Below are 57671 nucleotides of genomic sequence, written 5' to 3' on the forward strand. Positions count from 1 at the left end.
GCTTATGATTGGCTGTATCTAGATATAAACGGGCAAGTGCTAGAACAGCTTGATTTGGATAGTTTTAAGGTGTCAGATCAAATAGAGAGGCTTGTATGGCCTGCTAAAGAAATGGTTATACCTCATCAGAAGGTCGCTTCAGTAAAGTACTATACCGGTAGTGATGAACTATATCTTGTCAATATAGAAGACAAAGGAGGTGATAACATGTATGGGGTATGGGATAAAAACGCTCAACTATGGAGTATAGCACCCGAGTACACTTCTATACTTGCTTTGGATATTGCTAAAGGTATCTATGCCTTGCAGAAAGAGAAGGATGAGAATTATACACTTTACAATCAGATAAAGAAGGAGAATATAGGTGTGAAGGCTTATAAATACATCTATTCAGACGGTTTAGTTCAAGTAAAACTTGAAGGTGAAACAGTAAGTTATTATATAGATATTTATACGGGTAGAGCGTATTTAGAAGAATGAAGAAAATAGTCAGTTGGTTAGTGTCACTAACCAACTGAAATGAATGTTGCAGATGGTAAAAAGTATAAAACAGATATGTTTGCTTATCAAGGAATAATTGATTCAGATAAAACTTTTCCAGGGACTAAAGCTAATCGTTTTATATACATAAGACCTCTTTATCACGAATAAAGAGGTCTTGTTACTTAATACACATAGTAGTAAAATAAGAAAACCACTATTATCAGTGAGATTATTATAGGGTAAGAAGTATTACTTTTAACCAGTGAATATGTTTAAAAATGCAGTAATGAAATACCTTATGATTTTAGCATCTATATTTAGCTTATTTGGTTGTCAGACTAAGGCTCAAACATTGCAAGTCTCAACGATATATACTGCACCTAAACAAGTGACAAGAGAAGTGCCTGAAACAGGTAAACAACATACTTATACCACTTATCAGGAGGTTACAGAGAGATTTGTACCTGCTGTTTCTTTAGTCTCTAAAGAAGATAAAGTGTTGCGATTTAGGATACAAGGGAATATTAACTCTAGAGGATTACAGATTCGCAAAGTTTCTAAGATACGCTTTGAACAAGGAGAGCAGTTTGGCAATGGTATAACGCTTAAGTACTATGTAAATATTAAGCATATAGCTGGTAAAGAAGGAGCTTCTATAGCTGGGTATAACTACAGTCAAGAAAAGGAGTATAGGATACCTACTCATGTGAAAGTAGTCTATATAGAAGTATATGAAGAACATCCAAATCAAGAACCTAAGTTAATAGCAGAGAAAAAGTTTGACTTCTTTGCTAAAATATAAGCTTAAAAAACAATAAATGAACTTAGAACAATTAAAAGAGAAAGCTCAGACTTTGATTAGAGAATCACACCTTTTTGTAAAAGCAATACCAGGAGATGAGCAAGTCGCTTATGTCAATGAAGAAGAAAGTATCAGCTTTATAATCAAATACCTAAATCAATGGATGGCTTTAATAGAGAAGGATGAAATATTCTCGTTTGAACCCATTGATATCCAATCAATCGATTTAAAGAGATACACAGCTCTAACAACTAAAACTCAACAAGTATACCCAAACTTCGAGCATTTGATGCATTTTGGTGATGTTGAAGTTCAACAGTGGGTTAAAGATAATGACTGTAATAGTGATGATCTATCTGATTTACAATCTATTTATAATGATGATTATATAGACTTATGGATGCAGAGCCATCCGATGTATCATAATGAGGGAATATATGGATATGCAGGAGGCTGGGCTATGATTTGGCCAGAAGAAGATATTCCGATGCAATGGGATGAAAGCTTAGAGTTTAAATATCAAATAGGATTACAATATGAGCCTTTTACAGATATTTATTTCAATAAGAAACAGAATAAATATCTTTGTATTGAGCGTAATACCTAATATCTTGTATTTTTTGAAGAAATCTTTATATACCTTATCGCATTTAAAGTTGGGCATGAAGAGAGTTTCTCTTTTGACACTTGTGTTATTGGCTACTGCCATAGAGCCTGTGCTTGCTCAATCTTTAGAAAGTTGGGAACAAAAGTATAAAGCAGAAGTAAGTACTGGTACTGTTCAGAATACTGTGGTAGTGTCTTATATATCTGCTCTTTATGCGAATAAACAATATGATAAAGCTGAGCAGGTATTCACCCAGAACCTCAATACCGCCTTAAAAAAAGGAGATTATAATAGTGTAAGTATATTATATTGTATAGAGGCAGTCAATAGGCGTATTAGAGAGAATAATTCGGGTGCAATAAAAAGCCTTGAATTAGCCAAACAGTATAGCCTAAAGCTAAACGATACCGAGACTAAGGGGTATGTAGCTTATTGTGAGGGGTGGTTATACAGTAGAGATGGTAAGCAGGATAAGGCTGTACACAGCATTATATCTGCTATTAAGCTTTATGAAGCTGCCAGTAGTTCGCCTACATTGAATAAGAGAAAGGCATTTGCTAATAGTGAGTTAGGTGTTATTTATGGTCAGTTAGGAGAGAAGGAGCTACATGAAAAGTATACTAAAACGGCACTCAAATATGCCTTATCACAGTCAGATCCGCAAGTAAAGTTTACCACCTTTATGCAAATGGGGAATCTGTATAATCGTCTATATGAGAGTCATTCTTCAGATATTAATTATAGAGATTTAGCGGAGCGATATTTTGTGCAATCGATAGACATCTTTAATCAGAATAAGGACGTAATGTATAACTTATCCGATTTATCTTTTGCCAATAATAATTTAGCGAGTTTATACCTATATTCTTTCCCAGATAGTTATCGTACGAAAGCTTTAGAATATGCTAAAAAAGCTAATCAGATTGCTCTGAAAATAGACCAAGCAGATCACATAGCTTCCTCGTATGGTATTATTTCTACCATTCATTTAGCTAATGGTGATAGTGATGCGGCTATATTATACTTATTAGAAGCACAACAGGCTATCCAAAAGTCAAGTATTGTTGATCACAATATAGAATTGAATATTTACGAATCCTTAGTTGAGATTTATGTAGAACAAGGGAATTATAGAGAAGCTTTTTACTATCAACAAGAGTATTTGGCTTTGTTCAAAAAGCTTTACAACCAAGATAAACTACAAATTGTAAAGAAATTAGAAGCTGAGTTTGATAAAGAACGACAACAACAGAAGCTAATCAAACTTCAGTTTCAATCGGATCAAAATACACAAAAGATTCAACTGATGAGTGCTTTAGCTCAGCAAAGAGAACAACTGTTGAGTAATCTAAAATTGACAGAAGAGAATCAACGTAGCAGATTAAAGTTCTCCGAGCTTGAAGCACAGAAGAATGCACAGCAACTACGTCTATCACAGTTAGAAACAGAACAGAAGAATAAGGACTTATTGACTTATAAGAGTATTGTAGCTTATAAGGATAAGCTCAACACCTTCTACGTTGCTTCTATGATATTTTTCATCTTAGTCGTGTTTCTATTGTTATATGCCTATAGACAACGTCTAAAGACGATGAAGCAGAGAGATACGCTACATAATTTAGCTATCGAACAAGAAAAACAAAATTCTAAAATATCAACTTTAACAGCTCTATTAGAAGGACAAGAGCAGGAGAGAGGGCGTTTGGCTCGTGATTTACATGATGGTTTAGGTGGTCTGTTATCAGGTACCAAATTACACCTTACGCAGTTAAATGATAAAGTAGAAGGTCAGGCTAAGCAGGGATTAGATAAATCCATTAATCAGATAGATGCGGCAGTCACAGAACTTCGTAAGGTAGCACATAATTTAATGCCTGATTTATTGGTTAACTATGGTTTAAAAGAAGCTTTAGACGAGTTTGGAATTCGTATGTCTAATGATACTTTAGATATTCATATCGAATTTTTGAGCTATACGAATTCTCTATCTCAAGATCAACAATTGTTAGTCTATCGCATTATACAGGAGTTAGTAAACAACGCTATAAAGCACGCTGCTGCCTTTCAGATTATTATTCAGTTGGTAGAAGAAGAACACGAGATTATTGTCACAGTAGAAGATGATGGAAGAGGTTTTGATATTAATAAATTAGACTTAAAGAAGTCAGCAGGTTTTCACAACATACAATCGCGTATACAGTTTATGAAAGGTACATTAGCTGTACACTCAGAAGAAAATATAGGAACAAGTGTGGAATTTAAATTTCCTAAAAAGTAATTATGATAAAAGTTGCCATTACAGACGATCATCCTTTGTTATTAGAAGGATTAAAAAATATATTAGGGTATCAATCAGAAATAGAAGTAGTCGCTTGTTTTTCGGATAAAGAAAGCATGATGCAAGGGCTCTTAACTACAGACACGGATATTATACTATTAGATATCAATTTAGCAGATATCAATACATTGGAGTTAATTAAACCACTTAAACAGAAATTTCCTCAGTTAGAGATTATCATGTTGAGTGTACACAATGAATATGCTGTTATCAATAGTAGCTTAGCAGAAGGAGCGAAGGGATATATTCAGAAGAATGCTTCGGTAGAAGAAATTATCTCAGGAATTAAAACTGTATTTGCAGGAGAAAAATACCTTTGTTCACAGTCTAAAATAGTCTTAGACAAAAAAGAAGAAGTAGGCTTAAAGCAAATCCCTAAGTTGACACGTCGTGAGAAAGAAATCTTAATAGAAGCCGCGTCAGGTCTAACCACAAACCAGATAGCAGAGAAGTTGTTTATCAGCCATCATACAGTAGAGAGTCACCGCAAAAACTTAATCGAGAAGTTCCAAACTTCTAATCTGAGTACTGCTATTAAAATGGCAATAGAGTATAATCTGATACAGAAATAGAGATTAATATATTCTAATCGATGTATGATTAATACAATTCCGCTCAGTAGTTAAGTTTGTTTTTGTTTAGTTATATTTATGCTGCATAGCTTATTCTTTACATACCTATTTATAATCGAGTTGTTTGTGATTCTTTTATATAAATCGTTAGAATATGCTTGGGGAGTGCTAGAGGTATGCTTGCACCTTTCTTCGACAAAACGGCCTTCTAGGCTAGAAAACTCGAAGAAAACCCCTAGCAAACTCCTAGAAACAGCAAGCGGAGCATGGAGTCAATATGAATTTATTATCAAGAGTGGGATACATTGAATAAATAAAGTATATTGTATTGGTTTACAAAGCAATGTATTATACTGTATTCATATCGCTATTTTTGGGAGTTATTTATTACTCTGTTATTCTTTAGTTAAGTATAAAAGGGGGGATTCACAGAAATAAAATGTTTTAATTTTTAGTTATGAGATTAACAATTCTTTCTTTTTTCTTCATTTTTTCTACGATGGCCTTTGGTCAGAATAAGATTGCTGAGTCCGTTCACAGAGAGTATGATGCAGGGCATTTTAATGGTTCTATACTCTATATTGATGAAAATGATTCTATTAAGATAAATAAAGGGTACGCGAATTTTCAGTTTCAGGTAAAAATAAATAATGATACACGATTTCCTATAGCTTCAATGACGAAGTTGTTTACTACTGTATGTATATTACAATTACAGGAAAAAGGATTAATTCATTTAGAAGATAAAGTAGGAAAGTATATACAAGAACTTCCTGTGGACTGTAAGGATATCTCAATTAAAGAATTGCTTCTTCACCAATCAGGTTTGGAAAATGAACCTATAAAAGCAGTAGTAAATCCTTATACGTTAGATGGATATATAAGTAACTTTGTAAAAATAGCAGATAAGGATAGGAGCGAATTTAATTATAATAATGTAGATTATGTACTCTTGTCTAAAGTTATCGAAAACAGTACAAAGAAACCTTTTTCAGTAGCTATAGAAGATTTGATTTTAAAACCCTTAAGTTTAGTAAATTCTGGATTTGTAAAAGAAGAAGAAGTGATATTAGACCTTGCTTATGGTTATCATAATTACTCATTTGGAGAAGGGAAGAAAGAAATGCCTTTGTACAATGATAGGAGATTTATCTCCAACTACTATGGTGCAGGAGGTATGTATTCTACTATAGATGATTTGTATAAGTTTGTTATTGCATTAAGAGATAATAAACTCATTAATCAAGCATCTACATCAAAGTATTTACTCACTGCTCAAACGAATAAAAATATTGATTGGCTTCTAGGTAAACCTACCTATGGTTTCTTCTTTAATGAAGCCAAAGGGTTTTACAGAAGAGGAGGAAGTATTGATGGTTTTAACACAGAAATGATTATTGATAAAAACTTTAATAAGATCATGATCATTCTATGTAATACTGATACTGCAGATCTACCTCTATTAGCTACTAAGCTTTATCTTTTAACTACTAATAATGATAAGTAACATGAGGCATCTATTTAATAAAAGCTACAGTACAATTATTAGAATAGCAGTCCTAATAATTGTACTTTTTAATACGGTATTTATTTACGGTAAACAGATAAATGATGGAGATGGACCAAAATCAAAGTTAACTGTGACAAGTAAGATAGTTGTAGTAAATAAGGGAACTATTCGTTCAATACATAAAGGAACACATAGTTTAAGTGAAGTATGTATTAAAGAAAATCAAAGCTTAGAAATAGGTGATGACATAGCAACAGTGATGGTTCTAAAATATGGTAGTGAAGAGGAGCGTGCTGTTTATTTAAATGAAAACAGACGTTTGTTGTTACTGCTTGAAGATCAATTAGAAGCATTTAAAAATACTAATAGCTCATCTAATGAAGCTCAGATGAAACATATACATCAGAGCTTGGACTCCCTAAAAAATAAATATGAGAAACTACAAGAATATCTAATAAAACATAGAGGAAAGCCTGCAATAGTAACGAATATTCTTATGAAAAAGGGAGATAGAATTAAGCAAGGAGATATTATAGCTGAGATAATAGATATTGGAGTTATATTGCCTAAAGGAACTATAGATGAAGAGTATTATAGAAATAAGTTAGATGACTATGATGTGATAGCTTCAATCAGGGGAAATAATATAGTTGAACAAGAAATTAGTATTTCTGATTTATTGTACAAAAGAGATACTTCTAATGTATGGGCTTCTCATGGTAAGCCTTCAGTAGGGGAGTTTGTCATTAATTTAGATAAGGTAGATATTTCATTCTTAGATCAAATAGTAGAAATACAGCTATTGTTAAAAAAGAAATAGTTGTATTCTTTTATAAAGGACAAGATAGAAATCTGTATAAAAAATAAAGCCGAGAACTATGTCTCGGCTTTACTGTTTATGATAATACTATTTTGTATTCGGTTTCTCTAGGTAATCAAAGAAATACTGTGCTATCTTGTCATTTAAGTGAACTCTATCTACTCCCATAACATTGTGTTCATGAGAAGGGTATAAGAAGTAATCTACTTGTTTCTTTGCTTTAATAGCCGCTTCTATAAACTCCATAGAATGCTGCTGAACCACTACAGGGTCTTGAGCTCCATGAATAATTAAAAGCTTGTTGTTTATTTTATCTGCTTTGTTAAGTAAGCTTGTTTTTTTGTATCCATCAGGGTTTTCGCTAGGCATATCCATATAGCGTTCTCCATACATGATTTCGTACATTTTCCAATCCATTACAGGGCCACCTGCTACACCTACTTTAAATACTTCTGGGTGGTTAACAGATAAAGTTGTAGTCATAAAACCTCCAAAACTCCATCCATATACACCTATCTTATCTTGGTTTACATAAGGAAGTGATTTTAAGTAATCTACCCCTTTCATTTGATCTGCCATCTCCGCTTGACCTAATTGTCTGTGGATTACTTGTTCGAAGTCACGTCCTCTATTAAAACTACCTCTACTATCTACCGTAAATACGATGTATCCATGCTGTGCCATATAGTTAAAGAATAGGTTCGCTCCACCTAACCATGTGTTGGTTACTAACTGTGCATGAGGTCCTCCATATACGTATACCATCACAGGGTATTGTTTGTTCGCATCAAAGTTAGTAGGGTAGATGATACGTGCATTTAAAGGAGTTTTTCCATCTGCAGCTGTAATCGTCTTAATCTCTGTCTTAGGCATTGTCACAACCCCTTCAAAAGGATTTTTAGACTCTAATACTTGTTGCTCTTTTTTAGAATCAGCATTGACAATAGTAACTTTGTTAGGGGTCTCTAAGTTGTTAAACTGATCTAAGAACAATGACTTACTCTTGTTTAAGACAACACTATGTGTTCCTGATAACGTAGTGATCTGTTCTGTTTTACCTTTTTTAAGGTTTGTTTTGAATAACTGTCTATCTAATCCTTGATTGGTAACTCCTATATAGTAAAGATTTTTAGCGTCTTCGTCGAAACCTAAGAACTCTTTTACTATCACGTTTTCATGCCCTAATTTCTTGATTAGCTTGCCATTTGTGTCGTATAAGAATAGTTGTCTATATCCATCTACTTCAGAGAAGTATAAGAATTGATCAGGTGCACCAGGTACAAATACTAGACTATTAGAAGGCTCTGTATACGTTTTAGATTTCTCTTCGAATAACGTTTTTTCAAAGGCACCTGTAGCAGCGTTGTATTGATTTACTTTTAAATGATTTTGTTCTCTATTAAGAACTCCTACATAAACATAGTTTCCTGAAGGATCCCAAGTAACCATGGTTAGGAATTGGTCTGCTTCACCAGTTTGTAGAGTTACCTTTTTACCAGTATATACGTCATAGATTACTAATGATACTTGCTCATTAGCCATACCAGCCATTGGGTATTTGATGTTTTTTACTTCTGCCACGCGCTCACTCCATTGAATGATAGGGTATGAAGTCACCATACTTTGGTCTTTTCTATAGTATAGAAGTTGGTCTTGTTTTGGACTCCACCACATTCCTTTTTTTATACCAAACTCATTGCGGTGAGTATCACTACTTCCGTTGATGATATCTAGAGCAGGATCATCAGTTACTTTAATATCACCACCTTTATTAGTAGTCACTACGATATTATTATCTTGTAACCAAGCGATGTGATCTCCATTGCGAGAGATGATTTGTTGGTCACCATTAAGATCAAATTTAAATGAGTTAACTACCTTTTTATCAGTAAGGTTAACCTTAAAGTAATATTTTGATTTAAAAGTAGAATCAGGAGTATAAAACTCGATTTCATTGTCATTTAACCAAGTTAGGTTAGTCGGGATGATTCTAAGGTTAAATGTAGTCCCTTTAACTGTATTATTGATTACTTCTTCTAATTGTTTAGCAGTAAGAGCTGTTTGTGACTCCCATTTGTTAGCTTGACTTTTTATTAAAAGACTATCTCTATTTTTAGTTACAAAACTCAGGGTATTGTCATTCTTCCAAGATGGTTGAAGGATTCTTTCTGTAGCAAACTGTCTACCTTGTCCTAGTGTAGCCTCTGTCATATCAAAGTTGCGTTGTGCAAACATGATGTTTCCAGCTAGCAAAAAGAATAATACTGATTTGTTCTTCATAATTACTATAGTTGTTTTTATCGTCGCTAATTTAAATCCAAATATGTCACTAGCCAAATTAGAGTATAAAAAAAAACAATGTATGAGCCTTTATGGCAAGAGAGAATAGTTCTTTTTTTATATCTTTATTCTTTAAATAATCCATAAAGAATAGTATATGCAAAAAGTAGTGTACATCACAGGAGGTACTAAAGGTATAGGAAAGGGAATTGCTCAAGCTCTTTTAGAACAAGGATATAAAGTAGCAATATCAGGTAGGAATATAGATACAGTTAACGAAGCTATAGCTGAATTAGGATATACAGATAATATATTAGCAATTCAATCTGATGTAAGGAAGTATGAAGACGAAGAAAAGGCAGTGGAACTAATCGTAGAGAAATTCGGAAAATTAGATATTGTGATTGCCAATGCGGGAGTTGGTATCTTCTCATCTATAGAAGATATGAGTCTTGAGGATTGGAATACGATGATAGATACGAATCTAACTGGGGTATTTCACACTTTAAAGGCGTCTGTAAAGCAATTAAAGCAGCACAAAGGGTATTATATCAGTATTGCCAGTCTAGCAGGGATAAACTTTTTCGCTAATGGAAGTGGTTATAACGCTAGTAAGTTTGGTGTAGTAGGTTTTACTCAAGCAGCTATGTTAGACCTTAGAAATGCAGATGTAAAGGTGACAACAATATTGCCTGGTTCTGTGACTTCTAATTTTAATAACCACCAGCCGTCTGATGCAGATCACTGGAAAATACAGCCAGAAGATATGGGACAGTTGGTAGTAGATATCTTAGCGATGAATCCTCGTGTGCTTCCTAGTAAAATAGAAATAAGACCAACTAAAACTAGCTAATATATCTCAAAGTCACAAGACTTTAAGGAGAATTAAGAAAGATCAATTAACACAAGGTATTATTTCGGTTTTTTGTATTACAAAATGTCAAAATCACGAAATAACAGAATTACAAAAAAACAGTAGTATATGAATGCAGATTTTGGAAAATTCCTATTGAGATTAGGTGTTGGAGGACTAATGATCTTCCACGGGATCCATAAATTAATACATGGACATGATTTTATTATTAACCAGTTGAAAGCACATAATCTACCAGAGCTGCTTTGGATAGGAGTGCCTATCGGTGAGATAGTAGCACCTATATTTTTACTAGTGGGGTTTGCTACACGTATTTCTGCTTCTATTATAGCATTTACGATGTTTATGTCTCTATTCTTAGTTAAGGGAATGGGAAGCTTTGGCTTAGATCCTAATACTGGAGGGGTAAATGCTGAGCTGAACTTATTATATCTATTAGCTGCCTTAGCTATAGCCTTTATAGGCCCTGGAACTATTCGTTTTTATAAAGGGAAAAAAGGGATGTGGGTCTAGTTATGTTTATGTGATGTTGTTTTCTTGTAAAACAAAATATCTCCTTAAAAGAGTAAAATCACAAAACAATATCACGACATCACAGCATCACAAAAAAACAATAAAACAATAAAATGAGAGTATCATTTGATTTTGATGGAACATTGACAGAAGCAGAAGTAGCTCAATATGCAAAAGAGTTAACTAATAAAGGAATAGACGTTTTTATCGTAACGGGGAGGTATAATGAATTGCTTTGTGCTATGAATGGAGGGGGAAGCAATGATGATTTATTCTTACTAGCAGATAAAATAGGTATCACGCATAAGCATATTATATTTACCAATAGAGCAGATAAAAGCTACACTATAGGTGGTAGTGGTCTTATTTGGCATTTAGACGACGATTTAAACGCTCTAAATGATATTAACAGATATTCTGATGTGAAAGGGATTTGGATAGGAGAGGACAACTGGAAAGAGCAATGTGATAAATTAATAAAAGAGGCTAGTATCTAATACATAGCCTCTTATTTTTTTCGTAAGACAACTAATCTCTCGGTAAGCGTCTCGATTTGATAATCAAAATGCTCTGCTATATATTCAATAGTTTTGAAGGTATAAATAAAAACATGGGTTTGATCTTTTCTATAATACCAGTTTTTGAAATCTACTTGATTTGTGTATAAATGTGTTTTAATAATCAGTAAACCATCTTGTTTTAGTATTCCAGATAATTTCTCTAATTCTTGTTTAGGATTGTAAAAATGCTCAAATACTTCACAGCTAAAGATATAATCATATACTCTATCTAGATAAGCAAGGTCTGGAAGAAAGAAAGGATCATAAAGATCTACAGTATAGCCTTGTTCTACCAGTTGTTTTGTAATTACAGGGCCTTTACCACATCCATAATCTAGACCAAGCATAGCTGGTGTACAGTGTGCTAATACAGTATTCGTTACAGGAGCTGTAAAATGTTGATAACCGATATCATTCACATCATTATTATGACATTCATAGTGGCTTTTTTCTTTGTCTTGATCAAAGTAAAGCATCTCATCTTTTAGGTATGCATTACACTTAGAGCAGATATAATACTCGTCATCTACCTTAGTGCTTAAAGATGTATTACACAGTGTACAGTTCATGTTTAGATTTTAATAAGACTACAAAAGTAAGTATTTTAAGTCCAATGCATCTCTAAATGAGTAAATGGATATTGAGACATCGTTTTTTGTAGTTTCATTCTATAAAACAGTAAGCTGGTGTATTGATTATGTTGCTTGGTGTCTTCTGATATTGATAAACCCAAAGAGAATACTCGTTTTTTATACATTTACTCCTTACTAATTATACTCTTAAATAAAGGAGTTATATAAATAATTATGGTTAAACCCAGAATCCGCATTCGCCCGATACTACGAATAAATTCTACTTTACATCTCTTTCATTTCTTCTAAAACCATACTATAGTATGCTTTTTTCATAAATTCAGAGCTGTTTTGTATAATTCATTCTCGTTAATAGGTCTATCGCGTATTCCGGGTTAAAAATAACAACACACAATGGATTCCTTATCCAACAGTATTAGAAGGTACAACGGTAGATCTTATTCCTTTAGAAAAAGAACATTTGGAAGAATTATATCAAGCTAGTGCAGATAAAGAACTTTGGCGATTAGTACCTACAGATTGTTCTGATAGAGATACTTTTTATGACAACTATCAAAATGCGTTAATAGCTAGAGAAAAAGGATTACAGTATCCCTTTGTTATTATTGATAAAAGAACACAGAAGATCATTGGTTCTACGCGATTCTTTGAGATGTATGAAGCAGATAAGAAGTTAGAAATAGGATGGACGTGGATTACGCAAGAGTATTGGGGAAGTGTAGTAAATCTAGAATGTAAATTACTACTCTTGACTTATTGTTTTGAAGTACTGAAAATAAATCGAGTACAACTGAAAACGAAAGACACTAATATTCGTTCAAGGAAAGCTATTGAGAAGATAGGAGGAGTCTTTGAAGGTATTCTGAGAAAGGATAAAATACAGAATGATGGTACTACTCGTAATGCGGCTTATTATAGTATATTAGATGATGAATGGGGAATTTCTAAAGAAAAGATACAAGGGTTGATTAAAAATATAATTTAGGTTATCGTGGCACTGTTAAGTTTGGTTTATTTTTAACATATAATTAATTTGTATGAGTTAATTATATGACAATAGTCATATACTATTGATTATTCTCCTTTTGAACTGTTTTATTAACAATTTAATCTCTTGTTTTGGCATATAATGTGCTATCTTTAATATTGACCAATAATTTATCATTATGATGAATATGAGATTGTTAAAAAAATATGGAGCTGAGAAAGTTGTTTATGAAAAAGATGATTTCATTTTTGAAGAAGGCATGTGGCCAGAGTATTTTTACTATATCGTAAGTGGAGAAGTTAAATTAAACATTTATGATGAGGATGATAGTAGAGAGTTTATATTTAGCTTCTATTCTAGAGGACATAACTTCGGAGAAGGAACTATATTTTTAGAGACAACCTATATCTGTAATGCCATTGCTGTTGAACAAACAGAAGTATTAAAATTAGACAAAGCAAGTTTTCTAATCCTGATCAAGGAGAATCATGATTTCTCTTTACTGATAAACTATAACCTATCTAAAAAATTGTATTTTCAAGGTGTAATGGCACCTAAAATTTCTGCTCAGGATGCAGAATTGCGCGTACTAACGTTATTAAATTATTTAAAGACTAATTGGCAACATCCTTTGATTCAACAGGATTTGTATATTGTGGATTTAACTCGACAAGAAATAGCTGACATGACGGGGCTAAGAGTAGAAACGGTGATCAGGAGTATTAAAAGATTGAGAGAAGACAATAAGTTAAGAATTATAAAAGGAAGAATTGTATTATAGAAAAGCCTCTATTTTTTAGAGGCTTTTTATTTTAGTTCTTGTTCTAATCTTTTTGCTAGCATATTTAAATGTTCTTTCCATTCTTCAAAACAGTTTGAGTCTCTCCATAACTCAACAGATTCTCTTTCTCCATCTTCATCAGGTACTTCATTTATCATATCTTGCATATATCGCAGTAAGAATCCTAGGGCTAATTTATCTCCTTTAAATTCGGTTAGACGTAGCTTAAGCCCTTCTTGAATCTCATTACCATTACCGTAATGAAGATATCTATCATCTTTAAAAATAAAGAATAGCTCTACTAAAGCCATAGCCGTATTATCATAGTAAAAATCAATATCGTCAAAGCTCTTACCTAGAGCTCCTATGTCTTGTAGTCTTTGAATTAACTTCCCTAAATCTAATTGAAACTTATCAGATGAAGAATAATTATCATCTATATAGTCTTCGATATAATTAATTGTGTCAAATCCATCATCGCTTTCTAATGCTTTATATCCCCATGCTCCCATAGTTGTTTAAGTTCGAAGTATTTTTTCCATTGTTTTTCCTTTTGCTAGCTCATCAATAAGTTTATCTAGATAACGTATTTTCTGCATAAGTGGATGTTTAATATCCTCTACGCGGTAACCACAGATAACTCCTTTTATAAGCTTAACATTAGGATTAATGAGAGGGGCATTAGCAAAGAAATCTTCAAAGTTTACTTTCGTTTCTATTATTTGTCTCAAATCATCCTGATTATACCCTGTAAGCCATCTGATGATAGTATCTACTTCTTCTTTTGTTCTACCTTTTTTCTCTGCTTTAGCAATATAATGTGGGTATACACTCGCAAATGAGGTACTGTATATTCTATGATTCTCCATGTCTTTACTTACCATATTTCAATTTCTTTCGTAAATGTCTGGTCACCGTCTACTTCTATAATAACCTTAGATGGGATAAAACTATTGCCTTTATACTCCGGAAAAGCTTTGTATTGTACTTTATAGCCTTGTTGAAGTAAATCTACGATATAATTATCTATCTCTCTTTTTTGGAGAGCAGCTTCAGGTGAAACATATAAAATATTAAAAGGAGAGTCATCTCCACCAAAAGCTAAACCAATAAGATGTAGCTTATCTAGATGTCCTGCATCATAATATTGTTCTGCGGTGTCATTACTACAGATATCCGCGTAGCTACAGGGTCTAGTAGGATCTATGGAGCTGCGCTTGCTCTTAAAAAAATTGAATAATTTCATAATGATAATTGTTTGGGTTAGTTAATGGTAGTGTAAATATAATTAAGCTTGATACAATTACAACAGTTTATGCTACTCAATTTCTTGTTATTCAAGTTAATATTGATTTATCATTCAGGGAATTAAAAGGATGAGGTTTTTTAGAATTGATAATATAGATAGCCTTGGACCTTAAAAAGGCAAGAGCTATTATAGAAAACCTATGCCTCACAATGAATTATAGTTTTTTTAATTTTAAGGAATATCCCATTTTATTCAAAAGTGAAGCTAAAAAGAGACATAAAAAATAGAAGCTTAAATGCATATTGTTCGGGAATTTATTGGGCAGTCTTTGGATGTTCTTCGGAAAACTACCCCTCAGTCCGAACAAATACTGAACTCTTCCGAAGAGCTTCCGAAGAAATAGGTATGTTTAAAAATAATAATTGCTGATATTCAGTGGTTTAAGGTTTTATAAATGGAAATAAATAGACTTTTTTGGAAATATTTGGAAGTATTCGGAAAAGAATGGAAAAAAGTGGAAAAAAGTGGAAGTAAGTAGGATTTGTACTTTTAAGTCTTTATAAATTTGTAATCTATGAAAGTAGGAGTAATGATTATATTAAAATAGCTCTTTAGGCTTAAAAGTTACATCTTTTAATTCTAGAGAGCTATAGGTTAGAATTAGTTATAGTAAACTAATAAAGTGGGGACTATAGTTTTCCTTTTTTAGATAGAAAGACAATACCTAGTGCTAAGAAACTCCACAACAGCATTTGGGTTAGAGAACCTAGCCATCCATTGATACTCCAGCTAATCAACCCAAAGAAAGTTCCTATACCAGCTCCTATGAAATAAGCTGTCATATAGACTGTGTTTAATCTACTGTGTGCTTCTTCACTAAGAGCGTAGATACGAGTAAAATTAGTGATTTGTGTTGCTTGAACTCCAATGTCTAATAAGAATATAGCAATAATCAAGATTATAATAGAGTTGGGGAAAATAAGCATTCCTACAAGACTAATAATTACTAACGAAATCGTAAGAAACAAGTTTTGAAAGACTTGTCCTTTATCTGCTAATTTGCCAAAATATGGGGCTACTAAGGCTCCTCCGATAGCGACTATCGCAAACATACCTATCATAGAAGGGGTATAGTTAAAGGGAGCTCCACTTAAGTGAAAAGTAAGTGTAGTCCAAAAAGAACAGAATATTCCGAAGGTTAAAGAGCCTAATAAGGCGGCTTGTCGCAGTGTTTTGTGTTCTTTGACTAAGCGTAGTGTAGATTGCAATAACTGAATATAACTACCCTTAAATTTAATAGGCGCATTAGGTAGAAATTGCCACATCAATATAATACTAATGCAGATCATAATTGCAGAAAAAATAAAGACGCTCTGCCATCCCCATAAATCTGTTAACCATCCACTAACTAGACGTGAGCCAAGAATACCACATAATATTCCACTAAAGACAATACCTACGCTTTTTCCTCTATTCTCTTTGTTTAGTAGAGCTGCCATAGGTAAGATAATTTGGGCTGGAGTAGAGCATACCCCAGCTAAAAAATTCAAGATTAGCAAGAAGTTTAAATGAGTGGTATTAGCAATACACATTAATACAAATATTTGTATAATAGATATCATAATGATTAATCGCTTTCTATTAATTTTATCTCCTAAAGGGAGTAGAAAGAACATACCTATACCATAACCTATCTGAGCTAGCATAGATACTTTGCCTACTGCAGCTTCAGGTTCTCCTAGTGTTTCAGCAATGTTTTTTAGAATGGGTTGGCTATAGTAGACATTAGCTACAATAGTCCCCGCAGTAAATGCCATAATAGGGATAGCATATTTTTCTTTGTTTTTGATTGACATATTGTTTAGTTCGTTAAGTTGGCAAATGTAGTAGAGTTATCAAATACACTTTTGTATATTCTGTTATATTAATAGTATATTTCGCTATGTTTGTAAGATGAAGTTAGTACAGTTCGAACCTTTGTTTTTAAGGCATTTTCGCACAGAAGAGTGGCCATTTACTTACCATAATCACAATCATTATGAATTAATGCTGATCAGTGAGGGGAGTGGTATACACGATTTAAATAAAGAACAATCTATCTATCGAGGAGATACTGTTTTCTTTCTCTCTCCAGAAGATAGTCATCATTTCTATATAGAAGAAAAAACAAGGTTTAGAGTCATTAAGTTTTTGCCTAGTGCAGTTAAAGATGGAGTTAATTCTAGTATAACAGATTATTGGGATAACCTACTGATTAACTTAGGTAGGAAATGGGAAGTAAGCAAACAAAATAGTATTGATATAGAGTTGGTTAATAAGATTATTTCAATTGTTGATTTAATGATTATAGAGTGGGAGGTTAATAATAAACAAGTGTCAGAATTACATACTAATTTATTAAGAAGCGTATTGTTATTAATGGATAAATATACGGCTGATAATATACATATAATAAATCAGTATGACACTTCTAAGATAGAACGAATACAGAATTATATTCATGCTTATATTCATTTGCCAGATCGTTTAGGAGTAAAGCATTTAAGTCATGAATTTGGTCTTTCAGAGTCAGGATTTAGAAACTATTTTTCAACCAATATGGGGATGAGTCTGACACAATATGTAAATGGCTTAAAAATAGAAATGATCAAAAAGAGAATTAAGCATAGTGATCATAATTTATCAGCAATAGCATTAGAGTATGGTTTTACTGATGCTAGTCATTTTACGAAGTATTTTATGAAGCACACTGCCCTAACTCCATTACAGTTTAAAAGAGATAATAAAGTATAAAAAAGGGACACTCCATCTTTAGAATAAAGTGTCCCTAAAAAAAAATATATGAAAAAATCTACTTCTTATTTCTGTAAGCCCAGTAGAATACTTGTGGTAAGATAGTAAAGGATAAAATCATACAGATGATTAACCCTCCTACGATCATAATTGCTAATGGTTTCTGTATTTCAGATCCCATTCCATTTGATAGAGCTGCAGGAAGTAATCCCATAGACCCCATCAATGCAATCATTACTACCGGTCTTATTCGGCTTTTTACTCCTTCTTTTATCGCTTCTTTTAATGGCATACGATGTTGTAAATTTTCTCTCATTACTCCAATAAGTACAATTCCATCAATAGTAGCTACTCCAAAAAGAATAATAAATCCTATCCCTGCTGATATTCCAAATATCGTGCCAGTTGCCCAAAGTGATACAAAACCACCGATAAAAGCGAAAGGAATAGTTAAGGCTGCAATAGCAGTATCTTTTACATTACCAAAGTTGAAGTACAACAACACAAGAATTAGAATTAAAGAAACAGGAACAACAAGCATTAATTGATTTGCAGCACGTTCTTTACTTTCAAACTCTCCTGCCCATTCCATTTTATTGATTGCAGGCAGTTTTACTTCTTTCTCTACTTTAGCTCTTGCTTCAGCGATAGTACTTCCTAAATCTCTTCCTTCAATACTAAACCCTATACCGATATATCTACTACCACCTTCTCTATAGATAAAGGCAGGTCCTGTGTGATAATCTATCGTAGCAATTTCTTTTAGTGGGACTTGTTTACCATCTAATGAAGGAATTAAAATATCTCCGATTTTATCAGCAGAATCTCTATATTCTTTGTTGAAACGAAGTACAACATCAAACATTCTTTCATTCTCATATAGTGTAGTAGCTGCCTGTCCACCAATAGTCATAGCTATAACAGCCTGAGCATCTGCTGTAGTTACAGCATATTTAGCCATTTTGTGATCATGCAGCTTAATTCTCAATTCTGGTTGCCCAATATTCTTAAATACATTTAAGTCTGTAATACCTTCAACATCTTTGATACTTTTTGCTACTTGATTTGCATACTTTTCTAACTCAAATAAATCATCTCCAAATATCTTAATTACAAGAGAACTCTTTACTCCAGCTACATATTCTTCTACGTTATCTTGTATGGGTTGACTGAATCCAAAATTAACACCAGGGTAGTTCTCTAATTTCAGACGAATCTCTTCTAGAAGTTTGTCTTTTGTTATTTTACGCGTCCATTCACTTTCTGGCTTTAGTTCAGTGTGAAATTCAATATTAAAGAATCCTGTAGGGTCAGTACCATCATTAGGACGACCAGTTTGAGTCAAGACAAATTTTACTTCATCGAATTCTCTAATTTTAGCTTTCATTTCTTTAGCTAATCTTACTGATTCATCTAGATTAATACTACTAGGTAGTGTAGCTCTAATGTATAAAGCTCCTTCATTTAACTTAGGCAAGAATTCTGAACCATAATAATGAAATCTAACTCCACAGATAACAAGCAATCCAATAAACATAGAAAGAGTTAACTTCTTATGAGTAAAACTCCAGTTAAACATTTTATAGATATTGTTCTTAAAGAATCGAGAGATAACATTCTCACGTTCTTTGATATCTTTAGTCAGTAAAAGTTTACACATGGCTGGTACATAAGTCAAACTCAATATTAGGGATCCTAATAAAGCATAACCTAATGTAAAGGCTAGGGGAGAGAACATCTTTCCTTCTACTTTTTGGAAAGAGAAAATAGGCATTAAGGCTACGATTAGAATTAATAGTGCAAAGAAAATATAGCTCGCTACACTACTTGCACTTTTCTTAATAGTACCTAGTTTAGACATTCTATTAAACCTTGCCATTCCCACTTGTTCAGCTCGTTTCTCTAGACCTACAAAGACATGTTCTACAATAACTAAAGTTCCTTCTAGTAGCAATCCAAAGTCTAATGCTCCCATTGAAATTAGGTTGGCAGGTAACCCTTGTATCTTCAGCATGATGATAGCAAATAAGAAAGCCAGTGGAATAACAGAAGCAACGATAAATGTAGTACGCCAATTATATAAGAAAATAAATACAATAATGGATACTAAAATAACTCCTTCTACTAAGTTCTTAGATACGGTGTGTACTGTTGTATTTACAAGGTTCGTTCTATCTACGACTGTTTCTATTTGAACATTTTTAGGTAAAATACGCTCGTTTAAGTCTGTTATTTTATCTTTTAGCCCTTCGATAACAGCACTTGGGTTTTCACCTCTAAGCATTACTACGATTCCTTGTACGACATCATCGTCATCTTGAAAAGCAACTTGTCCTAAGCGTGGTTTGGCTGATACCACGACATTAGCTACGTGTTTTACTAGAATGGGAGTACTTCCTTTTACCTCGATAAGGATATTCTCGATATCTTCAACATTGTCTAATAATCCTACACCTCTTACTACATAAGCTTGATCTCCACGTTGGATAACATCACCACCTACATTAATATTGCTCTTTTCTACAGCTTCGTATACATCTAAAGGAGATAAATCGTAATTAATTAATTCAGTAGGATTTATCTGTATTTCAAATATCTTTTCTTCACCACCGAAGCTTACTACATCAGCCACTCCAGGTACAGATAGTAATTCTCGTTCTATTACCCAGTCTTGAATAGCAGTAACTTCTTTGATAGGAAGATCGCTCTTAATGATATATCTAAAGATTTCTCCTGTTGCTCCAGAAGGCGGCTCTATTTCAAAATCAGCTCCTTCAGGCAGATTTACATTTCCCATTCTGTTAGAAGCATATTGTTGAGCGAAGAAGTCATCTACTTCATCATTAAACAATACTGTTACAACAGATAGCCCAAATAGAGAGATAGATCTTACCTCTGCTTTATTAGGAATGGTGTTAACCTCCTTTGAAATAGGAAGGGTAATAAACTTTTCTACTTCTTCTGCACTACGACCAGGCCACTGTGTGATAATACGTGCACGAGTATTAGTCACATCAGGGAAAGCTTCAATAGGCGTGTGTATATAACTATAAATCCCTCCAAACAATAATAACAATACACCGAAGATGACGATGAATGTGTTTTTAAGTGAAAAGGATACTATGTTTTTGACGAATTTTTGCATAAATAAAGGCTTTTACGAATTACAATTTATTAGTTAGCTGCTCATAAATAAGTAATTCATTAGTAGTTACAACCATCTCATTCTCTTTTACGCCATCTGCTATATAGGTATAAATATTGTTTTTAGAGACAGGGGTGATCTTTCTAACTTCTTGTTCACAATCATTTTTATAGACTACCACATAATTTTGGTTGTTATCAAATATGATAGCGGTATTAGGGATGGCAAGAGATTTACCCTCGTTTGTTTCTAACTGAATAATAATATCAGCAGACATTCCCGGCTTTAATTTCATCTCTTTATTTTCCATTGAAATACGAGCTTTTAAGACTCTTTCTTCTGTATCGAATACTTGAGATACTTTAGTTACTTTTCCTGCAAAGTATTCATCAGGATAAGCTAGGGTAGATACTTTTACCTCTTGATTTGGTTGTACATGACGCATATTAGCGGCATATACATTAGCCATAATCCATACATCAGATAAATCAGCTACTGTAAATAGGGGTTCATCACCTGCATTTACAGTCATTCCTGTACTTACATTTTTTGTAACGATATAACCAGACTGAGGAGCTACTACATTTACTACTCCAGATTCGCCACGACTATTGAATATCGCTAGACTACTTCTTACTGCAGCTACTTTACTATTAAGTGTTTTGACTTCTTCTTGAGCTTCGATTAACTCTTTTTGAGAAGCAATCCCATCTTTATACATTGATTCTACTGATTCTAACTCGCGCTTAGCTACTTTTAATTCAGCTTCACTACTTTTTAACTCACTGTATATCTCATTGGTATCTGTACTTTTTATTTCAGCTAATAATTGTCCCTTATTTACATAGTCTCCTAACGAAAAGTAAGTATTCGTAACTAGTCCATCTACTAGACTATTATAAGGAACTGTCTTATCTTGGTTATAGTCAATATATCCATTTAGAGTTAGGCTTCGTTCTATAGGTCGAAGGGTTACCTTCTCCATATTGAGTGTACTTTTCATTGCCTCAGATAAGCATTCTTGTTCTTTAGCTATCTCTTCATTATTTTGGTCTCCCTTATTACAGCTCATCAGAACCATATTTAGTAAGGCTAGTGTTAGTATAGAATATTTTGTCATTGTCTAATTAGTTTAGTTTTTATAAATCTTGTCCTACTGCATATTGTAGTTTTTCAAAGTGATCATTTAGATCTTTCTTAGTTTCTAATAGAATTGTTTTGTTCTCTATATAAGCTTCTACAAAGTCTAAATATTCTATAAGGCTTACATTTTTCTTTTTAAAATTCTTGTGATATGCATCTAGTAATTGATCTAGTTGGCTTTCGTATTCGCTATCTATATCTTTGTATAACTGTTCAGCATGATAATAATTTCTAAAAGCTTCCACTATATCATTAGCAATCTCATTTAGTTTGCTTTGTGTATCAAGTTTAGCTAATTCTATATCTATTTTAGCTTCTTTAATACCTCCTTTATTTCTATCAAAAATGGGTAAGTCAAACGAAATCCCAAAACCAACAAAATCACGCATAATATTACCACCTCTGTCATAATCTACTCCTAGTGTAATATCTGGAACTCGCTGTGCTTTCTCAATCTCTAATCGCTTTTCTGATTGCTTTTCTAGAGTTTTGCTTTTTAAGGCATCTGGACGTTGTTCCTGAGCAGTGATAATCCAATTTTCTAATTCTAATTCAGACACCTCTTTCTCAGGAGCTACTAGTTTATCAGTAATAACGACCAGGGTGCTATTCCCAATATTGATAAAGTTTTTAAAGTCTTTTATAGCTTCTTCAAGTTCTTTATTGATATTAACCAATTCTTTTTTAAACTGAAGTTCAGCTGCTTTTAAGCGGATGTATTGTGCTTGACTTATATTCCCTTGATCTAATTGGTTCTTGTATGCACTAATTAGGGACTTAGTACTTTCTATTTGTTTTTCGTATATCTTTTGTTGCTCTTGAAGTATTTGTAAGTTAGATAGATTACCTCTTAGTTCTAACTTAAGCTCACGAATAATACTTTCGAACTCCTGTTGTTTCTCTTCTATAGTTAATTTCTGAAGGTCAATTGTCTTTCTACGTTTACCGCCTGTTTGAATCAATTGTTCTACTCTAAAAGCATATTGTTGTGCTTCACCCCAGTTACCTATAAGTTTAGGTTGTTCTTCTATATCTGTAGTCTTCCAGAAGTTGATTTCAGAAACTTCGAAAGTAGGGTTAGGCCATAATTTTGCTTGTAACAATTGTGCTTCTGCTTGTGAGATTTCTAAATTCTTTGCAATAAGTTCTAAGTTCTGCTCTAAGAAAAGTGCTTCAGCTTCTTCTTTAGATAATGTCAGTGCTTTAACTGAGCTATCTTGTGCATAAGTACTTAGTACAAAGGTGCATAGAATGGTTAATAAAGTGTTTTTAAACATTGTTTTTTATTTTAAGGTCAAAATTATTGTTTAGGACTTATAGAGAACTTTGAGTTCCATTAGAGAGAGATTAAAACAACATTAGAAAATGATTAGAAAGCTAATTACTACTCCTCTTTATAGTCGCAATTTTCAATCTATTTAACTTGATTTTGTTTTCTACTTTTTCGTTGAGTTGTCATTATTCTATTTAATCTAAAAGTTTAACAAGAACTCTCTTTAATCCAAACCCCTTATTCTTTATAGAATGACTATTACAAAAAAGAAGCCAAAAAGGGTTTTGATCCTAAAAAATATACAATTGTTCAGTATTATTTTTTAAATGGCTTTACGTTTTGTGATGTTTAAATGTGTCAATCAGCTTTGTAATCAATGCTTTATTGTGAATAGTTGACAAAATGTAGTCTCTTAAAAATTAAGAAATGTTGGCAATATTATTGTAAAAGGTCTTTATAGGTACATTATTGCGAATTATTACACATCTAATACTTTGTATTGTTTGAATATTATGATTTATTAGTATTTATATTTTGTAATTTGTACTATATAAGTAGTAATAAACTAAAGATTTAATTCTTTGTTTAAAAATCAATAATAGCCTTAGGTAAGCCTTATAACGAGGTTTTGGAGTAGATAAATAATAGGGCAGTTTATGCTACTATACTAGAATTAGTGTACAAATAGCCACTCATTAAAATATTTGATTATTATCATTTATGGCTTATAAAGTGCCTTAATCACATGAGAAAAGTAAAAAAAATTAAAACAAACACTAAAAAATTAAAGCTATGCAAAATGCAACAGGAGTAATTAAGAAACTAAAGAGAATGCTAGGGATTAAAACAGATTTACAGTTAGCAGATATTCTTGATGTTAAACCTAATACTATCTCTTCATGGAAAAAGAGAGATAGCTTACAGTATGAAGGCTTAATAGCGTTGTGTAAAGAACACAAAATTGATTTAAATGAATTATTCTTCTCAGATTCTACAGCTGTATACAACAGTAGTTATCACAAGAGAAAAGTAAAAATGATTTCTATTGATCACCACTTTGAATATTTTTTGGATCCAGAGAAGACATTAGCTACAGCTCCAAGTTATGTTTTTCCAACGGTAGAGGAAGTAGATACAGCTTTTCAAGTATCTGTAGATAATATGTATCCAACTATTAAAATGACTTCTTATGTGATTACTAAGCATATTAGTGTAGAGGACTTACAGTTATGGCATGTTTATCTATTTGTACTTAAAGGAAAAGGGATTGTTATTTACAGATTTAAAAGAAAAGTAGATGATAATACACTGTTATTGATCAGTGATAATCCTGCATTTGAAAATATCCAGGTAAAAATAGACGATATAAAAGAACTCTTCTGTATTCGAGGCGCTTTTTTACCACAGATGAAAGGTATATCTGAGATATAATCAATGAGAGATACTAAAAGAAAAGAGTAGACAAATAATAGTGATTAGCTACTCTTTTCTTTTAGTATTTCACTCTAAATCTTGTTTAATATTTTAGTTGAAAGCTTATATTTGAAGAAAAAAAGAATGAAACTAAAAGCAAAAGGTTGGAATAAGCATTTAGCAACTGAAATGGCATCTCCATATTTTAAAACACTACTAGAGAATATTAATTGTTTATATGAAACTACTATGGTCTATCCTCCTAAAGAGGAGGTTTATAAAGCATTTGAGCTAGTAGATTTTGACGATGTGAAGGTAGTCATCATTGGTCAAGACCCTTATCATGGGGCATTTCAGGCAAATGGTCTTTCTTTTAGCGTAAGTAAAGGTGTAAAGTTACCTCCGAGTTTACAAAATATCTATAAAGAACTAGAAGATGATTTAGACATTAAGAATATAAATGGAGATCTGACCAAATGGGCAGAACAAGGCGTATTCTTATTAAATGCAACATTAACTGTACAGGAGAAAAAAGCAGGTTCTCATCAGAAGTTAGGTTGGGAGAAGTTTACTGATGCAGTAATAGAACAATTAAGTGAGCACAGAGAGAATATTGTATTTATTCTATGGGGGAGTTATGCTCAAAAGAAAGGAAAGAATATTAATCGTTCCAAACATTTCGTGATAGAGACAGTACATCCATCTCCTTTATCTGTTTATAGAGGATTTTATGGGAGTAAGCCTTTTTCTCAAACAAATGCGTACTTGGAGTCTAAAGGAATTAAAACAATTGACTGGAAGATTTAATTAAGAATTAGGAATTAGGAATTAGGAATTAGGAATTTTTTAACCTATAGCACTCTTCTCTTATGTGGGACTGTATATAAGATAATATTGTTTAGTAACACGAAGTCGGGAGACCTCGCGTGGCAGTATATTCCATCTTTTAAGTAAAGAATGTAATTAACTTAGTTATTTTGATATGTTTAAAATAAAAGACCAAGAATTTGACGTAAAGTATGCTTACTTAGATGCTTTTATGGATAGTTCAATAAAACAGTTAGTCTTCGGATTACAAATAAAGGCTGAAGACACTAAGGGTAGATTAAATAGAAGGGGTCTGTATTTTAATTCAGAGCTATTATTATTTATCAATCCTAATGAACTGAACCAATGGCAAGATATTGCAGGATATGATATAGAATGGGAAGATTATCAAGAAGAGGAGGGGAAGCCTATAGCTCTTTTTTATGTTTATGAACATACAGGAGTGTATAATGCAAAAGTCAACTTAAGAAAAGTTAATGACAAAATAATAGTGAAGGTGTCTGCTACTATTGACATTTATGCAGATGAAGATTTTGATGAACAATTATCCCTTGAAATAGAAACAGAGGTTCAATTTTTTGGTATACTCTGCGGAAAGAGAAGTGCAGAAGAATGCGCTGAATTAATTGGCAATTATTTAAATATTGACCATTTAAAGTATGTCCAGAACCAATACAACGTTTCACTACTAGTTCCTAAAGATACAGATATGGAAACAAACTTATTAGTACTAGGTGATTATTAAAAGAAAAACATAAACACTAAATAATTAAATATGAAAAAATTACTACTTACTACATTAGCTTTTATGGCTATATCTACAGCTGCGGTAGCTCAGCATCATGAAGAAGGAAAGACCAAAGTAAGCTTTGGGGTTAAAGCAGGATTTAATCAAACTATAGTTACAAAAATAGACGATATAGTAGGCAAATCAGGTTTTCATATTGGAGGTGTAGTAGAAGCTAAGTTTTCTAAGCGATTTGCATTGCAAGGAGAGCTTTTATATACCACAATGGGAGGTAAGTTAGAGAGCCTTGATATTCCTTGGATATCTACAGCTTCATATGATGGAAAGATAAAGCTAAACTATATCGCTGTGCCGATAATGGCTAAAGTTTTTGTAACCGAAGGTTTCAATATTCAAGTAGGGCCACAATTTAACTTTGCTGTTAAAACAGAAGGAGAAATAAATGGAAAGACTGGTGATATAGGAGAGTTAGTAAATAAGTTTGACTTAGGACTTAATGCTGGATTAGGTTATGATTTTAGAAATAATCTGTTTATTGATATGAGAACTAGTTTTGGAGTAATTGATGTCTTTAAGGATGTTCCTAGTAGCAATAAAAACTTTGCATTTATGGTAGGTGTAGGGTATAAGTTCTAGTGTAATAAAAGTATAAAAAAAACGGAAGCTATATAGCTTCCGTTTTTTTTATGATGAATTACCTTAGACAGGTAATTGTATTTCTAAATCCGTAATTAATTACAGTTTTCTTCTTTTCAGTTCGGTTTCGATAAGATCTAACTCTCTATTTGTTTGACCAGCAACAGAAGTATTTTCTTCTGCACGTCTGATTAAGTAAGGAATTACATCACGTACAGGTCCGAATGGTAAGTATTTAGCTACATTAAACTTCTCTTTCGCTAAGTTAAAGCTAATATTATCACTCATTCCGTACAGCTGTCCGAAGTATAATCTACGGTCTGTATGAGAGATATTGTGTTTCTCCATTAAGTCCATGATTAAGTAAGAACTTTTCTCGTTATGAGTACCAGCGAAGATAGCCATAGAGTCTATGTTCTCTAACATATAAGTAACTCCAGCATCGTAGTTTACATCAGTAGCAGCTTTGTCTACACAGATAGGAGATTTATATCCTCTCTCTGTAGCTCTTTCGCGCTCTACCTCCATATAAGCACCACGTACTACCTTCATACCTACATGGAATCCTTCTGCCTTAGCGATAGCGTGTAGATCTTTTAAATACTGTAATCTATCCCAACGATACATCTGAGCAGTATTATAGATCAATGCTTTCTCTTTGTTATACTTTCTCATCATGTCTAATACGATATCATCAGCAGCATCTTGCATCCAGCTGTGCTCAGCATCGATTAATAAAAGTACATCATTGTCATAAGCAAACTTACAAGCCATGTTAAAACGGTAAACGATGCGTTCCCATTCTTTTTCTTCTTCAGCAGTGAAAGCTACTTTCTCGCCTTTTTTCACAAACATATCAAATCTACCAAATCCAGTAGGTTTAAATACAGCAAAAGGAATAGAGTCTGGACGTTGTTTAGCATACTCGATTGTCTTAATCGTCATGTTTAGAGCAGCGTCGAATTGCTTTTCAGTTTCTTTACCTTCTACAGAATAATCTAAAACTGATGCCACACCACCTTTAGCGTACATATTATCTACTACAGTTAAGCAGTCATCTTCACTAATACCGCCACAGAAGTGATCGAATACAGTAGAACGGATTAAACCAGTAACAGGCAAATGAGTTTTAATTGCAAAATTTGCAAGGGAAGAACCAAGTTTTACTAAAGTTGGTTTGCTAATCATTTTAAATAAAAAATGTGCTCTTTTTAATTCTTTATTATTTTTAAGAGCAAAAGCTACTTCAGTATTATTAAATAAATTTTTCATTATAAAAAGTAAATTCGTTAGGCAAATATAATTACTCTTTTAGTAATAATTTAATAGTTTTTGGTATTTATCTTCTTATTTAAAATATGTGATATTTTTTAATCGCTTAGTGATTATAAAGTGTTAAATACTTTTAATCCTTATCGAACAAGAACTAAACTCTTAAATTCTTTGATATATCTAATTATAACTTCTTTTAAAAGTTATAAAAAAATAGAGATACTCCGTTGTTTAGTCTTGTTTAGAGGGTTAAGGACTATTTATATCATCAAAATTCTCAGAAAATATCATTGACTTTATAAAGAATGCTCAGATAAGAAGAAAAGACCTTTTTAAAACTAAAAAATAGTTGAATACAATTAGAGTATGACAGCTATTCTAGCTTATCCTTAAAAGCATAAATCTGTGCTCTAGAATTAATGTTTAGTTTAAAATAGATTTTACTAATGTGATATTTACAGGTATTAATAGAGATAAATAACTCATCAGCTATCTCTTTATTCGTAGCCCCTTCCCAGAGTAGACTTAGAACCTCCAACTCACGTTCTGTAAGATTGTATTTATTTTTTAATTGATATAGAGGTTGATCTTGTATGGTTGTTTTTTCTTGCTCTACTTTTGTTGTTTTATCTGCATTAAGGCTTTTCTCATATTCTAACTGTTTATGGTAGTCTTTTACCATATACATATACTGGTATAAATATCGTTTATAGATAGAGTTTCGCTCATGTATTTTCTTTACTTCTAATAGGGTAATACAACTAGAACAAATAAGAATAGGAATTCCTATTAAACGCAATGTAGGCCATACGATGAATAACTCGTAAAGCGTATCATTAATAGAAGGAGCGAGAATAATGGTACTAGCGGTAATACATATTATTAAGAAAGAAATATAATTTTTATAATTGTACGTATGATTCAGAATGAAGAATAAATACAATGCTAGTATCGTTAGTATCGTCGTTATAGGGTGAATGAAACTATTCCCATGACTAGGAACGATAAATAAATTGGATAACAACTCTATCGCCACTAAAGCAAACAGTACAACTATTCCTGTTTTATAGAATTGTTGTTTGTGTTTAAATCTTAAAAAAGGGTAGGGCAGAAGTATTAAGAGCACTAGTGATGTACCAATGTTCCAGGCTAATAAATAACCGATAGTAGCATGGTGATCAGGCATATAAAAGTAAATAATGTCCTTGACTAAGAAACTAGAGAATATACTTAATTGTAAGAAAAAACTAAAGCTAAGTTTCTTATACTTGAAAATAATATAAAGTGCAAGAAGTATAACTAGAGAGAGAAATGATATCCCATAGTACAGTCCGATAATAATATATTTAGGAGTATCTGTTGCAAAAAAAGGAAATTGATTAAATAACGGTAATGAAATCATATAAGGTTTATAATGCTCTACATTATATGTTAATATAGAGTGATAATAAATGTTTAATTAGACCTGTTTTTTAGAGAACCTCTCTGCTGATCAAGATGTAAAATTAACTAAAATATCAGTGCAGTACTTTCTTAAATCTGTGTAGTGAAATGTTAAAAAAGTATAGTGTCATCTATTTGTTTGGTTCACAGTATTGATATACAAGGCATTGATTTGTCTGTTAGAAGACTTTTTTAATAGTGTATATTTCAAAAATAGCCGTAATTTAGCGCTATAACTATTAAAAAGGATAGTTAATTTTCTAGTAAAACATACTATTTTTGGATTGTCTTTATTACTAAAAAACTATCCTTTTTTGTTTTACTCTTTTTATGTATTGATGAGATGAGTAAACATCCAAAGTCCCCACTAGTTATAAAGACCTTAGACAAAACTAGCGTAAAAGATACATTTCGTTTGTCTATTTTGAGCACCTAATCATGTATTGATTGGGTGCTTTTTTTATTTAGTCTAAGTGATAAAAATTACAATTGTAGATATGAGTAAAAAAGAAAATCCAGCTTGTCTGCTGACAGCTGGATTTCTTCTTGTTTAGTTTAGGAGCTCTTTTTCTACTTGAAGTAAATCTTTAAGTATATTTTCTCGCTCTTGTATAAAGTAAGTATTATCTTCTTTAAAGAGGTTTTTATAGTACGTGATTCCCTCTAGTAAGTTCTCTTTTGTCTTCATTAGCTTTTTCAGTTTTGGCGCTGATTGTTCTAATTCTAAAGCTAATTTTTCTTGTCTATAATGATCTAGATACATCCTTAATTCTTTAATAAAGAAATGAGGGCGTTCCTTCGTATCGATTACATTATCTCGTCCATAGATATGATTGACCATTTTCTTAAGAGATACTTCTTTTGTAAAGTAAGCAATATTAGGCCCAGGGCAGATAGCTACTCCTTGTGCTTCTCCTTTGATAGGCAAGTTAAGCTCCATATAAGACGCATTGGCTAAGCCTATACATAGACATGCTTTTTCTGTTATCTGTTGATACTTCTTATTGTATTCTTCTTGGCTAATATTATCCTTACCCTGTTCTAGCTTTTCTATTTCGATAGTTTGATACTTTCTAGAAGCAGTACACAGTCCTTCATTCGAATAATTTTTATTCAAGGCTAGGTACTTTCTAGGACAAGAACTACCTGCTTTGTTCTTATTGATTCTCTCTGACTTAAAGAAGTCGTTAGAAGTTCCTTTAATACTATTAAACGGCACACCTAAAGGAGAGATATTACTCAAGTATAAATCTTCTTCTTTTGCCTTAGCTAATAATTCTCTAGTGGTCTGATCTACAGAAGTAGCCTCAGGTACTAATAAGAATGGTGAGCCCCAGCCTACAGAGTCTACCTCATAATGCTCTAGCAAGAACTGATGTTCTGCCGCTGTACCTACGCCGCCCTGAGCTGTAACCTTTAAATCAAGAGGAGTAGAAGGAACAAATCTATTCTTCTGTTCTAGAGCTTTCACTAGTAAGTCATGGGTAGAACTTATTAGTTCTGCTTTTCTAGCTTTAAACTCTTCTAAGATTACTCCCATTAGATAACCATCTGTAGCGAAGGCATGCCCACCACAGTTAAGTCCAGACTCTATGCGATACTCAGATACCCATAATCCCTTTTTGGCTAGGAAATTCCCTTGTATTAAGGCAGATCTAAAATCACTTACTTTTAAGATGATTTTCTTCTGTAAAGTACTGTCAACAGCTGGATAAAAAGCGTCAAACTCCTCAAAATAGCTAAACAATCTTGGATTCATGCCTGCAGATAAGACTACGGATGAGTTTAAAGTACTGTTTACAAAGCCTCTTAGGGCAGCATGTGCATCATTGTACTCTACTGGTAAGGCTTCTTTTTTATTGAAATTTTCTCTATCTACTTTAGTCATGATATTGACATCTATATCACCAGGGGTAAGGTAGTGCTCTAGAACTCCCTTCAGGTGGTCTATAGATAGCTTATCATCTAAGTGCTGCTGTAGATTCTTTCTGATCTCTGATACAGATGGCAACATATCGATATAATCCTCAACCTCTTTTTTGCTTTCTAAGAAAGAAGCTTTTAGGTTTTCGAATTTCCCTTTTACGATGGTGTCTAATGTATTTAGATAAGCTGTAATACGCTTGGCTCTAAAGTCCTCTATCTTCTTCGTTATCTCTTGATAAGGCAGTTCGAATTTCTCACAATAGAACTTGTTCATGCGTTCTATTAATTCATCATCCATCACAGAGATAGTAGAGGAGAAACCATACTGAGCCACTCTCACTGGACTATCAATCGTATAGGCCAATCCCATCACTGGAATGTGAAATGAATGTATTGGTTTTAATTTCATTTTGGTTTGTTTGTTATATTTTATAAGGGAGGGAAATTCTTCAAATATTCTGAGTAATTAAGTGACAAATATCATGTTAGGCGATTATCTCATATTAAATTTATGTAAAGACCTAGGGAAGAAGGGAGAGATTAGAGATAGAATACTTAGAAGGAAGCAGGTATAAGTAATAGATTGTATTGTTTGTAAATGTCTCATAATGAGAATGATTTAATTAAATCTCATCCTTAAAGTGAAAATCTGTTGAGTAGTATAAAAAAAACAGTAAAGGAATATTTCATCCTTTACTGCATACTTAGAAAAATAACACTTTATGATTTTTTTTTAGTAATTATTTCTATTACCAAAACCATAGTGACGTCTAGATCTACGTTGTTGATTATGATTAGAATTGTTTCTAGAAGAATTCATTCCGTAATAATCAGTATTGTTTAATCTATCTGAAGAGTATTGTTCATCATTATCCATCCATATTTGCGGACGTCGATAATCTCTCTGTTGTCGATAATCTTGAGATTGTCTATTATTAAAAGAGCGCCCCATATTTCTATTTTGTGAATGATTTCTTGTATCAAAAGAATCTTCGCCATAGCCATAATGACTTTGTTCATTATAACCTGGGTAATGTTCATGGTATCCATCTGAATCCATATTATAGTCATCTCTAGGGTATTCTAAATTTTGATCATAACTATCCATGTAATTATTATTATGGTTGTAGTTATCATTATAGTAATTGTCTCGATTAGTACCACTTTGATACTCATCATTATAATAATCTTGATTATTATTGTAGTTGTGTCCACTCATATCGTATTGAGAATCATCATAACGGTTATCGCCAAAATAATTGTTATCTCCATAACTATCAAAACGATTAGAGTATTGGTTTGATCGATCTTTTGATGAATTAAAATTATCTCTTGTTCTTGATCTATTGTAAGCTCTAGAGCTATTATTACGGTTATTCATAATATTGAAGTTTTTTAATTAATAAAAAATTAGTGACAGCTAGTATTTTATCATTTTATTCTTCAATAGTTAGAAAGCAAAAGCTATGCTTAAAATAAAACAATATTGCATTTTATGTATTATAACATAGCTTTTATTTTAACCTTAAAATAAAATATAACTACTACCGTAATAATAAAATCAACTATATAACATAATATTTAATTATTAAGTTACATAATAACAAATAGTTGTGTTTTATTTTTATGTAAATAATCTTTTTTAATATTCAGAAAAACTAAGCTTAATCAGAAGATGATTTTTTAATTAAAGAGAATTTTTGTGTAATTAATCTACAATGTGTGTGTTTTTTACTCATATTTACTTTCTATTGAATATTTATTTCTTGACATAAGTAAGTCTTGTAGCTTGTTGTTCTATCTGATTTGGTAACTAGCATAGATTTTGTCTTTTAATAGGTTGTATTAACCTTAAAAATTAAATTATGGAATATTCAGAAACCAAACAAATTCCTCCAGGAAATGAATTAGATATGAAAAACAGACCTAATCATGGAGAATTTTCTTATAAAGGGAAAGGATTGTTTAAAGATAAGACAGTACTTATTACAGGAGGAGATTCTGGTATAGGTAAAGCTACTGCCATAGCTTTTGCTAGAGAAGGAGCTAATGTTGCAATAGTGTATTTGTCCTCATTAGAAAGAGAAGATGCACAAGATACTTTAAATTGGATCAAACATGCAAAAGCAGAGGGAATAGCTTTTGAATTAGATCTTCAGAAAGCCGAAAATTGTAAAAAGATTGTTGAAGATACTGTCAAGAAATTTGGTAAAATAGATGTACTAATTAATAATGCCGCTTTTCAAAGGGAGCATAAAACTTTTGAAGAAATTACTATAGAGGATTGGAAGCAAACATATCAGACTAATTTAGATGCATTATTTTTTATGATAAAGTATAGTCTTAAATTTATTCCTAAAGGAGGTAGTATTATCAATACAACATCAGTCAATGTATATAATCCTAATCCCAGTCTTTTAGCCTATGCTTCTACCAAAGCTGCTATTCAAAATATAACAGCTAGTATGAGTAAAATGTTTTTGGAACAAGGAAAGGAAATAAGAGTCAATGCTGTGGCCCCTGGACCTATATGGACTCCATTAATTCCAACAACTATTTCTGATGTTGATAATTTTGGAAAGAATACTCCTATGGGAAGACCTGGGCAACCTTGTGAAATCGCTCCTATATATGTTTTTTTAGCAAGTGATCAAGCCTCTTATATTTCAGGAGCTATCATTGCGGCTACTGGTGGTCGTATAACCTTATAGGTTAGAAACAAAAAAATGTAAAATTGTTTTAAATAAGTAACCCCTGCTTTTAAGTGGGGGTTAATTTTTTAGTATAAATTAGATTGATTTTAATGTATATTGTTGTAATGTCAAAAAATATAAATATACTTTGATACTATTTTAGTAATATTTAAATTTGAACAACAACCTTATAAACGATTGATTTTAATAAAGTACAAATAACCTTCTGTTGATGGTTAAATTATCGTTATTATCTCTTTTTTTAAAAGTAGTAAAAACATTTTATTAGAGCTATGTCTTATTTAAAGTGTATTTAATTCTTGTAAGTATCTAAAATTAATTGTTGTTAGGTAAAGATAAATGCTGATGAGATTATTGTAACACTTACCTTAAATTAAAATTAGATGTCTATAAAAATCAATAAAGAAAGATTTCAAGCCTTTTTAGAAGCTCTAGATGATTTAGCTAAAGGGAATTATACTAAACGCCTTAGTTCTAATATTGAAAATGACTGTTTTTCAAATGCAGAAACAGTATTTAATATTTTAGCAGAAGAGTATGAAAATAAGTTTAAGTATTTCATTACTCTTCAGCCGACTCTTGGTTATGAGTATATCACATCTTGTATTATTAAAATTAGTCCTGAAGGTAGGATATTAGATATGTCGTTAATTAAAGCTAAAGACAATATCTTAGATAAAATAGATTTTATAGATAATTACCTTTTAGACTTAGTCTCTGAACAAGATCAGGAAAAATGGCTTAAGAATTTTCTGATTTTTCTTCAAACCCCAACCAAAAGAACTTCTTTTTCATTAGAACTATTAATTAAAGGAGAATCGATAAAAGGCTATTGTGGTTTCCATTATATGGGGCAGTCTAGAGAGATTTGGATGAGCTTTGCTATTGTTAATCCAATCTTTGAGACAGAAAAAAAAGAAGAGAATACCCCTGATTACACTAAAATTCGAGAGATTAAATTCAGTGACAAACAAAAAATACAACAAATTCATGCTATTCTCTGTAATAAAGAATATGATCGTATTTATACTATTGATGAATTAATTGAGCAATTTCAGATTAATAAAAATGTATTTCAGAAAGGGTTTAAAGCAATGTATAATCAAACATTCTATTCTTTTTACTTAGAGCAACGCATTAAGTACGCTAAGCAATTATTGATTTATTCTAATTTATCAATTAATAATATAGCACATAAATGTGGATTTACAGATTATTCTAATTTTTTTAGAAATTTTCAAAAAGCTACAAATCATAACCCCGCTGAGTTTAGAAAAAAATATAGTAAAGGCTTAAATACAGAATAATGTTATTATAAAAACCGCCATAGAGTATATGGCGGTAAAAAAAAAAGTAAAAAAGCATAATATATGTATTACAGCTATTTATTTATAATATTATTTTTAATGTAGTTTGCAGATTCAAGATGAGATCTTACTTCTTGTAGCGTATTGTTCAGTTCGTTTTTAATATTGATATGATCTGTTTTATCAATTCCTTTAATTAAAATATCTACTGCCTTGTTATGAGCAGAAATCACTTCATCGATCCATTTTTTGTCAAATTTTTTACTATTTGTTGATTCTATATCCTGAATATCTTTCCATTGTGAATCGGATAAATTTCTTGGAATAGCATAATTGAATTGCCCTGCCAAAGCATTTAATTGTTGTAATCTTTTAGTATGATGCTTCTCAAGCTCTGTTGCGAATTCACGTACTCTAAGACTATTTGCTCTAGTTTTTCCAGTTTTTGCTAACTCTATTTCATATAGTTGATCACTTATCACGTCAACTATTAAATCAGCATATTTTTTATCATTGTGATTGTTTTGATTTATACCTTGTTTGGAATCCTCTCGATGATAGTTATCTTGAGAATAGTTAGTATGGTCAAGATTAGCTTTATTTTGATCTTTAGCCATTTTTTCTGGGTCTTTAGCTGTAGGTCTTTCTTTACATGCGATAGCGGCGAGGGCTATTATTAATGCTAAAAAAATCATTTTTATGTATGTTTTCATAATTTAAATATTGGTTATACATTATCTAATAGATTGGTTGCTTCATCTATACGTATTTCAGTTTCTTGTATTAGTTTCTCATAGAATACTTGTAGGTCAGTATTAAGAGTATTATTTTTAATTTGCCATAAGACTTCTCTGATACTGAATTGTAGTTTGATAGTTTCTTCTAAGAAAAGGGACTCATAGTCCTTTGAATAGCTGTTTTCTAGTTTATGAAGAACAAGCCTCTTGTCACTCAGGTTGATAATACTATCTTGTGTTGTAGATTGAACAAGGATACTCATTTCTTTTAAAATGTTTTGATATTCAATTATTATAGTATTAGCAAAGTCAACTATTCTTTTATCTCTGCTTTTCTCTTTTGCAGCTTCTGTATAATAAAACTGTGTTTTTACAAGCGTACTAAAGTGTTTTGTCAAAGAATCATTATAAGCTTTACTATTTTTATGATCTTGAATAGGAGATGAGTTTGTATCTACAACTTCATTTGTTTTAGACCTATAAGTTGATCTGTAATGATTTGGATCTCTTCTACAAGAAGTAAAGAACACAGTAATTAAGATAATTATAGTGAATAGCAAAAGAAAAAATTTATAATTTAGAGTGATATACATGATTGTTTTTTAATGAAAGTGGCTTACTTTCGGGTTATTATGAAAGATTTTATACTATGGAGATATGACCTAGGTAAGCCACTTCATTTTCTAGTTCTAGCAATTTTTAGAAAAGAATATTGAATTGAGTAAATCTATTTTACTTTATCCTTGGGCTGGCTACTCTTTTTGGTTTGATTTGCTGAACTAGATTTACTTGTAGATTCTTTTACATCTTCATCTTCTACATTCTGATCACTGGCTTCTATATTGATGTGGCATTCTCCTATATGAGTCAATTCACAATCAGCCTGTTCTTCCTCATCTAAAGTTTGTTCTAATAAATCAGCAATATCATATTCCTCAATAGCAAGGGCAAATTGGATTAGTCCGCCATAAGTCGCTATTTCATAATGTTCTATTTGTTGAGCAATAACAATGAGTCCAGCATCTCTTACCATACTTCCGTCTTTTGTTATTTTTACTATTTTCTGAGTTACTTCGTCAAAGGTCTTCATCACTAGGCAAGATTCTTTTTCGCTTGTAATTCCAAGAGTTCTAAAAATTTTTTCTAATCGAATGATTTGTCTTTGCGTGACAATCTCATGATCTTTTAGTGTATCTTTTAACTCATGGGTTGTAGCCTTTTCTATCATAGTAGGTAAGGAATCTAAAATGCCATGTTCTGTATTATAGATACCTTTTAATAAGTGGATAAAAAGATCTTTAAACTCAGATGCTCCCTTCGAAATATTATTTGATTTTTTCATGTGTTTTAGGTTTTAAAGAAGAAGGAGAGAAACTCTCCTTCTATCTAAATTACTATCTAGAAGAATATGCTCCCCTTGAACTACTGTTAGAGCGTCCACCACCATGTGATGCACGTCCCCCCATTCTTGCAATTTCAGTTCTTTTTGCTTTGCTCATTGCTGCAAAACCGCGACGTGAACTTCCATTGTTAGTTCTTCTAGATGAATTTGAACCAGTTCTGTTATCTGCACTATTATAATAACTTCTTTGGTTGTTATGATTAGAGTTTGATCTCCTTGACGATTGACCTTGTCCTCTTGAATTTTGAGATCTGTTACCATATGATTGAGAATTAGAAGACCTGTTGCTATATGTTGAGTTATTTGATCTTCTTCCTTGTCCTTTTGAAATAAATCGGCCTTGTGAATCTCTCGGGTGATCATCTTCATTGAAGTTGTTGTCATAAGACGAGTCCTGATCGTAGAAATCATCTTCATCGAAGAATTGTTCAATTTCTTCTTGCTCAATATCATCATCATAAGCTTGATCATCAGCTCCATCGTCATAACCATGTTCATAACCTAATTGATAAATTTCTTCTGCCATTTGATAAAAATCAGATTGTCGACTACTTTGTGACCCTCTGTTTCTAGAATTGTGGTGGTTCATAATTTTTTGTTTAAAAGTTAATATTACTGTGATACTAGCTGTCATAAATGTCACAGTTACTTTTAGTTAGTTCAATATCCATGCTTGAAAAATGAAATAGAACAAAATAGAGTAGGAGGTGATATCAACTGTTAAAAAATCTTTGAACAACAGGAATTACAAGGGATTAAGGTTGTTTGTGATTATTGAATTTTTTAAGAAATAAAAAAATATAATATAATAATATTGTTAATTTATATGAATGAATGTCTTTATGTATTGAAAAATATTCATTTATGTATCATATAATAAGTTAATTGTAAGTAATAGTATTACAATTAATAAAATAATTTATATAAATAACTATAAATGAGTTGTTTGTGTTTTTTTAAATTATTTCTTTTAACAAATATAGTAGGCAAGCATAATATAAAATATGTAGAATAAATGTTTACTTTTTATACATACCGTGTATTTAATACTCGTTTTTCTACGTATTATTTGGGATTTACAGGCTATTTTTTTTAAATCAACAATGTTTGTTTTTTGTATTTGCAATATTATCTGTTCTTCTTGTATAAGAAAGACATTTGAAAGTATGTTACTTATTTTTTTTGATTCTATAAGTAGAATAAATTAATTATTCTATATGTAACTTTCTATATTAATATTGATAGAAATTACTATAAAATATTTACTAGCTTTTATAATCACACAAATAGATAGTGATTACAGATCTCGATTTACCTTTTATTTTGGTTTTTTTGAGTAAAAATTACTCAAATTGAGATTTTTTTACTCATTTATTCCTCGATATTTTAATTATTAAAGAGTTTTTATAAAACATTAGCAAGGTGCCTATGGTTTTTATGCTAGCTTTAGTACTGACACTATATACCACGCTATTGAAAAGAAGATTATTCTCTTTTTTATTGATAAAAATATTATAGTAGTACACTATTTGTATTTATTTAGTTGTAAATAGCTTTTATATATGTATAAAATATAAAAATACATAGGTATTACTTTAATACAGGGATTAAAGAATAAAATACTTTGATCAAGCGTCAAGACTACCAAAAGTAATACTAATCAACAAATCTATCAAGCAGTAAAAACTAATCTTAAAACTTAACATATGAGAAATGTATTTTGGTTAATTATCGTAATTCTTTTAATAGGATGGACAGTAGGTTTTTTTGCTTTTGGACAAGTGCTCGGTTGGGCAGTACATATCTTGTTAATACTTGTCTTACTAATGCTTATATCACGAGTTATAAAGGGACCTAAAAGCGAGCTCTAGTTTAGATATCATAGAATAATAAACAAGAGACTAGAATATAATTTACTAATCTTAAAAACAAAATTATGGAAAAAGAAAAAATGTATCAATTAGGAAAAATCTTTTGCTGTGCGGCTATAGGAGTAGTTGTATTAGCAGTAGTAGTGAAGAAAAAATTCATGAAAGAGGTTAAGGATATCGAAGACTGTATATCAGATTAACTATTAGTATGAATTAAAAAGTAATTGTACTTAACAAAGTGTAGTTACTTGGTAAACAGAGTAAAACTGTTGAGAAAAATAGAGTAATAATTTAATAAATCACTAATTATGAATAATTTAGAATTAGAAGGAAAATGGAAACGTATTAAAGGAGCTGTTAAACAAAAATATGGACAATGGTTCGATGATGATAAGGTTTTCGCTGAAGGAAAATTTGACGAAGTTGTTGGAAAGCTTCAAGAAAAAAGTGGAAAGACACGTGAAGAGATTGAAGAAGTTATCAAAAATTGGAAAGAAGAATAAATGATTTCAATCTTATTAAGTTTATTTATATTATCTAATATAATATGTAAAAAAGAGCATTTCTTTATATTTATAAAGAAATGCTCTTTTTTTAAGCAGATATCTCACAATGAGAATATTGTAACCAATATAAATTCAAAAAACAGGACAAATCACAGCTGTTAAAGATATTAACACTTAGGCGTTTTTTAGCGTGTCTAAGCACGTGGTAAAGCGAGTGATAGCAAGGCTTTCGGGAAGGTTGTTTGGACGTTGTTCGGAAGTTCTTTGCAAAGTGTTCGGAAAAAGGGGGTATTTTCCGAACACCTTCCGAACAAATCACAACGGAGACCGCATGAATACTCGATTTATGGCGAATTCATAGTGTTAAAAAACTTGTTAAAATTTTAAAAATTAAATTTTGAAAGCTGTGATTTGTGCTTTCTTTTTGGTGAGATGTACCAGACTTTGAATAGAAGAATATTCTCAATAATAACCATTGAGTCAAAGCCTTTACTGTAGGCAAAGGTAGTGAAAAAATAGATAGGAGAAAAGAGGGTGTAGGAAGGAGATTTGTTTTATAGGTTTCTTCATATTAGGTAGTCTTTATTTATTTTTTAAAAAAATAGGAAGTGCCAATAGTAGAGTGAAAATTAAACTTTTAAATAGAAGTGTTTTTTTGAATTTTATAATTAACTAGTAATTTGCCTAGCTGAACAAACAAAGGGGATTTTAGTACCGCCTTTGTTTATTGATTTAGTATCTTGTAAAAAATTCAGTATAAGAGCGAAAAATGAAGACAAAACAAGTTTCATTAAAGAATATTGCAGGACAAGCACATGATGGAATTTTCTTTCAAGAAGTCACAGCTAAGTCACTGTCTGATATTATGGGGGCGCTTAAAGACTCTCATCGTCATGATTATCATGTTTTTTTGTTTTTAATGAAAGGGGAGTTGAAGGTAGAAATTGATTTTACTAATTATGAGCTAAGTGGTGTTAGTTTATTATACACTAGTCCTGGGCAAGTACATAAGAATATTGAATTTAAAGAGGTTCTGTATTATGTACTTGCGATTAAGTCAGAGTATATTGCACCTGAGTATAAGTCGTCGATTCAATCTATGTTTTTACAAACGCGTTTTGTGCAACTTTCTAAAGAAAATATATCTCTATTAAAAAACACAGCTCAATTATGTATAGATATCTATAAAAAATCAGAACTAACTTTTTATACTGCAACTTTAAAAAATAGTGTGAATGTTTATATTTCACTTTTTTTAGATCAATACTTAAATCAAGGTTTTTCGCCTATACCGTCTAATCGTTTTGAAAAGATTACTCTAAGCTTTGTCAAGGAATTAGATATTTATTTCGTGCACCACAAACGCCCAAGTTATTACGCCGAACTACTTCATATCTCTACTACTTATCTTAATGAATGCATTACACATACATTAGGGATAGCTGTTTCTAAAGTGATTCAAGAGCGCGTAATTTTAGAGGCTAAAAGAATGTTGTTCTATACAGATTTATCTGTTAAAGAAATAGCTTCTGCTTTAGGATATGAAGATTATTCTTACTTCTCTCGTTTATTTATGAAAAATGAAGGATGTACTCCTATTGTTTTTAGAGGTAAAAACCGTGATTAGTCCTAGTTATACAGATATAACTCTCTTGTCTTTTTTTACAACCAGTCTTTACTTTGCCTTGACAATTTATACGGTTAAGATTCTATTTTTAAACACGATGTAATCAGAGATTATTACTGTTTATTATAGTTTTATGTAGCTGTGTAATTTGTTTTTAAAGGTATAATATAAGACGAATTACAAAATGAAAAGAATAAAATTAAAGTTGTTTTGTCTGATGTTTTTACAAGCAATGCTAAGTAAAACAATAGCACAAAATCAACCTCCTGTATCGTTGACTTTACAAGAAGTTATTCAAGCAACATTACAGCATCATCCTCAATTAAAACAAGGTGAAGAAGAAGTAAAACTTCGTTATAGTGAATTAGAAAGCAGTAAAATAGAGCGATTGCCACAAGCAAATATTCAAATGACAATGGGGTATCAAGGAAATACAACTCTTTTTGATAAAAAGTTGAACCAAGAAGGAACCCTAAAAAATCTTCATTTCAATCAAGGAATTCACCTTGAGATAAATCAAACTATTTTTAATGGACATCGCATTACTAAAACAATACAAGGGCATGAATTAGCCTTATTTTTATCCCAATTAGATTTGGCTCAACAGCGATTAGATTTAGAATTAATGGTGAGTAAATACTATTTAAATTTATATAGAGTAGAGTTGCTCCAGTCTATTTATATTAAGAATAAAGCATTAGCTCAGGACAGATTAACGCTTGTTCAGCAGTACCTAGAACAGGGAATGGTAACGAAAGAAGAAGTTTTATTAGCAGAACTACAGATATCTGATATTGAATTAAAACAAGAAAGTAATAGAACAGATTTAGGAATTTTGCAAAGTGAGCTTCAGTTAGCCATGGGGGCTGATAGTATTAAAATAAAGACAAATGCTTCTTCTATTCCCTTTCTACAAGATTTTCTTAAACAAGAGAACTATTATGTAGAAGAAGCGCATAAAAAGTCTTTGATTTTAAAAAAAGAAGAACAAGCAGTAGAACTTCAAAAACTACATTTAGAAAAAGAAAAGAGTAAGCGCTGGCCTGCATTGTATGGTTTTATGCAGTCTGCTACTGATCGACCTATAAGAAGTACTACTCCTCAGCTGGACTTATATGCGAATACATGGCAAGTAGGTGTTGGGATAAAGTATGATTTAATGACTTTATATACGGCAAAAAAAAGAGAGAAAACCTATCAGATACAATTAAATATTGCAGAAGAGCAACAAAACTATGTAATAAAGAAACTGAATAAAGATATCTCACAAGGATACTTGCAAGTAAGATTACACTTAAGTCAGCAAAAACAACTACAAAAAGCTTTAGAACAAGCAAAAGAGAATTACCGTATTATACAAAATAAGTATAAAGCTCAATTAGCCTTATACTTAGATGTCTTTAATGCCAGTAATATTCTGTTAGAAACAGAGCTAAAGCTAGCCCATACTCAGGCAGAACTACTTTATTCAACACTCTATTTATCTTACTTGATAGGAGATTTAAATTTATTAAACTAAACAATTATGACATCTAGAAAACGCAATTATATTTTATTTAATACACTTACAGTAGTAGGTGTACTGGTTTTAGTATCTATAGCTATTATTGAATTCTTTCATTTAAATGATAATAGCTACACTAATTCAGCTCAGATTGAAGGCCATGTTATCCCTATTCATTCTAAAGTAAATGCTTATGTGGAGAAAGTAAACTTTAAAGAACATCAAGATGTAAAAAAAGGAGACACTTTGTTTATATTAAACGATTCAGAACTGAGAATTCAATACCAAAAAGCACAGTCAGACTTGGCTAATGCTCAAGCAGCATATAACCAGCGACTAGTAGCTATTAAGGGATTCGAAAACAATGTAGGGGTAGTAGGTTCTACGATTAAGGAATCAACTGTAAAAGTAAAATACCATCAAGGCAATTATACGCGCTATGCCACATTATTAAAAGAGCAAGCTGTGACTCATCAACAGTATGAGCAGATTGAATCACAGTATTTAAGTGAGCGAGCTAATCTTGAAAAATTAATAAAACAAAAAAGAACTACTGAGCTTTTAGTACAAGAAAACAAAGAAGCACTTGCTCTAGACTTGGCTCAAATAGAAAAGGCTAAATCGGCCATAGCTTTAGCTAAGCTTTACTTAAGCTATACAGTAATTATAGCTCCACATGATGGAGTGATAGGCAGGAGGTATTACAATGAAGGGCAATTGGCACAAGTTAATCAACAACTTACGTCTTTAGTAGAGTCTAAAGGTAAATGGGTAACAGCAAATTATTTAGAGAAACAAGTAAAAAACTTATCGATAGGACAACGTGTCTCTATTTCTGTAGATGCATTAGGAGGAAGAGAGTTTATAGGAACTATTACGGCTATATCTGGTGCGACTGGCTCTAAGTATGCAGGTATTCCTATAGACAATGCTGTAGGAAATTTTGTTAAAACACAACAGCGCATACCTGTACGAATAGAATTTACAACGGATAATATAGATTTAGATCAGTTGATTGCAGGAATGAATGTTGTTGTACGCCTAAAAAAATAAGAACTATGTATAATAAAGGACTTTTTAAAGCTTATGTTTCTGAGCCATTACAGTTTATTATCATGTTTGTTTTTGGCTTTGTATTGGTTAATGTCTATGCTGTATATCCTGGTAACGCCGCTGAGATATACAGTACACAAGGTTGGTCTTCGGGAGTTATTAGTAGTGCAAATAACACGATGATAATTGGAATGGCATTGACCTTTCCAATTATTATACGTGTTAAGATGGTTTTAAAAGCACAAACTAAATTGTTTTGGGGATGTTTACTTTTAGCCGCATTATCATTTGTGTCAATTTATAATACGAGCTACTTGATGCTATTAGTTATTAGTTTTAGTATGGGAGTAATTAAAATGAATTGTCTTTCTGAATTTACTTTGCTCTTTATTACTGTAGTAACACAAAAAACGGGGGCAAAAGTGAAGTCCTATGCATATTTTTACGCTATACTATACGCTATAGTAGCCATGGGAACCTTTCTAGCAATTTATTTAGCTTATGGGTATAGTTGGGAAAGAACCTCTGTTGTTTTTGCTATTTTACTTATATTTTGTGCTATCCTGAGTCTTTTTACAGTGCATACTGCTGCTTTTTCAAGATATTATCCTTTGTATTATATTGATTGGTTTAGTGTAGTTTGTTTAAGTGTCGGGTTTGCACTATGGAGTCATTTATTTGCTTTTTTACAAGAATACAATTGGTTTTATGGTGATTATAGAGGCTTTCTATACTTGAGTAGTGGATTGATACTGATTGTACTAGGGGTTTTTAGGCAGCGTTATTTAAAGCGACAATTTTGGCAATTGTTTAGTTTTAGAAAAAAGAATGTCAAAATTGCAGCTGTTTTTATTTTTATATTAGGAGTATATCAAGGTGCAAGTGGATTTGATACAACACTTATGTCAACAATTCTTCATTATGATAACCTGACGTTGGCAAAGGTAAACTTAGCTATGTTACCAGGTTCTTTACTCGCGGGGGCAATTGGGTTAATACTACTTAAAAACAATAATAAGGGATTGAAGACTTTTATCTTGTTAGGTTTTGGTATTTTTATTTTGCAGTATCTCATTTCCTATTTTTATATAAATCCATATCTGACAATTACATATTTCTATTTCACCCATTTTATGCGTGCATTAGCTATTGGTATATTATATATAGGATTATGGCATTACCTAACTATGGGGTTAGCTTTAGATGATTCGTTATCTATCATGTCCTTAATGTTGATCGTAAGAACTTTTTTGGCCCTAGCTGTTTTTTCTGCGATCTATAGTTATTTAAGCTATTATTTACAAAAAGAAATTCTAGGAAATCACGCTTTATTTATTAATTATAGCTTTGTGGAAAACTCTTCTAATTTATCTATTTCTTTTGTGCAACAACAAGCGCTAATAGCATCTTTTAAAACTATTTATGGTATGATCTTATTGCTTTCTATACCTGTTGTTTTAGCTGTTAGTTTACATGGTTTTGGGGTGTCTAAGAAGATAAGGACTGTACAAATGCGTAGATTATGGATAAGGTTGAACTCTAAAAATTGGGTATAGTTTGTAGAACTTATCTCTTACATAGAACTGAGTCTAGTAAAAACGCTGTAGGTCTTTAAAATAAAAAGCCAATAATAGTCTTCTATCATTGGCTTTTAAAGTAATAAGCGATTTTCTTTTTTAATTAAATCTTAATTCTGCTGTATATAGAATAATAACTTCTGTTAGATTATAGTCCTCGTCGTAAATAGGAGAGTAAAAATACACATATACAGAATCTTTAAATTTCGTTAAGGGAATTGTCTCATAGCTAGACAAATTATTAAGTACTTTTATTGTTCTATTTCCAACCCAGTGTTCTGCATTTCCTTTTGGATTTTTATCAAATCGATGGTCTTTAGCGTTCGTATAATACCAATAAGTAGGTACTTCATCCGAAATAATCAGTTCTTTATTAGGATTAAAAACTTCATCTGCGATAGCAGTGCTGTTAAACCATTCTACTTCTAAATCAGCTTCGCCTATAGCAGAGCGATAGATATCGTTATCAAAAGTAGCTCCTATTAGAAAACCATCTACATTATTTGAAGTAACTTCGAATACAAACTCATTGCTTTTAAGTGTGACAACTCCATCCTGTATAGGAACGATAGCACCATTTTGTTTCACTTCTACTTGTACAGTTCCTTCTTGTGCCCAGCTGCTTATTTGTACAGTTATGAATAGTAATAAGCTAAGACCGATTTTTTTCATCTTTAATTTCTATTTTTTGATCGTTTATGAAGCAAAGGTAAGCTATATATACTGTACGAATATTCGCTGTAAATGGGGATATTTACGAAATGAGAATAGTATGATCTTTGAAATAATATAAAAGAGTGTAATAAAGATGTATATAGGTACAACAACCCCTGGACGTAAAGAAAGATTCATTATAGTAGAAAAAGGAGATTCTGCTCAATCTCTCATAATCTTTAGTCAAGAAGAACGAATAACTAATTTAATTATATCAGGACAGGAAAGCGGCTTAGAAATATTATTAGACGAATCCTTTGCTCCTTTGTTTAAAACGATACAGATTCTTCACTTAAAAGATATCAATATTGATAAGAATTGGCTATATCAGTTTGTAAACTTAAAGCGCTTAGAGATTAAAGGTTGTCAGTATAAAGGGAAAGAACCATTAGATTGGTTGAAGTTTACAACTTTGGAGGAATTGTTTACTCCCTATTCTAAGCTATTTGAGAATTTGTTTGTACATCCTACTTTAAGAACAGTCTTTATAGAAAACTTTGATAAGGAAGGCTTTGTTTTTCCCGTAAACACTGTAATAGAATCTTTATCAATAGAAAAAAGTAAAGAGTGTAAATGGAGTAGTTTAGTCAACTTAAGTGCCTTAAAAGCACTTTATTTGGTAAAAATACCTACGCTGATAGATGTTAATTGGTTAAGTACACTTACGCACTTAGAAGATATAGAGTTGAGTGCTTGCAAAAAGATAAATAATGTGATAACGTCTATTGCAGAGGTAAGTACTTTAAAGGCTGTTTATTTATCAGCTATGGGAGATATTGAATCATTAAAACCATTTGAGAAGCTTCAAAATTTAAAAGAGTTAACCATCGAAGAAGGAGGAAGGCTTATCGATAAGAAAAGTAGTACCATTCTAAACAAACTAAATAATCTTGAATATAGTATAGAGATGAAAAATTATGTAGATAGTAGTGAAGAGTAGAACTAGATACTAATAAAGCAAAAGGGGATGTACATAACATCCCCCTTTGTTTTTATGGTATAATCTTCTTTCTAAGTGAACTTAGCATAGATACTTCAGATTCTTCTTGTTTCTTTAATGCTGCAATGCTAGCTGTAATCTTGAATATCTTTTCTGAAAGTGAGGATAACCACATCAGTTGCTCAATAACCAATACAGACTCTTCCATCAGGCTCTGTATTTGTTTATCATCAGAGTAAGTTTTCTTTAATTCGTATTCACGGATACCTTTTAGATATGACATACTGAGATTAAAGTTTTCACTGCGTTCTATGATGGTTATCTCACCATTATTATAATCTTCTAATAGAGCGATAGTTTGTTTTAAATTACCTATTGTATAGTCCATAACTACATTAAATGCTTCAGAAGCTTTGGTAGTTGTATGTGACTGTACGTATATTCCTATAGAAGCAGCTGTCGAAAGGAAGGTATGATTAAGTACGGCTAATTCGTAGAGCTCTGTTCTATACTTCTGTTTAGACTTAGGCTCTTGAATCATACGTTGAAAGGATGCCATAAGGTTACCTATTTCAATAAAAGCATATTTTCTAGCTAATTTATAAGGTAGGGTTACTTCTCCTTTTTCGTTGTAGTAAAGCGTAATTTCCTTTACGTACTCTTTATTCGCTTCTATCGATTTTTTTAGATGTGTATTTAGGTTTAAGAATTCCCATGAAGGCCATAGTAGATAGTTCGCTCCGAAGGCTAATAGTGCTCCTATGATAGTATCAATAACTCTATAGATCATAACATCCATAAAATCAGGTGTAAGTAACCCATATATCAGTACTACATACATCGTGATAAAGGTAACTCCAACTTTATAGTCTGTGTGAGAGAACCAATACCCTATAATCATGGTTAGTACTGTAATATAAGCAATAACTGTAGCACTAGGAATAATATATAACAATCCTATAGCCACTAAACCTCCAATAACAGTACCTATTACACGCTCAAAAGATCGCTGCTTAGTCAATCCAAAACCAGGACGCATAATAACAACGATAGTTAGTAATATCCAATACCCGTTTAATACACCTGATATTTTACTAACGATAAGTCCTGCTAATATGGTCAAGGTAAGTCTTAGAGCATGTCTAAATATGGTAGAGGTAAAGTTTAAGTTCTCTTTAAGAGTTTCTAAACGATAATGCACAGGAGTTAAGAATTTTTCTAAATCCTTAAAGCGCTCTTCTACATCTGCGCTAAATGCTTTCTCTGTTAGAGCTTTTTCTAAATCATGAATTTTGTTTACCTGATTTTCCGCATAATGGATAACATTCGAGAACATGACTACAGCTTCTACCATATTAGTAGACTCTCCATTCTTAACAAAATCGTTAAGCATAGCCTGAATCTCTGCTAATTCTTTAGATAGGTCATATTTAGATCTATACTTAGTCCCTAAGTTTATAGAGTAGGCAATATCGTCAATCGTCTCTGCAAAGTGATAAGCTAATTTCTGATAACATTCTATAATTTCAGGTCTTTTGCTAAATAAATCATGTAATTTATTGTGTTCAAAAGAAGTAGATACAGCTACTTCTAGTATTTCTACTAGAGTAGAGAAGGCTACTAGCAATCTACGGTTATTAGAAGAGTTGCCAGTATTAGCTTTATTTCGAACTAAATATTCTCTCAGGTTTTCATGTACCTCATTGAGGCTTACTTGTATATTTAATTGTTCTTCTGTGATCTTTTCTACATTAGCATTCTTATCCCACAGTTGTCCTCTGTGTTTTAGATAATCTGCTGTAAGCTCCATACACTCAGATGTCTGTAATACGGCATATCGCTTTGGTCTAAGTAGATTAAAAGTAACAGATACCAATAAGTAAAGTAATCCTCCTAATAGAAGCATTAAACAGTGCATAAATAAGGCATGCCCTTCATAACTATGTGCTAACCCTAAACTAGCCGCTAATAGTCCTGTAAATGAAAGCATATTTGCACGATGACCGTATACAGATATCATGCTTAAAGAGAAGAATATAAAGACAAATATCGGGTAGAAATACCAGTTGCCATCAGTGATGGATAGGGTGAAAGTAACAGCTGGTACAGTAAATGCACCTACTAAAAGCCCTATTATTTTATCTTTTTTATTACTAGGAATATCAACAGGAGCTGTTAACATGGCACCAATAGCTGCAGCAAAAGCCCAATCAAAAGCTTCATAGGGCATTAGTATTAAAAAAGGGACAACAGCTGATATAGTGATTTTTAACGAATCTGCAAGATGCGTATTATCTGTGAATTTTCTAGCTTTTCCTAGCATAGGTTACTTAATCTTTGGCTTTAATTAGAGAATAGTACTTTTTATCAAGCAAGATAAAACAAATAAGACATCAAAAATAATTTGTAGTATTATTTATTCATTTATTTTTGAGTATTTTTGCACCTTTAGAATAAAATAAGAAGACATGATATTATCAATAGTTGGGTATGGTGACGCTGTTCTACGTAAAGTGGGAGAAGATATCACTAAAGACTATCCAAACTTACAAGAGCTAATAGCTAATATGTACGATACAATGTATGGAGCACATGGAGTAGGATTAGCAGCACCTCAGGTAGGATTACCTATTAGATTATTCGTTGTAGATACAGCTCCTTTTGCAGAAATGGACGGGAACACAGAAGAAGAAATAGCTTTTTTAACTACTTTTAAAAGAACATTTATAAATGCTAAGATTTTAAAAGAAGAAGGAGAAGAGTGGTCTTTTAATGAAGGATGTTTGAGTATTCCAGATGTTCACGAACCAGTTAAAAGAAAATCTAAGATACAAATAGAATATTTTGACGAAAACTTCGTTAAACATGTAGAAGAATTTGATGGTCTTGCGGCACGAGTTATTCAACATGAGTACGATCACATTGAAGGTGTGCTGTTTACAGATAAAATATCTATCTTAAAAAAGAAGTTAATTTCTAAAAAGTTAAATAATATCCTTGAAGGAAAAATATTTACAGATTATAAAATGAAATTAACTAAGAAAAAAGGTAGATAAATAACTTGATTATTAATAACAATTTAAGATATTTGCGACTCTTAAAGTAAAATTTAGACAAAAATGAGTTTAGAAAAAGTTTTAGCTATTTCGGGAAAACCAGGTTTATATGAGTTACTAGTACAAACTCGTACAGGATTTATCGCTGAATCATTGGCTGATGGGAAAAAAAGTACAGTAGGATTAAGAAATAACGTTAGTTTACTATCAGAAATTTCTATCTATACTTACAATGAAGAAGTAAAGTTATTTGAAGTTTTCAGAAACATTGCTGCAAAAGAAAACAATGGTGAAGCTATTTCTCACAAAGAAGACAATCCTACATTAGTGGCTTACTTCAGAGAAGTATTACCAGAATTTGATGAAGAAAGAGTATATGTTTCTGATATCAAAAAAGTATTGAATTGGTATAATATCATTCAAAGAAGAGGATTAATTGCAGAAGCTTTTAGTGCAGCTGCAACAGAAACTGAAGCAAAATAATTTATAAGAATTATATGTAGAAAGCCCGTTTTGTAAAAAGCGGGCTTTTTTTTATTTTAGACCAAAAGAATCAAGATGCATACAAGACAAGAGCAATTAGAGGCTATAGATCGCTTACTAACTATACTAGACGAGCTTAGAGTAAAATGTCCATGGGATAAAAAACAAACATTCGATAGCTTAAAAAACCTTACTGTAGAAGAAATGTACGAATTAGTAGATGCTATTACAGAAGGGGATACGGATGAAATGAAAAAAGAACTGGGGGATTTATTAATGCATATTGTTTTTTATGCTAAGATAGGTAGTGAACAGTCTTTGTTTGATATTAAAGATGTTGCTGATAGTATCTCAGATAAACTTATTTTTAGACATCCTCATATTTATGGTGATGTAAAAGTAGATTCTGAAAAGGATGTATTGGCAAATTGGGAAAAACTAAAATTAAAAGAGGGAAACAGATCAGTCTTAGCGGGTGTGCCTAGAGGATTACCAGCATTAATAAAAGCTTATCGCATTCAAGAAAAAGCAAGTGGAGTAGGGTTTGATTGGGATGAAGCCAGTGATGTTTGGCAAAAAGTAGAGGAAGAGATAGAAGAGTTTAAGGTAGAAGTGAAGGCCAATAATCAAGATCTAATGGAAGAAGAATTTGGAGATATCTTGTTCACACTAGTTAATTATGCTCGTCATAAGGGGATTGACCCTGAAAAGGCATTGGCAAGATCTAACAGTAAGTTTATTTCTCGATTTAATATAGTAGAAGAATTAGTTAATAAAGAAAATGGTAGTTTTGAAGATGTAACTCTTCAAGAATTAGATCAATATTGGAATAAAGCAAAAGAATAAAAAAGCCCCAATTAAGGGGGCTTTTTTATTTTAACAATTCGCATTCAATATCTATATGACAATCAACTATTCCGATTTGAGATAAAACACCTGTAATTTCAAAAATCTCTTTTTTCTTATAACATATTTTATTTCCGACAACAAACCTCTCTAGTTTATCTCGATTCCCATCATTACTTACAAACTCAAATTGTTCAAAGTCCTTATAATTATCACATTCTACTCTTTGTGAATTGTCATCGTTTTCTCTATTAAGGTTAACTCTGTGCACAGCAATTATACTCATATTTTTTTATTTAATTTAAACATTAGTAATCTACTAACTATTTAACCAACTTCTGATACTCAACAATTGATTCTTACACTAGCTAATACTTACAAATTCTTAAACTGATTACCAAGATATATAAAACAGATGTACTACTATCTGTGTTATTTCAATAAAGAAGTGAAGTAATCCACAAAATGTATCATAGTCCAATAGCTGTGATACATCTTTATTATAATTACTAACATTTAACATCTACTCTAAAAAACCATAAGGGCTCGGCAAACATAAGATTTGACACTAAAAACCTCACAAATGTTAAATGTTAATTTTTATAATAACCTCAATTTTAATTAACAATTGTTTTTATATACATTCGTTATTGATAAATTAAAAACATAAACTAATTCTAAATTAAAATGAAAAAACTATTTTGTTTTTAACAACAAGTTTAATATTGTTTTCTTGTTCAAATGATGATCAAGTTAGTTCTAATAACCTTGATCAAAAATCACAAAATTCTATTCAGAAAATTAAAACTGAATTTAATGAAGAGTATAAGCTAATTCCTAACTACGAAAAATTCAAAAATGTAGACTGGGATAATCCTAAAGTATTTACTTATGGGGATAATAAAAAAGGAATTTCGTTAAAAACGTATAACACAAAAAATGAAAACGAATTCAACTTATTAATTGGGTATAACAAAGAAGGAGAAGAGTACTACTTTTTATCCACTGATAAACCACAAGAACTAACTACAGAAGATATTGTTATGAAATATAATGATAAAACAGTAGTATATACTCAAGAAATTTATATCTACAATCGTAATGATAAAGAATTAAATAATAAGAAATCAGTAAGGAATAATGATAAATTAGTAACAGGTAATATTAGAGAAGATGAAGGACCTCATTGGACTATAAAAGGAAATAACGGGAATTCTGGTGGTTCAGGTAGCTATTTAGACCTTGATGCGATGTACGAGTTAGATAGTTGGAGTAGACCTGGAGGAGGGAGTTCAAATGGGGGAGGAGGTACTGGTACGGCAGTAGTAACATCACCTGCCCCAGAATATAAAATAATCATTGATAAAACATTTACTGACAACAGCTGCATAATGGCTATTTATAACAAACTAGGAGGGGTAGATATGGCTAAAAGGTATCTTAATGCTTTTGATAATCAATTAAAAGCCCCAGATTTAACATGGAAATTAGAATCTATTGATTCAAAAAGTAATACAATTGTACATGGTCAGACAGATCCATTAGGCTTTTATAATTATGAAATTACAATTAATAAAAATCATATAGATTATCCCCTTGAAGTAGCTGGTACAATGTTACATGAATTAATTCATGCTACACTAATGAGATGGATTGATTCTGTAGGAAGAGAATTAACAACCAAAAATTTCCCAGGTCTTTTCGCTTATTATTCAAGATACAATAAAGAAGAAGCTCAACATAATTTAATGGCTAATTCATATGTTGATTTAATGGTAAAAACCCTTAAACAATATGATAGTTCATATGACAACAAATATTATGAAGCTATTGCTTGGGGTGGATTAGAAGGCACTACTGATTACAATAATCTATCTTCTAAAAAGAAAAAAGAATTAAAAGACAACTTAAAAGAATATAGAAATGATAAAAACAAAATCAATTGTAAATAAACACTATATAATATATATATTGTTAATATTAAGCACTTTAAAACCTGTATATAGTCAAAAAACAACAGTAAAAGAGGTTATTATTTTAGATACTAATAAAGAATTACTAAACAATACTACTGAGTGGTTTTCTTTCAATAAATCTAAAAAAAAGTGGCAATATAAAAATAACTCCGATAATTTCTATTTTGACTTAATCAAAGAAGTTGTTATAGATGATATTCCAAAAAATCATAAAGTAATATCTTTAAATAAGTTTAATAACGATATTGAAGAAAAATATGCCAAAATATATGAAGATAAATATAAAGAAAAGTATGGGGCACCTCCAAAAAAAGGAATTTTATATATTAATTTAATATATAAAAAAGAATTCAAATATGAAAATTTATATTTAATGCTTTATAAAGAAGATTCAGTAAAGTATTATAAAGTAAATTTTGATTATCACTGGACATCTCATTAGAAGACTATAATTAAGTATAAAAAGCCTGGCGAAATGCTCAGGCTTTTTATATTATTATAACACACTAACATTAAAACAGAGATAATCTATTTTCAATAAATTCATATTAATTATCAACAAAATAATGGTTCTACAGTCATCTCTATTCAAAATTTGTTTAGTATATAATGAGTTAAGATAAAAACAGAAGTCCTTATGCCGTAATGTGCATAAGGACTTCTGTTTTTATCAGCGTAAAGCTTCTTTATCGAAGCTGTAAGTGATTATTTGCTAATCTGTTCTTTGTTTGTTTCTTTCGAATCATTGGACTTCTCTTTTGTTTTTGCTTCTTCATGCTCGCGCAATAAATTAAAGAACATCTCCTGTTGAGCTTTCATGTCTTCTTGCATCCCTTTCATCAATTGCATAAAATCTTGAGCAAAGAATTCTTCAAATTCATCATTTGCTTGCTCAGAATATAATGCTCTTTCTGCATGTGGATCATTTGCAGTATTTAGCATAGGGTTAGTTCGATTACCTAACTCTAAATAGCGTTCACCTGCTTCATTTTGATGTATTTTTACTGTGAAATCAGCTATCCCATTAGAGTTATACTCCGACTTTTGTTGAGAGGATCCTCTTTGGTCTTTAAAGCTTGTTTTAAGAGAAATAAGTTCTCCTTTAGCATTCCTCTTTATATTTGAGAAAGTAAGGTTTGCTATCTTTTCGTTGTTAACTTCTTTTTTAATCTCATCTAATTCACTATCTTTAGTATTCTTATTAATATGATATTCTACTGTAGTACTCTTAATATTTAAACCCTCTTTCTCTTGTGCGTTTATTGTACTACTAGAAAAGAATAGCACAGTAGCTAAGACAGGAACTAGTAATGTTTTAGTTGGAATAATTAACTTTTTAAATGCATTCATAATAATAGATTTTAAATAATAAAATGGTTTAAGGATAAAGACGAATTTAAGTCTTTAAGTTTTAAACTTTTTTTAAAGTTAATAGTATGAATGTTAAAAAACAAAAAATGATATGATTAAAGACTTAATAAAAGAAGAAGTATTAATAGAAGGAACTGCTCGTCCTTTCCTTTCTGACAGTAGTTATCTGAGAGGAGTAAGCTCTTTGCCTTTAGTAATATTCTGTCATGGATATAAAGGTTTTAAGGATTGGGGGGCTTGGGATAAAGCCATGGATTATATTGCAGAGACAGGATGTTATGCAGTTAAGTTTAATTTTTCTTTAAATGGTACAACAATAGATAATCCTAAAGAGTTTGGTGATTTAGAAGCTTTTGGGCAAAACACATACTCTCAAGAACAACGCGATCTTACAAGTGTCATTGATTATTATAAAGAAAAGCCAGAAGTAGATAAAGAAAATATTTATCTAATAGGACATAGTAGAGGAGGAGGAACTGTAATCTTACAAGGGTATTACAACGCAGATGTAAAAGGTATTATTACCTGGGCAGGAGTGTCTGATTATAGAAAACGTTTTCCAAAAGGAGACCGATTTGAAGAGTGGAAAGCAAAAGGAGTATTCTATAGTGAAAATGGTAGGACAAAACAGCAGATGCCACACTACTTTACTTTTTGGGAAGATTATGAAGAGAATGAGACAATTTTAAACGTACAGAAAGCGGCTCAAAACTTAAAGAAACCAACTCTAATAGTACAAGGCACTAATGATCCAGCAGTACCACTAAAAGAAGCTCAATTATTACATCAATGGGTATCTAATTCTCTTTTGGATGTAGTAGATGAGGCAGATCATGTGTTTGGTTCTAGACACCCGTATACAGAAGAAACACTGCCTAAACATTTAGAGCATGTCGCTAAAGTTACGAGTCAATTTATTCATTCTACGAAATAGTTATTGATCTTAAATAAAAAAGGAAAGGTAAAATGATATCATTTTACCTCTCCTTTTTTATGATATGACTATATCTTTTAGTCTAGATTACTTTTACCACAGTGATAGCATCTTCTTGCTTCTAGAATTAATTGGAATTGAACTCCAAAAAGAATAGAAGCTAATACTAGGTGAGCTGCTTGAGTTCCGAATGGAAAATGAACGTAATACATCATAATACCAGTGAATATCTCTAGAATTAATAATACCATTACCCACTTCATTTTATCAAAGCCTAAGTTAGATCTTCTATTGATGTAGAACAGATACATATTCAAAAACATAACTATGAAAGAGAAACTACGGTGGATATAGAATTCTACTGTAGGGTTATTTAACCATAAATACTCATTTCCTATACCTGCTTGCACTTGTTCGTCTATAAACTCACGTACTTGTGTTCCTAACACTACTTGTGCAAGAGTGAAGATAAGAGAGACTACTAATAGAATTCTAAAAGTACCATTGTACTTCTTAATCTCGGTTTCTTTTTTAGCGCTTTTAATGATTCCTATTATAATGGCAACAATAACTAAAGCCATGACCATGTGCACTGTAATCTTAATAGGATTTAATACTGAATATACTACAGTAGCTCCTAACCAAGCTTGGAATCCCATTAAGAAAACTACTAACCATGATGCTAATACTAATCCTTTGCGGTCTCTCCAGAAAGAAAACGAAGCTATAGCCATTGCTAAACAAGCTAATCCAGCTAATGCTCCACAAAGTCTATTTACGTATTCTGTCCAAGTATGACTAGTATTGAATTGAGCGTAGCTGTGTTTAGTGTATTTCTCCCAGTGATTCTCATTATAAGTGTCCGTAGTTGTAAAGGTTTCTTTTGCTTTCCACAGGCTTTGATCGTGTATGATCATTTGCCCTTTTTCATATTCTCTATTCGGTTCCCACGTGATCGTTTGTTCTTCCGTAGGAGGGATGTAATATCCAAAACACTTTGGCCAATCTGGACATCCCATTCCTGAGCCTGTCATCCTTACTGCTGCACCTGCAAAGATTACTAGATAAACTAGTATAAGAGATGCTTTAGCTAATGGCAAAAAATAGTTTCTCATTATTCTTGTTTTTTATTTACAATTTCAAGTCCCATCTTAGATGCTTTTGCTTTCATAAATTCAAAAGCCGCATCGTATTCATTAGGGATAATACCTTCTAGAATAGCTTCTTTAATAGCTTCTTTGATCATACCGATCTCTCGACAAGGATTAAGATCATAAAGCTCCATAATCTCTTCTCCTGTAATAGGAGGCTGAAAATTACGCACGTGATCGCGTTCTTCTACTTCGACTATTTTATCTCTAACTATTTTAAAGTTGTTGTGATATTTCTTAAACTTAGAAGGGTTTTTAGTCGTGATGTCAGCTTCACAAAGCGTCATTAAATCTTCTACATTTTCTCCTGCA

At 31.6% G+C, this 57671-nt stretch carries 57 protein-coding genes (2 of these 57 only partly in view); 34 read left to right on the forward strand and 23 right to left on the reverse strand.

Features of this window, described 5'->3' with window-relative positions:
* The 8 genes from MODO_RS04465 to MODO_RS04495 all read left to right on the forward strand — a co-directional run.
* On the forward strand, positions 1 to 480 hold the end of the coding sequence (locus MODO_RS04465; protein WP_039330444.1) for a hypothetical protein. 984 nt of this gene lie to the left of the window's left edge; only the last 480 of its 1464 coding nucleotides appear in the window; the start codon falls outside the window, past its left edge; its stop codon occupies positions 478 to 480.
* Positions 481 to 519: 39 nt separating this feature from the next.
* The gene (locus tag MODO_RS19670) at positions 520 to 651 is read left to right on the forward strand and encodes a hypothetical protein (RefSeq protein WP_006258896.1); all 132 of its coding nucleotides are present in this window, start codon (positions 520 to 522) and stop codon (positions 649 to 651) included.
* 118 nt (positions 652 to 769) lie between these two features.
* Positions 770 to 1285 (forward strand): hypothetical protein, encoded by a 516-nt coding sequence (locus MODO_RS04470; protein ID WP_172461560.1) that lies wholly within the window; start codon positions 770 to 772, stop codon positions 1283 to 1285.
* A 16-nt stretch (positions 1286 to 1301) separates the two neighbouring features.
* Entirely contained in the window at positions 1302 to 1892 is a 591-nt protein-coding gene (locus MODO_RS04475; RefSeq protein WP_039329504.1) for a hypothetical protein, read from the forward strand.
* Complete coding sequence (locus MODO_RS04480; protein ID WP_039329506.1) at positions 1876 to 4170, forward strand: ATP-binding protein; 2295 nt, start codon at positions 1876 to 1878, stop codon at positions 4168 to 4170. Before MODO_RS04475 ends, MODO_RS04480 begins: the two co-directional genes overlap by 17 nt.
* Before the next feature lie 2 nt (positions 4171 to 4172).
* Entirely contained in the window at positions 4173 to 4802 is a 630-nt protein-coding gene (locus MODO_RS04485; protein WP_006258892.1) for a response regulator transcription factor, read from the forward strand.
* Between the two features lie 457 nt (positions 4803 to 5259).
* The gene (locus tag MODO_RS04490) at positions 5260 to 6309 is read left to right on the forward strand and encodes a serine hydrolase domain-containing protein (protein ID WP_081316881.1); all 1050 of its coding nucleotides are present in this window, start codon (positions 5260 to 5262) and stop codon (positions 6307 to 6309) included.
* Between the two features lies 1 nt (position 6310).
* A complete protein-coding gene (locus MODO_RS04495; RefSeq protein ID WP_144964290.1) occupies positions 6311 to 7132 on the forward strand; it encodes a hypothetical protein in 822 nt (273 codons plus the stop codon).
* Positions 7133 to 7219: 87 nt separating this feature from the next.
* Here MODO_RS04495 and MODO_RS04500 read toward each other — a convergent pair whose 3' ends face one another.
* The gene (locus tag MODO_RS04500; protein WP_059050732.1) at positions 7220 to 9412 is read right to left on the reverse strand and encodes a S9 family peptidase; all 2193 of its coding nucleotides are present in this window, start codon (positions 9410 to 9412) and stop codon (positions 7220 to 7222) included.
* Positions 9413 to 9569: 157 nt separating this feature from the next.
* On the opposite strand from MODO_RS04500, the gene MODO_RS04505 reads away from it, so the two are divergent.
* From MODO_RS04505 to MODO_RS04515, 3 genes are all read left to right on the forward strand, one after another.
* Complete coding sequence (locus MODO_RS04505; RefSeq protein ID WP_059050733.1) at positions 9570 to 10265, forward strand: SDR family oxidoreductase; 696 nt, start codon at positions 9570 to 9572, stop codon at positions 10263 to 10265.
* A 129-nt stretch (positions 10266 to 10394) separates the two neighbouring features.
* The gene (locus tag MODO_RS04510; protein WP_006258887.1) at positions 10395 to 10799 is read left to right on the forward strand and encodes a DoxX family protein; all 405 of its coding nucleotides are present in this window, start codon (positions 10395 to 10397) and stop codon (positions 10797 to 10799) included.
* A 113-nt stretch (positions 10800 to 10912) separates the two neighbouring features.
* Positions 10913 to 11296 carry a hypothetical protein gene (locus tag MODO_RS04515; protein ID WP_006265270.1) on the forward strand — a complete coding sequence of 128 codons (384 nt, stop codon included), beginning with the start codon at positions 10913 to 10915 and terminating at the stop codon, positions 11294 to 11296.
* Between the two features lie 11 nt (positions 11297 to 11307).
* Here MODO_RS04515 and MODO_RS04520 read toward each other — a convergent pair whose 3' ends face one another.
* Positions 11308 to 11928, reverse strand: coding sequence for a class I SAM-dependent methyltransferase (locus MODO_RS04520; RefSeq protein WP_006258885.1), 621 nt, complete (start codon positions 11926 to 11928; stop codon positions 11308 to 11310).
* Positions 11929 to 12349: 421 nt separating this feature from the next.
* On the opposite strand from MODO_RS04520, the gene MODO_RS04525 reads away from it, so the two are divergent.
* The gene (locus MODO_RS04525; RefSeq protein WP_039329518.1) at positions 12350 to 12937 is read left to right on the forward strand and encodes a GNAT family N-acetyltransferase; all 588 of its coding nucleotides are present in this window, start codon (positions 12350 to 12352) and stop codon (positions 12935 to 12937) included.
* Positions 12938 to 13127: 190 nt separating this feature from the next.
* Positions 13128 to 13721, forward strand: a complete 594-nt coding sequence (locus tag MODO_RS04530) for a Crp/Fnr family transcriptional regulator (RefSeq protein WP_225581552.1) — start codon at positions 13128 to 13130, stop codon at positions 13719 to 13721.
* Between the two features lie 26 nt (positions 13722 to 13747).
* Here the strand turns inward: MODO_RS04530 and MODO_RS04535 are convergent, their stop codons facing one another.
* The 4 genes from MODO_RS04535 to MODO_RS04550 all read right to left on the reverse strand — a co-directional run bounded on the left by MODO_RS04535 (position 13748) and on the right by MODO_RS04550 (position 16826).
* Complete coding sequence (locus MODO_RS04535; protein WP_059050735.1) at positions 13748 to 14233, reverse strand: DUF4259 domain-containing protein; 486 nt, start codon at positions 14231 to 14233, stop codon at positions 13748 to 13750.
* Between the two features lie 6 nt (positions 14234 to 14239).
* Positions 14240 to 14605 (reverse strand): DUF2200 domain-containing protein, encoded by a 366-nt coding sequence (locus MODO_RS04540; RefSeq protein ID WP_006258881.1) that lies wholly within the window; start codon positions 14603 to 14605, stop codon positions 14240 to 14242.
* A complete protein-coding gene (locus MODO_RS04545) occupies positions 14599 to 14967 on the reverse strand; it encodes a DNA/RNA non-specific endonuclease (RefSeq protein WP_006258880.1) in 369 nt (122 codons plus the stop codon). The genes MODO_RS04540 and MODO_RS04545 overlap by 7 nt, the downstream gene beginning before the upstream one ends.
* Before the next feature lie 692 nt (positions 14968 to 15659).
* A complete protein-coding gene (locus MODO_RS04550) occupies positions 15660 to 16826 on the reverse strand; it encodes an MFS transporter (RefSeq protein ID WP_059050737.1) in 1167 nt (388 codons plus the stop codon).
* A 97-nt stretch (positions 16827 to 16923) separates the two neighbouring features.
* Between MODO_RS04550 and MODO_RS04555 the strand changes: the two genes are divergently transcribed.
* Positions 16924 to 17763 carry a helix-turn-helix domain-containing protein gene (locus tag MODO_RS04555; protein WP_059050739.1) on the forward strand — a complete coding sequence of 280 codons (840 nt, stop codon included), beginning with the start codon at positions 16924 to 16926 and terminating at the stop codon, positions 17761 to 17763.
* Positions 17764 to 17821: 58 nt separating this feature from the next.
* Here MODO_RS04555 and MODO_RS04560 read toward each other — a convergent pair whose 3' ends face one another.
* Genes MODO_RS04560 through MODO_RS04570 form a run of 3 tightly spaced genes read right to left on the reverse strand, consistent with a single transcriptional unit; the run spans position 17822 to position 23328 of the window.
* Positions 17822 to 20908 carry an efflux RND transporter permease subunit gene (locus MODO_RS04560; protein ID WP_006263565.1) on the reverse strand — a complete coding sequence of 1029 codons (3087 nt, stop codon included), beginning with the start codon at positions 20906 to 20908 and terminating at the stop codon, positions 17822 to 17824.
* A gap of 19 nt (positions 20909 to 20927) precedes the next feature.
* The gene (locus MODO_RS04565) at positions 20928 to 22028 is read right to left on the reverse strand and encodes an efflux RND transporter periplasmic adaptor subunit (RefSeq protein WP_059050741.1); all 1101 of its coding nucleotides are present in this window, start codon (positions 22026 to 22028) and stop codon (positions 20928 to 20930) included.
* Positions 22029 to 22047: 19 nt separating this feature from the next.
* Positions 22048 to 23328, reverse strand: a complete 1281-nt coding sequence (locus MODO_RS04570; RefSeq protein ID WP_039329535.1) for a TolC family protein — start codon at positions 23326 to 23328, stop codon at positions 22048 to 22050.
* Positions 23329 to 24116: 788 nt separating this feature from the next.
* Here MODO_RS04570 and MODO_RS04575 point away from each other — a divergent pair.
* The 4 genes from MODO_RS04575 (at position 24117) to MODO_RS04590 (ending at position 26949) form a co-directional block, all read left to right on the forward strand.
* Positions 24117 to 24755, forward strand: a complete 639-nt coding sequence (locus MODO_RS04575) for a LexA family transcriptional regulator (protein WP_039329537.1) — start codon at positions 24117 to 24119, stop codon at positions 24753 to 24755.
* 126 nt (positions 24756 to 24881) lie between these two features.
* Positions 24882 to 25544, forward strand: coding sequence for a uracil-DNA glycosylase (gene ung, locus MODO_RS04580; RefSeq protein ID WP_059050744.1), 663 nt, complete (start codon positions 24882 to 24884; stop codon positions 25542 to 25544).
* Positions 25545 to 25719: 175 nt separating this feature from the next.
* Entirely contained in the window at positions 25720 to 26310 is a 591-nt protein-coding gene (locus tag MODO_RS04585) for a hypothetical protein (protein ID WP_059050746.1), read from the forward strand.
* A gap of 30 nt (positions 26311 to 26340) precedes the next feature.
* Positions 26341 to 26949 carry a porin family protein gene (locus tag MODO_RS04590; protein ID WP_059050748.1) on the forward strand — a complete coding sequence of 203 codons (609 nt, stop codon included), beginning with the start codon at positions 26341 to 26343 and terminating at the stop codon, positions 26947 to 26949.
* A gap of 99 nt (positions 26950 to 27048) precedes the next feature.
* Here the strand turns inward: MODO_RS04590 and MODO_RS04595 are convergent, their stop codons facing one another.
* The 4 genes from MODO_RS04595 to MODO_RS04610 form a co-directional block, all read right to left on the reverse strand.
* Positions 27049 to 28221 carry a proline dehydrogenase family protein gene (locus MODO_RS04595; RefSeq protein ID WP_006261199.1) on the reverse strand — a complete coding sequence of 391 codons (1173 nt, stop codon included), beginning with the start codon at positions 28219 to 28221 and terminating at the stop codon, positions 27049 to 27051.
* Between the two features lie 373 nt (positions 28222 to 28594).
* Positions 28595 to 29623, reverse strand: coding sequence for a response regulator transcription factor (locus MODO_RS04600; protein ID WP_039329540.1), 1029 nt, complete (start codon positions 29621 to 29623; stop codon positions 28595 to 28597).
* A 591-nt stretch (positions 29624 to 30214) separates the two neighbouring features.
* Positions 30215 to 31999 (reverse strand): hypothetical protein, encoded by a 1785-nt coding sequence (locus MODO_RS04605; RefSeq protein ID WP_059050750.1) that lies wholly within the window; start codon positions 31997 to 31999, stop codon positions 30215 to 30217.
* 324 nt (positions 32000 to 32323) lie between these two features.
* On the reverse strand, positions 32324 to 32971 hold the full coding sequence (locus tag MODO_RS04610) for a hypothetical protein (protein WP_006263572.1): 648 nt from the start codon (positions 32969 to 32971) through the stop codon (positions 32324 to 32326).
* A 484-nt stretch (positions 32972 to 33455) separates the two neighbouring features.
* Here MODO_RS04610 and MODO_RS04615 point away from each other — a divergent pair, with 484 nt between their 5' ends.
* Positions 33456 to 34301 (forward strand): SDR family oxidoreductase, encoded by an 846-nt coding sequence (locus MODO_RS04615; RefSeq protein WP_006263573.1) that lies wholly within the window; start codon positions 33456 to 33458, stop codon positions 34299 to 34301.
* Between the two features lie 386 nt (positions 34302 to 34687).
* A complete protein-coding gene (locus MODO_RS04620; protein ID WP_059050752.1) occupies positions 34688 to 35611 on the forward strand; it encodes a helix-turn-helix domain-containing protein in 924 nt (307 codons plus the stop codon).
* A 74-nt stretch (positions 35612 to 35685) separates the two neighbouring features.
* On the opposite strand, the gene MODO_RS04625 is transcribed toward MODO_RS04620, so the two are convergent.
* The 4 genes from MODO_RS04625 to MODO_RS04640 all read right to left on the reverse strand — a co-directional run bounded on the left by MODO_RS04625 (position 35686) and on the right by MODO_RS04640 (position 38384).
* A complete protein-coding gene (locus MODO_RS04625) occupies positions 35686 to 36324 on the reverse strand; it encodes a DUF4142 domain-containing protein (RefSeq protein WP_232297394.1) in 639 nt (212 codons plus the stop codon).
* 14 nt (positions 36325 to 36338) lie between these two features.
* Entirely contained in the window at positions 36339 to 36908 is a 570-nt protein-coding gene (locus tag MODO_RS04630; RefSeq protein WP_235811651.1) for a hypothetical protein, read from the reverse strand.
* A 167-nt stretch (positions 36909 to 37075) separates the two neighbouring features.
* Positions 37076 to 37690, reverse strand: a complete 615-nt coding sequence (locus MODO_RS04635) for a DUF892 family protein (RefSeq protein WP_006263577.1) — start codon at positions 37688 to 37690, stop codon at positions 37076 to 37078.
* 52 nt (positions 37691 to 37742) lie between these two features.
* Entirely contained in the window at positions 37743 to 38384 is a 642-nt protein-coding gene (locus MODO_RS04640; RefSeq protein WP_059050756.1) for a KGG domain-containing protein, read from the reverse strand.
* A 1072-nt stretch (positions 38385 to 39456) separates the two neighbouring features.
* Here MODO_RS04640 and MODO_RS19170 point away from each other — a divergent pair.
* The 7 genes from MODO_RS19170 (at position 39457) to MODO_RS04670 (ending at position 45867) form a co-directional block, all read left to right on the forward strand.
* A complete protein-coding gene (locus tag MODO_RS19170; protein WP_016649414.1) occupies positions 39457 to 39621 on the forward strand; it encodes a lmo0937 family membrane protein in 165 nt (54 codons plus the stop codon).
* A gap of 65 nt (positions 39622 to 39686) precedes the next feature.
* Complete coding sequence (locus tag MODO_RS19675; RefSeq protein ID WP_006263580.1) at positions 39687 to 39821, forward strand: hypothetical protein; 135 nt, start codon at positions 39687 to 39689, stop codon at positions 39819 to 39821.
* A gap of 108 nt (positions 39822 to 39929) precedes the next feature.
* Positions 39930 to 40124, forward strand: coding sequence for a CsbD family protein (locus MODO_RS04650; RefSeq protein WP_006263581.1), 195 nt, complete (start codon positions 39930 to 39932; stop codon positions 40122 to 40124).
* Between the two features lie 772 nt (positions 40125 to 40896).
* The gene (locus MODO_RS04655; protein ID WP_059050758.1) at positions 40897 to 41754 is read left to right on the forward strand and encodes an AraC family transcriptional regulator; all 858 of its coding nucleotides are present in this window, start codon (positions 40897 to 40899) and stop codon (positions 41752 to 41754) included.
* A 184-nt stretch (positions 41755 to 41938) separates the two neighbouring features.
* Positions 41939 to 43273, forward strand: coding sequence for a TolC family protein (locus tag MODO_RS04660; RefSeq protein ID WP_235811652.1), 1335 nt, complete (start codon positions 41939 to 41941; stop codon positions 43271 to 43273).
* A 6-nt stretch (positions 43274 to 43279) separates the two neighbouring features.
* Positions 43280 to 44311, forward strand: coding sequence for an HlyD family secretion protein (locus tag MODO_RS04665; RefSeq protein WP_016649411.1), 1032 nt, complete (start codon positions 43280 to 43282; stop codon positions 44309 to 44311).
* Positions 44312 to 44316: 5 nt separating this feature from the next.
* Entirely contained in the window at positions 44317 to 45867 is a 1551-nt protein-coding gene (locus tag MODO_RS04670; protein ID WP_016649410.1) for a hypothetical protein, read from the forward strand.
* Between the two features lie 120 nt (positions 45868 to 45987).
* On the opposite strand, the gene MODO_RS04675 is transcribed toward MODO_RS04670, so the two are convergent.
* Positions 45988 to 46560, reverse strand: a complete 573-nt coding sequence (locus MODO_RS04675) for a hypothetical protein (protein ID WP_016649409.1) — start codon at positions 46558 to 46560, stop codon at positions 45988 to 45990.
* Between the two features lie 136 nt (positions 46561 to 46696).
* Here MODO_RS04675 and MODO_RS04680 point away from each other — a divergent pair, with 136 nt between their 5' ends.
* Positions 46697 to 47542 (forward strand): hypothetical protein, encoded by an 846-nt coding sequence (locus MODO_RS04680; RefSeq protein WP_059050762.1) that lies wholly within the window; start codon positions 46697 to 46699, stop codon positions 47540 to 47542.
* 52 nt (positions 47543 to 47594) lie between these two features.
* On the opposite strand, the gene MODO_RS04685 is transcribed toward MODO_RS04680, so the two are convergent.
* Positions 47595 to 49865, reverse strand: coding sequence for an FUSC family protein (locus MODO_RS04685; RefSeq protein WP_059050764.1), 2271 nt, complete (start codon positions 49863 to 49865; stop codon positions 47595 to 47597).
* 145 nt (positions 49866 to 50010) lie between these two features.
* On the opposite strand from MODO_RS04685, the gene def reads away from it, so the two are divergent.
* From def to mazG, 3 genes are all read left to right on the forward strand, one after another.
* Positions 50011 to 50598 (forward strand): peptide deformylase, encoded by a 588-nt coding sequence (def, locus tag MODO_RS04690; RefSeq protein WP_006258863.1) that lies wholly within the window; start codon positions 50011 to 50013, stop codon positions 50596 to 50598.
* A gap of 63 nt (positions 50599 to 50661) precedes the next feature.
* Positions 50662 to 51081 carry a DUF5606 family protein gene (locus tag MODO_RS04695; RefSeq protein ID WP_006258862.1) on the forward strand — a complete coding sequence of 140 codons (420 nt, stop codon included), beginning with the start codon at positions 50662 to 50664 and terminating at the stop codon, positions 51079 to 51081.
* Between the two features lie 75 nt (positions 51082 to 51156).
* The gene (mazG, locus tag MODO_RS04700) at positions 51157 to 51927 is read left to right on the forward strand and encodes a nucleoside triphosphate pyrophosphohydrolase (protein WP_006263589.1); all 771 of its coding nucleotides are present in this window, start codon (positions 51157 to 51159) and stop codon (positions 51925 to 51927) included.
* A 25-nt stretch (positions 51928 to 51952) separates the two neighbouring features.
* Here mazG and MODO_RS04705 read toward each other — a convergent pair whose 3' ends face one another.
* Entirely contained in the window at positions 51953 to 52213 is a 261-nt protein-coding gene (locus MODO_RS04705; protein WP_006263590.1) for a hypothetical protein, read from the reverse strand.
* A gap of 415 nt (positions 52214 to 52628) precedes the next feature.
* On the opposite strand from MODO_RS04705, the gene MODO_RS04710 reads away from it, so the two are divergent.
* Positions 52629 to 53879 carry a hypothetical protein gene (locus MODO_RS04710; RefSeq protein ID WP_235811653.1) on the forward strand — a complete coding sequence of 417 codons (1251 nt, stop codon included), beginning with the start codon at positions 52629 to 52631 and terminating at the stop codon, positions 53877 to 53879.
* Positions 53851 to 54345, forward strand: a complete 495-nt coding sequence (locus MODO_RS04715; protein WP_006261206.1) for a hypothetical protein — start codon at positions 53851 to 53853, stop codon at positions 54343 to 54345. Before MODO_RS04710 ends, MODO_RS04715 begins: the two co-directional genes overlap by 29 nt.
* Positions 54346 to 54608: 263 nt before the next feature.
* Here MODO_RS04715 and MODO_RS04720 read toward each other — a convergent pair whose 3' ends face one another.
* Positions 54609 to 55253, reverse strand: coding sequence for a hypothetical protein (locus MODO_RS04720; RefSeq protein WP_006263592.1), 645 nt, complete (start codon positions 55251 to 55253; stop codon positions 54609 to 54611).
* A gap of 112 nt (positions 55254 to 55365) precedes the next feature.
* Between MODO_RS04720 and MODO_RS04725 the strand changes: the two genes are divergently transcribed.
* Positions 55366 to 56208: an alpha/beta hydrolase family protein gene (locus tag MODO_RS04725; RefSeq protein WP_059050768.1), complete on the forward strand. Its 843-nt coding sequence runs from the start codon at positions 55366 to 55368 to the stop codon at positions 56206 to 56208.
* 77 nt (positions 56209 to 56285) lie between these two features.
* Here the strand turns inward: MODO_RS04725 and MODO_RS04730 are convergent, their stop codons facing one another.
* Positions 56286 to 57323: a COX15/CtaA family protein gene (locus tag MODO_RS04730; protein WP_006258858.1), complete on the reverse strand. Its 1038-nt coding sequence runs from the start codon at positions 57321 to 57323 to the stop codon at positions 56286 to 56288.
* Positions 57323 to 57671, reverse strand: the final stretch of a protein-coding gene (locus tag MODO_RS04735; RefSeq protein ID WP_039329566.1) for a CCA tRNA nucleotidyltransferase. It continues 1094 nt past the right edge of the window; 349 of the gene's 1443 nt are visible here — the last part of the coding sequence; its start codon lies beyond the right edge, outside the window; its stop codon occupies positions 57323 to 57325. The genes MODO_RS04730 and MODO_RS04735 overlap by 1 nt, the downstream gene beginning before the upstream one ends.

This window comes from Myroides odoratimimus (assembly GCF_001485415.1).
GTDB classification, from domain to species: Bacteria; Bacteroidota; Bacteroidia; order Flavobacteriales; family Flavobacteriaceae; genus Flavobacterium; species Flavobacterium odoratimimum.

Excerpts from the sequence above, each read along its gene's own strand:
- MODO_RS19670 (WP_006258896.1), top strand. The coding sequence starts at position 520 with ATGAATGTTGCAGATGGTAAAAAGTATAAAACAGATATGTTTGCTTAT.
- MODO_RS04470 (WP_172461560.1), top strand. The coding sequence starts at position 770 with ATGAAATACCTTATGATTTTAGCATCTATATTTAGCTTATTTGGTTGT.
- MODO_RS04475 (WP_039329504.1), top strand. The coding sequence starts at position 1,302 with ATGAACTTAGAACAATTAAAAGAGAAAGCTCAGACTTTGATTAGAGAA.
- MODO_RS04485 (WP_006258892.1), top strand. The coding sequence starts at position 4,173 with ATGATAAAAGTTGCCATTACAGACGATCATCCTTTGTTATTAGAAGGA.
- MODO_RS04490 (WP_081316881.1), top strand. The coding sequence starts at position 5,260 with ATGAGATTAACAATTCTTTCTTTTTTCTTCATTTTTTCTACGATGGCC.
- MODO_RS04495 (WP_144964290.1), top strand. The coding sequence starts at position 6,311 with ATGAGGCATCTATTTAATAAAAGCTACAGTACAATTATTAGAATAGCA.
- MODO_RS04500 (WP_059050732.1), bottom strand. The coding sequence starts at position 9,412 with ATGAAGAACAAATCAGTATTATTCTTTTTGCTAGCTGGAAACATCATG.
- MODO_RS04505 (WP_059050733.1), top strand. The coding sequence starts at position 9,570 with ATGCAAAAAGTAGTGTACATCACAGGAGGTACTAAAGGTATAGGAAAG.
- MODO_RS04510 (WP_006258887.1), top strand. The coding sequence starts at position 10,395 with ATGAATGCAGATTTTGGAAAATTCCTATTGAGATTAGGTGTTGGAGGA.
- MODO_RS04515 (WP_006265270.1), top strand. The coding sequence starts at position 10,913 with ATGAGAGTATCATTTGATTTTGATGGAACATTGACAGAAGCAGAAGTA.
- MODO_RS04520 (WP_006258885.1), bottom strand. The coding sequence starts at position 11,928 with ATGAACTGTACACTGTGTAATACATCTTTAAGCACTAAGGTAGATGAC.
- MODO_RS04530 (WP_225581552.1), top strand. The coding sequence starts at position 13,128 with ATGAGATTGTTAAAAAAATATGGAGCTGAGAAAGTTGTTTATGAAAAA.
- MODO_RS04535 (WP_059050735.1), bottom strand. The coding sequence starts at position 14,233 with ATGGGAGCATGGGGATATAAAGCATTAGAAAGCGATGATGGATTTGAC.
- MODO_RS04540 (WP_006258881.1), bottom strand. The coding sequence starts at position 14,605 with ATGGTAAGTAAAGACATGGAGAATCATAGAATATACAGTACCTCATTT.
- MODO_RS04545 (WP_006258880.1), bottom strand. The coding sequence starts at position 14,967 with ATGAAATTATTCAATTTTTTTAAGAGCAAGCGCAGCTCCATAGATCCT.
- MODO_RS04550 (WP_059050737.1), bottom strand. The coding sequence starts at position 16,826 with ATGTCAATCAAAAACAAAGAAAAATATGCTATCCCTATTATGGCATTT.
- MODO_RS04555 (WP_059050739.1), top strand. The coding sequence starts at position 16,924 with ATGAAGTTAGTACAGTTCGAACCTTTGTTTTTAAGGCATTTTCGCACA.
- MODO_RS04560 (WP_006263565.1), bottom strand. The coding sequence starts at position 20,908 with ATGCAAAAATTCGTCAAAAACATAGTATCCTTTTCACTTAAAAACACA.
- MODO_RS04565 (WP_059050741.1), bottom strand. The coding sequence starts at position 22,028 with ATGACAAAATATTCTATACTAACACTAGCCTTACTAAATATGGTTCTG.
- MODO_RS04570 (WP_039329535.1), bottom strand. The coding sequence starts at position 23,328 with ATGTTTAAAAACACTTTATTAACCATTCTATGCACCTTTGTACTAAGT.
- MODO_RS04575 (WP_039329537.1), top strand. The coding sequence starts at position 24,117 with ATGCAAAATGCAACAGGAGTAATTAAGAAACTAAAGAGAATGCTAGGG.
- ung (WP_059050744.1), top strand. The coding sequence starts at position 24,882 with ATGAAACTAAAAGCAAAAGGTTGGAATAAGCATTTAGCAACTGAAATG.
- MODO_RS04585 (WP_059050746.1), top strand. The coding sequence starts at position 25,720 with ATGTTTAAAATAAAAGACCAAGAATTTGACGTAAAGTATGCTTACTTA.
- MODO_RS04590 (WP_059050748.1), top strand. The coding sequence starts at position 26,341 with ATGAAAAAATTACTACTTACTACATTAGCTTTTATGGCTATATCTACA.
- MODO_RS04595 (WP_006261199.1), bottom strand. The coding sequence starts at position 28,221 with ATGAAAAATTTATTTAATAATACTGAAGTAGCTTTTGCTCTTAAAAAT.
- MODO_RS04600 (WP_039329540.1), bottom strand. The coding sequence starts at position 29,623 with ATGATTTCATTACCGTTATTTAATCAATTTCCTTTTTTTGCAACAGAT.
- MODO_RS04605 (WP_059050750.1), bottom strand. The coding sequence starts at position 31,999 with ATGAAATTAAAACCAATACATTCATTTCACATTCCAGTGATGGGATTG.
- MODO_RS04610 (WP_006263572.1), bottom strand. The coding sequence starts at position 32,971 with ATGAATAACCGTAATAATAGCTCTAGAGCTTACAATAGATCAAGAACA.
- MODO_RS04615 (WP_006263573.1), top strand. The coding sequence starts at position 33,456 with ATGGAATATTCAGAAACCAAACAAATTCCTCCAGGAAATGAATTAGAT.
- MODO_RS04620 (WP_059050752.1), top strand. The coding sequence starts at position 34,688 with ATGTCTATAAAAATCAATAAAGAAAGATTTCAAGCCTTTTTAGAAGCT.
- MODO_RS04625 (WP_232297394.1), bottom strand. The coding sequence starts at position 36,324 with ATGAAAACATACATAAAAATGATTTTTTTAGCATTAATAATAGCCCTC.
- MODO_RS04635 (WP_006263577.1), bottom strand. The coding sequence starts at position 37,690 with ATGAAAAAATCAAATAATATTTCGAAGGGAGCATCTGAGTTTAAAGAT.
- MODO_RS04640 (WP_059050756.1), bottom strand. The coding sequence starts at position 38,384 with ATGACAGCTAGTATCACAGTAATATTAACTTTTAAACAAAAAATTATG.
- MODO_RS19170 (WP_016649414.1), top strand. The coding sequence starts at position 39,457 with ATGAGAAATGTATTTTGGTTAATTATCGTAATTCTTTTAATAGGATGG.
- MODO_RS19675 (WP_006263580.1), top strand. The coding sequence starts at position 39,687 with ATGGAAAAAGAAAAAATGTATCAATTAGGAAAAATCTTTTGCTGTGCG.
- MODO_RS04650 (WP_006263581.1), top strand. The coding sequence starts at position 39,930 with ATGAATAATTTAGAATTAGAAGGAAAATGGAAACGTATTAAAGGAGCT.
- MODO_RS04655 (WP_059050758.1), top strand. The coding sequence starts at position 40,897 with ATGAAGACAAAACAAGTTTCATTAAAGAATATTGCAGGACAAGCACAT.
- MODO_RS04660 (WP_235811652.1), top strand. The coding sequence starts at position 41,939 with ATGAAAAGAATAAAATTAAAGTTGTTTTGTCTGATGTTTTTACAAGCA.
- MODO_RS04665 (WP_016649411.1), top strand. The coding sequence starts at position 43,280 with ATGACATCTAGAAAACGCAATTATATTTTATTTAATACACTTACAGTA.
- MODO_RS04670 (WP_016649410.1), top strand. The coding sequence starts at position 44,317 with ATGTATAATAAAGGACTTTTTAAAGCTTATGTTTCTGAGCCATTACAG.
- MODO_RS04675 (WP_016649409.1), bottom strand. The coding sequence starts at position 46,560 with ATGAAAAAAATCGGTCTTAGCTTATTACTATTCATAACTGTACAAATA.
- MODO_RS04680 (WP_059050762.1), top strand. The coding sequence starts at position 46,697 with ATGTATATAGGTACAACAACCCCTGGACGTAAAGAAAGATTCATTATA.
- MODO_RS04685 (WP_059050764.1), bottom strand. The coding sequence starts at position 49,865 with ATGCTAGGAAAAGCTAGAAAATTCACAGATAATACGCATCTTGCAGAT.
- def (WP_006258863.1), top strand. The coding sequence starts at position 50,011 with ATGATATTATCAATAGTTGGGTATGGTGACGCTGTTCTACGTAAAGTG.
- MODO_RS04695 (WP_006258862.1), top strand. The coding sequence starts at position 50,662 with ATGAGTTTAGAAAAAGTTTTAGCTATTTCGGGAAAACCAGGTTTATAT.
- mazG (WP_006263589.1), top strand. The coding sequence starts at position 51,157 with ATGCATACAAGACAAGAGCAATTAGAGGCTATAGATCGCTTACTAACT.
- MODO_RS04705 (WP_006263590.1), bottom strand. The coding sequence starts at position 52,213 with ATGAGTATAATTGCTGTGCACAGAGTTAACCTTAATAGAGAAAACGAT.
- MODO_RS04715 (WP_006261206.1), top strand. The coding sequence starts at position 53,851 with ATGATAAAAACAAAATCAATTGTAAATAAACACTATATAATATATATA.
- MODO_RS04720 (WP_006263592.1), bottom strand. The coding sequence starts at position 55,253 with ATGAATGCATTTAAAAAGTTAATTATTCCAACTAAAACATTACTAGTT.
- MODO_RS04725 (WP_059050768.1), top strand. The coding sequence starts at position 55,366 with ATGATTAAAGACTTAATAAAAGAAGAAGTATTAATAGAAGGAACTGCT.
- MODO_RS04730 (WP_006258858.1), bottom strand. The coding sequence starts at position 57,323 with ATGAGAAACTATTTTTTGCCATTAGCTAAAGCATCTCTTATACTAGTT.